Annotated in this window: 53 protein-coding genes (2 of these 53 only partly in view); 24 read left to right on the top strand and 29 right to left on the bottom strand. The window is 62.0% G+C overall.

Annotated elements, in window-relative coordinates; all coding sequences use genetic code 11:
- The 3 genes in view from NKJ93_RS19050 to NKJ93_RS19040 are tightly spaced (at most 56 nt apart) and all read right to left on the bottom strand, a layout consistent with a single transcriptional unit that may run on beyond the window.
- A protein-coding gene (locus NKJ93_RS19050; RefSeq protein ID WP_352482025.1) for an ABC transporter permease crosses the window boundary here: on the bottom strand, positions 1 to 255 show its 5' portion. 741 nt of this gene lie to the left of the window's left edge; 255 of the gene's 996 nt are visible here — the first part of the coding sequence; its start codon is at positions 253 to 255; its stop codon lies beyond the left edge, outside the window.
- A gap of 23 nt (positions 256 to 278) precedes the next feature.
- A complete protein-coding gene (locus NKJ93_RS19045; RefSeq protein WP_023720300.1) occupies positions 279 to 1781 on the bottom strand; it encodes a sugar ABC transporter ATP-binding protein in 1503 nt (500 codons plus the stop codon).
- Between the two features lie 56 nt (positions 1782 to 1837).
- The gene (locus NKJ93_RS19040; protein ID WP_352590713.1) at positions 1838 to 2779 is read right to left on the bottom strand and encodes a sugar ABC transporter substrate-binding protein; all 942 of its coding nucleotides are present in this window, start codon (positions 2777 to 2779) and stop codon (positions 1838 to 1840) included.
- 158 nt (positions 2780 to 2937) lie between these two features.
- Between NKJ93_RS19040 and NKJ93_RS19035 the strand changes: the two genes are divergently transcribed.
- Complete coding sequence (locus tag NKJ93_RS19035) at positions 2938 to 3951, top strand: LacI family DNA-binding transcriptional regulator (RefSeq protein WP_023720298.1); 1014 nt, start codon at positions 2938 to 2940, stop codon at positions 3949 to 3951.
- On the opposite strand, the gene NKJ93_RS19030 is transcribed toward NKJ93_RS19035, so the two are convergent.
- Positions 3894 to 4202: an ROK family protein gene (locus NKJ93_RS19030; RefSeq protein WP_156948117.1), complete on the bottom strand. Its 309-nt coding sequence runs from the start codon at positions 4200 to 4202 to the stop codon at positions 3894 to 3896. The two genes, NKJ93_RS19035 and NKJ93_RS19030, sit on opposite strands and share 58 nt — an antisense overlap.
- Positions 4203 to 4220: 18 nt before the next feature.
- Entirely contained in the window at positions 4221 to 4574 is a 354-nt protein-coding gene (locus tag NKJ93_RS19025) for a winged helix-turn-helix transcriptional regulator (RefSeq protein ID WP_023720297.1), read from the bottom strand.
- A gap of 121 nt (positions 4575 to 4695) precedes the next feature.
- Between NKJ93_RS19025 and NKJ93_RS19020 the strand changes: the two genes are divergently transcribed.
- On the top strand, positions 4696 to 6132 hold the full coding sequence (locus NKJ93_RS19020; RefSeq protein ID WP_352482023.1) for an MFS transporter: 1437 nt from the start codon (positions 4696 to 4698) through the stop codon (positions 6130 to 6132).
- A 353-nt stretch (positions 6133 to 6485) separates the two neighbouring features.
- Positions 6486 to 6818 carry an antibiotic biosynthesis monooxygenase family protein gene (locus NKJ93_RS19015; RefSeq protein ID WP_352482021.1) on the top strand — a complete coding sequence of 111 codons (333 nt, stop codon included), beginning with the start codon at positions 6486 to 6488 and terminating at the stop codon, positions 6816 to 6818.
- A 214-nt stretch (positions 6819 to 7032) separates the two neighbouring features.
- Here NKJ93_RS19015 and NKJ93_RS19010 read toward each other — a convergent pair whose 3' ends face one another.
- On the bottom strand, positions 7033 to 7911 hold the full coding sequence (locus NKJ93_RS19010) for an NAD(P)-dependent oxidoreductase (RefSeq protein ID WP_352590710.1): 879 nt from the start codon (positions 7909 to 7911) through the stop codon (positions 7033 to 7035).
- Between the two features lie 139 nt (positions 7912 to 8050).
- Between NKJ93_RS19010 and NKJ93_RS19005 the strand changes: the two genes are divergently transcribed.
- Positions 8051 to 8971, top strand: a complete 921-nt coding sequence (locus NKJ93_RS19005) for a LysR substrate-binding domain-containing protein (protein WP_352590707.1) — start codon at positions 8051 to 8053, stop codon at positions 8969 to 8971.
- A 294-nt stretch (positions 8972 to 9265) separates the two neighbouring features.
- Here NKJ93_RS19005 and NKJ93_RS19000 read toward each other — a convergent pair whose 3' ends face one another.
- A complete protein-coding gene (locus tag NKJ93_RS19000) occupies positions 9266 to 10462 on the bottom strand; it encodes an ROK family transcriptional regulator (RefSeq protein WP_352590704.1) in 1197 nt (398 codons plus the stop codon).
- Between the two features lie 143 nt (positions 10463 to 10605).
- Between NKJ93_RS19000 and NKJ93_RS18995 the strand changes: the two genes are divergently transcribed.
- From NKJ93_RS18995 to NKJ93_RS18955, 9 genes are all read left to right on the top strand, one after another.
- Positions 10606 to 11871: an ABC transporter substrate-binding protein gene (locus tag NKJ93_RS18995; RefSeq protein WP_352590701.1), complete on the top strand. Its 1266-nt coding sequence runs from the start codon at positions 10606 to 10608 to the stop codon at positions 11869 to 11871.
- A gap of 57 nt (positions 11872 to 11928) precedes the next feature.
- Entirely contained in the window at positions 11929 to 12867 is a 939-nt protein-coding gene (locus NKJ93_RS18990) for a carbohydrate ABC transporter permease (RefSeq protein ID WP_352482018.1), read from the top strand.
- Positions 12860 to 13792, top strand: coding sequence for a carbohydrate ABC transporter permease (locus NKJ93_RS18985; protein WP_023720289.1), 933 nt, complete (start codon positions 12860 to 12862; stop codon positions 13790 to 13792). The genes NKJ93_RS18990 and NKJ93_RS18985 overlap by 8 nt, the downstream gene beginning before the upstream one ends.
- A 10-nt stretch (positions 13793 to 13802) precedes the next feature.
- Positions 13803 to 14900 carry an ABC transporter ATP-binding protein gene (locus NKJ93_RS18980; RefSeq protein WP_023720288.1) on the top strand — a complete coding sequence of 366 codons (1098 nt, stop codon included), beginning with the start codon at positions 13803 to 13805 and terminating at the stop codon, positions 14898 to 14900.
- A 4-nt stretch (positions 14901 to 14904) separates the two neighbouring features.
- Positions 14905 to 15678: an SDR family NAD(P)-dependent oxidoreductase gene (locus NKJ93_RS18975; protein ID WP_023720287.1), complete on the top strand. Its 774-nt coding sequence runs from the start codon at positions 14905 to 14907 to the stop codon at positions 15676 to 15678.
- A 37-nt stretch (positions 15679 to 15715) separates the two neighbouring features.
- On the top strand, positions 15716 to 16717 hold the full coding sequence (locus NKJ93_RS18970) for a sugar phosphate isomerase/epimerase family protein (RefSeq protein WP_023720286.1): 1002 nt from the start codon (positions 15716 to 15718) through the stop codon (positions 16715 to 16717).
- Positions 16714 to 17526 carry an SDR family NAD(P)-dependent oxidoreductase gene (locus NKJ93_RS18965; RefSeq protein WP_023720285.1) on the top strand — a complete coding sequence of 271 codons (813 nt, stop codon included), beginning with the start codon at positions 16714 to 16716 and terminating at the stop codon, positions 17524 to 17526. Before NKJ93_RS18970 ends, NKJ93_RS18965 begins: the two co-directional genes overlap by 4 nt.
- Positions 17527 to 17749: 223 nt before the next feature.
- A complete protein-coding gene (locus NKJ93_RS18960) occupies positions 17750 to 18994 on the top strand; it encodes a flavin-containing monooxygenase (RefSeq protein ID WP_352482017.1) in 1245 nt (414 codons plus the stop codon).
- 40 nt (positions 18995 to 19034) lie between these two features.
- The gene (locus NKJ93_RS18955) at positions 19035 to 19316 is read left to right on the top strand and encodes a substrate-binding domain-containing protein (protein ID WP_352590733.1); all 282 of its coding nucleotides are present in this window, start codon (positions 19035 to 19037) and stop codon (positions 19314 to 19316) included.
- 146 nt (positions 19317 to 19462) lie between these two features.
- Here the strand turns inward: NKJ93_RS18955 and NKJ93_RS18950 are convergent, their stop codons facing one another.
- Positions 19463 to 19903 carry a DUF2267 domain-containing protein gene (locus NKJ93_RS18950; protein WP_023720283.1) on the bottom strand — a complete coding sequence of 147 codons (441 nt, stop codon included), beginning with the start codon at positions 19901 to 19903 and terminating at the stop codon, positions 19463 to 19465.
- 513 nt (positions 19904 to 20416) lie between these two features.
- On the opposite strand from NKJ93_RS18950, the gene NKJ93_RS18945 reads away from it, so the two are divergent.
- The gene (locus NKJ93_RS18945) at positions 20417 to 20788 is read left to right on the top strand and encodes a VOC family protein (protein ID WP_352494756.1); all 372 of its coding nucleotides are present in this window, start codon (positions 20417 to 20419) and stop codon (positions 20786 to 20788) included.
- Positions 20789 to 20864: 76 nt separating this feature from the next.
- Here the strand turns inward: NKJ93_RS18945 and NKJ93_RS18940 are convergent, their stop codons facing one another.
- From NKJ93_RS18940 to NKJ93_RS18920, 5 genes are all read right to left on the bottom strand, one after another.
- On the bottom strand, positions 20865 to 22061 hold the full coding sequence (locus NKJ93_RS18940; protein ID WP_352590698.1) for a glycoside hydrolase family 172 protein: 1197 nt from the start codon (positions 22059 to 22061) through the stop codon (positions 20865 to 20867).
- Positions 22062 to 22085: 24 nt separating this feature from the next.
- On the bottom strand, positions 22086 to 22928 hold the full coding sequence (locus NKJ93_RS18935; protein ID WP_023720278.1) for a carbohydrate ABC transporter permease: 843 nt from the start codon (positions 22926 to 22928) through the stop codon (positions 22086 to 22088).
- Complete coding sequence (locus NKJ93_RS18930; protein ID WP_031194369.1) at positions 22921 to 23847, bottom strand: carbohydrate ABC transporter permease; 927 nt, start codon at positions 23845 to 23847, stop codon at positions 22921 to 22923. The genes NKJ93_RS18935 and NKJ93_RS18930 overlap by 8 nt, the downstream gene beginning before the upstream one ends.
- A gap of 28 nt (positions 23848 to 23875) precedes the next feature.
- Complete coding sequence (locus NKJ93_RS18925; RefSeq protein ID WP_023720276.1) at positions 23876 to 25210, bottom strand: ABC transporter substrate-binding protein; 1335 nt, start codon at positions 25208 to 25210, stop codon at positions 23876 to 23878.
- Between the two features lie 71 nt (positions 25211 to 25281).
- The gene (locus NKJ93_RS18920; protein WP_352590695.1) at positions 25282 to 26286 is read right to left on the bottom strand and encodes a LacI family DNA-binding transcriptional regulator; all 1005 of its coding nucleotides are present in this window, start codon (positions 26284 to 26286) and stop codon (positions 25282 to 25284) included.
- Positions 26287 to 27194: 908 nt separating this feature from the next.
- On the opposite strand from NKJ93_RS18920, the gene NKJ93_RS18915 reads away from it, so the two are divergent.
- On the top strand, positions 27195 to 27647 hold the full coding sequence (locus NKJ93_RS18915) for a hypothetical protein (protein ID WP_352590692.1): 453 nt from the start codon (positions 27195 to 27197) through the stop codon (positions 27645 to 27647).
- Positions 27648 to 27686: 39 nt separating this feature from the next.
- On the opposite strand, the gene NKJ93_RS18910 is transcribed toward NKJ93_RS18915, so the two are convergent.
- The 3 genes from NKJ93_RS18910 to NKJ93_RS18900 all read right to left on the bottom strand — a co-directional run bounded on the left by NKJ93_RS18910 (position 27687) and on the right by NKJ93_RS18900 (position 31465).
- Positions 27687 to 28361, bottom strand: a complete 675-nt coding sequence (locus NKJ93_RS18910; RefSeq protein ID WP_352482007.1) for a LuxR C-terminal-related transcriptional regulator — start codon at positions 28359 to 28361, stop codon at positions 27687 to 27689.
- Positions 28358 to 29800 (bottom strand): sensor histidine kinase, encoded by a 1443-nt coding sequence (locus NKJ93_RS18905; protein WP_352482096.1) that lies wholly within the window; start codon positions 29798 to 29800, stop codon positions 28358 to 28360. Before NKJ93_RS18905 ends, NKJ93_RS18910 begins: the two co-directional genes overlap by 4 nt.
- A gap of 147 nt (positions 29801 to 29947) precedes the next feature.
- A complete protein-coding gene (locus tag NKJ93_RS18900; RefSeq protein WP_352482006.1) occupies positions 29948 to 31465 on the bottom strand; it encodes a S10 family peptidase in 1518 nt (505 codons plus the stop codon).
- A 320-nt stretch (positions 31466 to 31785) separates the two neighbouring features.
- Between NKJ93_RS18900 and NKJ93_RS18895 the strand changes: the two genes are divergently transcribed.
- Complete coding sequence (locus NKJ93_RS18895) at positions 31786 to 32214, top strand: hypothetical protein (RefSeq protein ID WP_352482004.1); 429 nt, start codon at positions 31786 to 31788, stop codon at positions 32212 to 32214.
- A 92-nt stretch (positions 32215 to 32306) separates the two neighbouring features.
- On the opposite strand, the gene NKJ93_RS18890 is transcribed toward NKJ93_RS18895, so the two are convergent.
- Positions 32307 to 33641: a four-carbon acid sugar kinase family protein gene (locus NKJ93_RS18890; RefSeq protein ID WP_352590690.1), complete on the bottom strand. Its 1335-nt coding sequence runs from the start codon at positions 33639 to 33641 to the stop codon at positions 32307 to 32309.
- Positions 33642 to 33645: 4 nt separating this feature from the next.
- Positions 33646 to 34908 (bottom strand): 3-oxo-isoapionate-4-phosphate decarboxylase OiaX, encoded by a 1263-nt coding sequence (gene oiaX / locus NKJ93_RS18885; RefSeq protein WP_352590687.1) that lies wholly within the window; start codon positions 34906 to 34908, stop codon positions 33646 to 33648.
- 183 nt (positions 34909 to 35091) lie between these two features.
- On the opposite strand from oiaX, the gene NKJ93_RS18880 reads away from it, so the two are divergent.
- Together NKJ93_RS18880 and NKJ93_RS18875 are read left to right on the top strand one after the other, a co-directional pair.
- Positions 35092 to 35805, top strand: a complete 714-nt coding sequence (locus NKJ93_RS18880) for a transcriptional regulator NanR (protein WP_352590684.1) — start codon at positions 35092 to 35094, stop codon at positions 35803 to 35805.
- Positions 35806 to 36117: 312 nt separating this feature from the next.
- Positions 36118 to 37086 carry a GlxA family transcriptional regulator gene (locus NKJ93_RS18875; protein WP_352590681.1) on the top strand — a complete coding sequence of 323 codons (969 nt, stop codon included), beginning with the start codon at positions 36118 to 36120 and terminating at the stop codon, positions 37084 to 37086.
- Between the two features lie 78 nt (positions 37087 to 37164).
- Here the strand turns inward: NKJ93_RS18875 and apnL are convergent, their stop codons facing one another.
- The 7 genes from apnL to NKJ93_RS18840 all read right to left on the bottom strand — a co-directional run bounded on the left by apnL (position 37165) and on the right by NKJ93_RS18840 (position 45510).
- On the bottom strand, positions 37165 to 39072 hold the full coding sequence (gene apnL / locus NKJ93_RS18870) for a D-apionate lactonase (protein ID WP_352590678.1): 1908 nt from the start codon (positions 39070 to 39072) through the stop codon (positions 37165 to 37167).
- On the bottom strand, positions 39069 to 40103 hold the full coding sequence (locus NKJ93_RS18865; RefSeq protein ID WP_352481997.1) for a Gfo/Idh/MocA family protein: 1035 nt from the start codon (positions 40101 to 40103) through the stop codon (positions 39069 to 39071). The genes apnL and NKJ93_RS18865 overlap by 4 nt, the downstream gene beginning before the upstream one ends.
- 1 nt (position 40104) lies before the next feature.
- Positions 40105 to 41169, bottom strand: coding sequence for an ABC transporter permease (locus NKJ93_RS18860; protein ID WP_023720264.1), 1065 nt, complete (start codon positions 41167 to 41169; stop codon positions 40105 to 40107).
- Positions 41166 to 42710 carry a sugar ABC transporter ATP-binding protein gene (locus NKJ93_RS18855; protein WP_352481995.1) on the bottom strand — a complete coding sequence of 515 codons (1545 nt, stop codon included), beginning with the start codon at positions 42708 to 42710 and terminating at the stop codon, positions 41166 to 41168. The genes NKJ93_RS18860 and NKJ93_RS18855 overlap by 4 nt, the downstream gene beginning before the upstream one ends.
- Positions 42707 to 43360: a DUF2291 family protein gene (locus tag NKJ93_RS18850; RefSeq protein ID WP_023720262.1), complete on the bottom strand. Its 654-nt coding sequence runs from the start codon at positions 43358 to 43360 to the stop codon at positions 42707 to 42709. The genes NKJ93_RS18855 and NKJ93_RS18850 overlap by 4 nt, the downstream gene beginning before the upstream one ends.
- A 113-nt stretch (positions 43361 to 43473) precedes the next feature.
- Positions 43474 to 44415, bottom strand: coding sequence for a D-ribose ABC transporter substrate-binding protein (locus NKJ93_RS18845; RefSeq protein ID WP_023675475.1), 942 nt, complete (start codon positions 44413 to 44415; stop codon positions 43474 to 43476).
- Between the two features lie 267 nt (positions 44416 to 44682).
- Positions 44683 to 45510: a phosphogluconate dehydrogenase C-terminal domain-containing protein gene (locus NKJ93_RS18840; RefSeq protein ID WP_352590675.1), complete on the bottom strand. Its 828-nt coding sequence runs from the start codon at positions 45508 to 45510 to the stop codon at positions 44683 to 44685.
- 340 nt (positions 45511 to 45850) lie between these two features.
- On the opposite strand from NKJ93_RS18840, the gene NKJ93_RS18835 reads away from it, so the two are divergent.
- From NKJ93_RS18835 to NKJ93_RS18825, 3 genes are all read left to right on the top strand, one after another.
- Positions 45851 to 46525: a DUF2161 domain-containing phosphodiesterase gene (locus NKJ93_RS18835; RefSeq protein ID WP_352590672.1), complete on the top strand. Its 675-nt coding sequence runs from the start codon at positions 45851 to 45853 to the stop codon at positions 46523 to 46525.
- 146 nt (positions 46526 to 46671) lie between these two features.
- A complete protein-coding gene (locus NKJ93_RS18830; RefSeq protein WP_352590670.1) occupies positions 46672 to 47097 on the top strand; it encodes a hypothetical protein in 426 nt (141 codons plus the stop codon).
- 67 nt (positions 47098 to 47164) lie between these two features.
- Complete coding sequence (locus NKJ93_RS18825; protein WP_023720257.1) at positions 47165 to 48355, top strand: NADH-quinone oxidoreductase subunit D; 1191 nt, start codon at positions 47165 to 47167, stop codon at positions 48353 to 48355.
- A gap of 353 nt (positions 48356 to 48708) precedes the next feature.
- Here NKJ93_RS18825 and NKJ93_RS18820 read toward each other — a convergent pair whose 3' ends face one another.
- Positions 48709 to 49140, bottom strand: a complete 432-nt coding sequence (locus tag NKJ93_RS18820) for a hypothetical protein (RefSeq protein WP_023720256.1) — start codon at positions 49138 to 49140, stop codon at positions 48709 to 48711.
- Positions 49141 to 49412: 272 nt separating this feature from the next.
- On the opposite strand from NKJ93_RS18820, the gene NKJ93_RS18815 reads away from it, so the two are divergent.
- On the top strand, positions 49413 to 50588 hold the full coding sequence (locus NKJ93_RS18815) for an HlyD family secretion protein (RefSeq protein ID WP_352481994.1): 1176 nt from the start codon (positions 49413 to 49415) through the stop codon (positions 50586 to 50588).
- The gene (locus NKJ93_RS18810; protein ID WP_352590667.1) at positions 50585 to 52198 is read left to right on the top strand and encodes a DHA2 family efflux MFS transporter permease subunit; all 1614 of its coding nucleotides are present in this window, start codon (positions 50585 to 50587) and stop codon (positions 52196 to 52198) included. Before NKJ93_RS18815 ends, NKJ93_RS18810 begins: the two co-directional genes overlap by 4 nt.
- A 319-nt stretch (positions 52199 to 52517) precedes the next feature.
- On the opposite strand, the gene NKJ93_RS18805 is transcribed toward NKJ93_RS18810, so the two are convergent.
- Complete coding sequence (locus NKJ93_RS18805) at positions 52518 to 53270, bottom strand: metallophosphoesterase family protein (protein ID WP_023720253.1); 753 nt, start codon at positions 53268 to 53270, stop codon at positions 52518 to 52520.
- Positions 53263 to 54075, bottom strand: a complete 813-nt coding sequence (locus tag NKJ93_RS18800; RefSeq protein ID WP_023720252.1) for a nucleotidyltransferase family protein — start codon at positions 54073 to 54075, stop codon at positions 53263 to 53265. Before NKJ93_RS18800 ends, NKJ93_RS18805 begins: the two co-directional genes overlap by 8 nt.
- 725 nt (positions 54076 to 54800) lie before the next feature.
- On the opposite strand from NKJ93_RS18800, the gene NKJ93_RS18795 reads away from it, so the two are divergent.
- The gene (locus NKJ93_RS18795) at positions 54801 to 55664 is read left to right on the top strand and encodes a hypothetical protein (RefSeq protein WP_352590664.1); all 864 of its coding nucleotides are present in this window, start codon (positions 54801 to 54803) and stop codon (positions 55662 to 55664) included.
- A 59-nt stretch (positions 55665 to 55723) separates the two neighbouring features.
- On the opposite strand, the gene amaB is transcribed toward NKJ93_RS18795, so the two are convergent.
- On the bottom strand, positions 55724 to 55982 hold the final stretch of the coding sequence (gene amaB, locus NKJ93_RS18790; RefSeq protein ID WP_352590730.1) for an L-piperidine-6-carboxylate dehydrogenase. The gene runs 1253 nt beyond the window's last position; only the last 259 of its 1512 coding nucleotides appear in the window; its start codon lies off the right edge, out of view — the gene reads right to left on this strand; its stop codon occupies positions 55724 to 55726.

Raw genomic sequence — 55982 nt, 5'->3', positions numbered from 1 at the left:
GGCAAAGCCTATGGAGAGATCGAGTTCGCCAACGACAACGGCCAGTGTCAGCCCGCCGGCAATGATCATGGCCAGCGAAGCCTGGTTCAGCACATTGGTGAAATTGCCCACGGTTGGAAAGGCGGCGGGCGACAGGATCGAAAACGTGACGATCATCGCCAGAAGCCCAATGATCGTCCCATAGCGGGCAAAGATACCGAGCGCCGCCTTGGTTCCGGGCGACAGACGCCGGGCGCTTATCGCAACATCGCTCATCAGGGATGGTCCTCCATCAGTGCTTAGGGTTCGACATAGCTTGCCTCGACGATTGCCTTCCGCGACATGGCTAGGCCGGTCAGCTCGCGAACGATGCGGCCTTCCGCCATCACCAGAACGCGATCGCACAGCTCAGGCAACTCGTCCGGTTCCGACGAAATCACCAGAACCGCCATTCCTGCCTCGGCTTGCTGGCGGATCAGTCGGTGGATCTCGGTGCGCGCTCCGATATCGACGCCTCGCGTCGGCTCGTCGAGGATCAGCACCTTCGGTATGCGTTGGAGCCAGCGGCCGATCGCCACCTTCTGCTGATTGCCGCCGCTGAGACGGCCGACCGGCGTGCTCGCGTTCCGCGCCTTTATCGACAGGGCGCGGATCATCTCGCCGGCCATAGACGTGCGGGCGCGGCGGTTCATCAGCGGCAGGTAGCGACCGAAAGCGACCCTGTCGAGATTGGCGATGCTCAGATTGAAGGCGATACTCTTGGACAGGAAGAGCGCTTCCGCCCGGCGCTCCTCCGGGACCAGCCCAAGCCCCACCTGGACGGCCGCCGCGGGGGAAGAGGGCGTATAGGGCCGGCCCATCAGCGCCATCTCGCCGCTGTCCGGCCGGTCCGCCCCGAAAAGCAGCCGCGCGAGCTCCGTTCGTCCGGCGCCGACAAGGCCGCCGATGCCCAACACTTCGCCGGCGTGAAGCTCAAGGCTGACGCCGCGGACTTTCGGCACCCGCGTCAGGTTCTTCGCTTCCAGCACGACACCGCCGCGTGCCCTTGCGGTGGCCGTCCTTTGAGTGTCGCGAATTGCACCGCCGACGATCGCCTCGACCAGCGCGGGGCGGTGGAGCGCGTCTCCGGCGAGTTCGGCGACGGAGCGGCCATCGCGGAAGACCGACACGCGCGTGCACAGGTTCAGGATCTCGTCCAGCCGGTGCGAGATGTAGAGCACCGACACCCCTGACGCGGAAAGATCGCGGACAATCGCAAACAGCCGTTCCGCTTCACCTGCGGCAAGCGATGCGGTCGGTTCGTCCATGACGATCAGGCGCGCCTTGCGCACCAGGGCGCGGCAAATGTTGATCAGCCATATCTCGGCCGTCGAAAGTCCCTTCACGCTGGCGTTGAGCGGCGCCGATATGCCGACGCGACCGGCGATCGGCGCAACGTCACGCGCGATTGCACGCCAATCGGTCAGCCCGAAGCGCGTTTTCTTCGGGACGCCCAGCATGATGTTCTGCAGCACGGTCATGCCCGGCACGAACGCAAGCTCCTGATGGATGAAGCTCATGCCGAGTTCGGTCGCCCGCTGCGGCGTGCCAATCTCCTGGCGGCGGCCGTCGAGCTCGATACGACCGGCGTCGGGATGGTTCAGTCCGGCGAGGATGCGGATGAAGGTCGACTTGCCTGCACCGTTGGCGCCGACAAGGCCATGGATTTCACCCGGCGCAATATCGAGCGATACGCCTTTCAGCGCTTGGGTGCCGCCGAAGGCCTTTGCGATATCGCGTGCGACCAGCAATGGGACCGTCATTTCAGCGCCGCCCGGCTGCGGCGCACCTCTTGTGAACGCCGCCGCCAAACCAAGTCCTACTTTATGGCTTCCGGATGGTCCTTGAGGAAGGCGTCGACGGTTTCCTTGGTCACCAGCACCGCCGGAACCTCGGCTGCCTTGGCTTGCCATGCGCCGCCTGCGTCCTTGATGTCCTTCAACATCTTGACCATGTTGTAGCCCTCGGTGAAGCTGTCCTGCCAGGCCGTGGCGGTCATGAAGCCATTCTTGATGTTCTCCAGCGCCTGGGCATTGCCGTTGATGCCGTAGACGAGAACGTCGTCGCGCCCCTGGGCGCGCAACGAGCCGATAGCGCCAATCGCCGGGTCGTCCCAGCATCCCCAGATCGCCAGGTTTTCGTTGCCGGCCGGATGCGACGCCAGCCACGCATTGGCGTACTGGGCGCCGTCCTCGAAATAGCCGGGAATACGCACCTCGTTCTTGGTGACGGTGATCTCGGGGTGTTTGGCGACGATCTCGTCCATGACGACTTCGCGGTTCCGGCAGACTTCGCCGGTCCGGTAGGTGAGCGCCAGTATCGAGCCCTTGCCGTCCATCTTCTTGACCATCAGATCCACGACCGGAATCGCCATCGGGCCGCCCGAGCCGTTGGTTGCGGCAACGGTCGAGCCGAGCCCGCCGCCCCAGGTCACCACAGGTATTCCAGCGTCGCCTGCGGCGGCCAGACCGGCGCCGATCGACGAATAGGGAAACACCATGTCGATGATCGCATCCGCCTTGAGCTGCGCGAAATTCTGGATCGCCGCGTTCGCCTGGTCGGCGCTGCCGGCGGCATCCACGACGTTGGTCTTCCAGCCAAGCTCGTCGGCGGCCTTCGTCGCGCCCTGGATGTAGCGGACATTGTTGGCCTCGGTGGCGCTTATCGACACAACGCCAAGAAGCGGCTTGTCCTGCGCGGCAGCGCTGGCCGTCGCGAGCGAGAGCGCTCCTGCGGCAATAATGCAAGCTAGATTTTTCATGGTGTTCCTCCCTTCGCCTAGTCTGCCGTCAGAGCCCCTTGACAGCAAACCGTTTCGCTAATGTCCTGCAAAACGCAGTCCAATGCAAGCATGAATCCGCTGGACACAGGGATAAATCTGAACCAAAGTTCAGCGAAACGATTAGCTATCGGGGCAAAATGGCCACCATCAAAGACGTCGCCAGAACGGCAGGCGTATCGACTGCGACGGTTTCGGCCGTCATGAACGATACGGCCTTTGTCAGTCCCGAGCTGAGGGCTCGCGTCGTCACCGCCATTCGCGAGCTGCGCTATGAGCCGTCGCTGGCCGCCCGCAATCTGCGTCGCAACCGCAGCCAGCTGATCGCCCTTGCGGTGGCCGATCTCTCGAACCCGTTTTACGCACGCATCGTCTGGTCGGCCGAGGCAGCGGTCGCGGCATGGGGTTATTCACTCGTTCTCTTCAACAGCGATGAAAAGCCCGACACCGAACGGCGCATCCTGTCGCGGATTCGCACCCTCGGTTGCGACGGAATGGTTCTGGTTCCGGTGGGCGCCGCAAATCAATATCAGCCGCATGAGTTCGAAGGCATCGCGACCGTTCTTCTAGGTCGACCGATCGAAGGCAACAGCGCCGATACGGTGAGCATAGACAATCGGGCAGCCGGCAGGCAGGCGGTCGACTACCTGCTCGATCTTGGGCATCGCCGCATAGGTTCGGTCACCGGGCCGATGCAACTGTCGACCAGCAAGGGCAGGCTTGACGGCATGATCGACGCGATGGCCGCGCGGGGATTAACTCCGCAGCCTGGCCATGTCAGGTCCGGCGAATTTCGCGAGGAGGCCGCCTATTCGGTGGCCCGCGACATGATGGGTTCGCCCGACCGTCCCACGGCGATCTATGTCGCGAACGGCGTCATGGCGATCGGCGTGATGCGCGCCATTGCCGATCTCGGCTTGCGCTGTCCGCAAGACGTCTCGGTCGCCTCTACCGACACCGTCGCAGGCGCCGGAGGCCTGAAGCCGCGACTGACGAGAACGGAACATCCCATTGCCGACATGACCAACGAAGCGCTGCGCCTGCTCGTCGACCGCATCGAGGAAAGAGTGTCGGAGCCCGTGCGCAACATCGTTTTTCAGCCGGCACTGATCGTTGGCGAGAGCTGCGCGCCGCTGCGTAAGGATATCGGGTGACGGACCCGCAATGGTGCGGAACAACGAGCCTCAGAGCACCGCTGAAGCGAAGCCGGATCATCGAAGCCGGCCGTGCTGGACAATGGCCCGCCGACGCCCAGATCGACCTTGAGGAGCACGAAGTCGTCTTGGCCGACGGCCGCACCCCACATCAACTCCGCAATGGCCGAGCAGTTGCTCTCATTTTCGGCGAAGATCGGCTGTTCGAGGGTCGGCCCAAACAAGGTCGGAACGATACTCGCGCACAGCACACCGCCGCACCTAAGGCGCTACGCCTTGACCAGCGACATTGGTCGATCCCGTGTCAGTCGATCCGAATGCTTGAGACCCCAGTGCGCAAGCGGAGCAAGAGCGTCGTCCAGCTCCAGACCTAGGTCAGTCAACGAGTATGCGACGCGAGGCGGAACCTCCCCAAAATCGTGTCGGTCAAGGAGTCCGTCCGCCACCATCTCTCGCAAATGCTGGATGAGCATCTTCTCGCTCATGTCGGGAATAAGGCGACGCAACTCGCCAAACCGCCGCGGCTGCTTCCGGCAAAGCCAGAGGATCGTGCCTTTCCACTTGCCGCTGATCACAAGGAATGCCGGCCCCAGGCCGCAGGCTTCAGGTAAGTTCGTTGCCATCACATCGCTCCGATAGGGTACCTACAAAATAGTAGGTACTTGCCAAACCGGCGGTAAGTCAATCACCCTTGCGCCTCCCTCGTGGCGTTATCGCGCCGCAGGCAAGCAAAAGGACTTTCCCATGGATATCCCATCCAAGAATTTTTCCGCCGCACCCGATCCACGACGCTGGATTGCATTGGCGGTACTTTGCGTAGCCTTCTTTATGGTTTGCCTTGACGGACAGATCGTCCTCCTCGCCTTACCCTCGATCGAGGCACAACTCGGTTTCACCCCATCCGCGGTGCAGTGGGTGATGAGCGCCTACATGCTGGCTCTGGGCGGGCTTCTTCTTCTCGGGGGTCGAGTATCGGATCTGTTGGGTCGGCGGCGCCTGTTCATGGCGAGCACAGCTGCTTTCCTTGTCGCCTCGCTGGCGTGCGGGCTTTCCGGCAATCCAGGATTTCTCATCGGTGCCCGGGTTGTTCAAGGAATTGCCGCTGCCGTATTGACCCCCAGCGCCCTATCGATCCTCATGACCACCTTCGAGGGAAATGAACGGAATCGAGCCCTGGGGCTATGGTCCGCGATGGGAGCCGGCGGGGCCACCGCCGCGCTGCTGGTGGGTGGACCGCTTGCCGATTGGCCCGGTTGGCGCTGGGTGTTCTTCATTAATGTCCCCATCTGCGCCATGATCCTGGGGCTCAGCCCGTTCACGCTGCGCGAGAGCCGTGCTATCGGCAGCCGCGGTGGCTTCGATCTCGGCGGCGCCGTGACGATTACCGCGGCGCTCGTGGCATTCGTACTGGCGATCACCGAGGTTCCCAGCGTTGGCTGGGCCCATCCGAAAACCCTGGGCCTGTTGGGTGCAACGCTCGGACTGCTCGGCGCATTCGTGCTGATCGAAAGGCGGGTGAATAACCCGCTTGTTCCCCTTGCCATCTTTCGGTCTCGCTCATTTGTCGGCGGGAACCTGACCATGCTCTTCGCCGGGGCGCTCGTATTCGGCATGGCACTTTTGGTGTCGCTTTATGCCCAGAAGGTCCTGGGTTACTCGCCGCTTGTCGTTGGCCTTGGCACGATGATCTATGCAATCCTGTCGATCGTCTCCTCAACACTGACGGGTAAATGGATCGGTCGGGCCGGGGCGCGTGCGATTGCCGTGATCGCCATGCTCTTGATGGGCGCTGGGTGCGCACTCTTCACCTTCATTGTTCCCGAAGGCACCTACCTCGCGCATCTGCTTCCGGGCTTGATCGCCTTCGGGCCTGGTATCGGAATGGCTGCCGTTGCCGGTTCCGTTGCAGCTCTCTCGAAGGTCAAGGAAGCCGACGCAGGCCTCGCGTCCGGGATAAACAGCGCGATGTTCCAGATTGGCGCTGCTCTGGGGGTAGCTATCACCGCCACCGTCGCTGTCTCGATGACGGGGACGTCGGATACCCCCGCAGCACTGACCGCAGGGTATGCGGCGGGCTTTTGGGCCTGTGTGATCATCGCCGCCACCGGTGCAACGCTTGCGCTGCTCCTTCTTTCGCGGGACAGAACGCCGGCCCCTGCGCCGGTGCACGTCGGGGTATGAGGAATTGGGGAGCCGCCGTCGCGGCTCCCCTACCAGATGCGCAAACGCGAGGCGGCACAGCCTGCGACGGGCCATATGGGTTGCATCATACAAGTCAATATGTAGGCTGTGCCGATGCTTAGACGCGTCTACGAAACCAGAACTGCTCAGCAGCGCGCGCCCCGGCCCGATCGAGTTCCGCGACGCCTTGGGCCGACAGCGAATCGAGTTGTAGTTGCCCCGCGTCGACGACGATACGCTGGCTGACGTCGCCGACGTGGTTGCCCAGCCTGGCTCAGCGCGGCCAGAGTTGTGCATTAGATATTTGAGGCCCACATGCCGCTGCTTGGCGGCAACGCATCGAGGAGAGCAAGATGGTTATTCGTCAATGGCGCGCTCGCGCCGCGGCGTCCAATCCGCACGGTTATCCCAACCACTTCAGAACCAGTGTCCTTCCGGCATTGCTCCAGACGGCCGGATTTCTCGGAGCGCAGTTGAGCGTGCGCAAAGTTGATGCCGAAATCGAATTTCAGGTGCAGACCCGGTGGCAATCGATGGAGGCCATCGGCAGATTTGCCGGGTCAGATGTCGAAAAGGCGGTCGTCGAACCGGGCGCTGTCGCCGAGCTGCTCTCCTTCGATCCGCGTGTATGCCACTACGACGTCATTGAGGACGCAGGGAAGTCGTCCGGATCAAGCGGAGCCTGACCGAGTGTTCCAGCCATCATCCCGTGCAAAACTCGAATTCCAGCCGACCGCCGGGAGTGTATCCCGCATCGCCGCGCGAGGAGAGGATGACGAACCGCTTGCCGGCGGGCAGCGAACCCCGAAGCTGGGTTCATTTTGGACGCTGGTGCACCGCCTCCCCGGGAGGCCGAGAATGTCGGCAGCGGCGAGGGATATGGCGCCATCCACGACGGCTTCACCCGCCTTTCCCGCTCTTTCGCCGGATCAGCTCGAAAACACCTGAAATATCCTCATCTCCGAATCCGCCTCCCACCCGTTTGCGGAACAGGTCCAGCATGGGGTCGAGCAGATGGGTGGCGACGCCCTGCTCCCGGGTAGCTGTGAGGATGTTGTCCAGTGAGGCGGCCTGCATCCCGAGGTTCGACACCACATTCACGCGATGCCTGCCGCTGTCGATCTTCTCCGCATATCCCGGCAGCTCGCCCATCATCGCGGTCATCCATGGGCCAAAGAGCTTGAGGAAAGCGCCCGCGCCAATGCCTTCGGAATCTACGAGCGCGGTAGCGTGGAAGAAGCCGGCGAAAAGGCCATACATGCCGCTAAGAAGGGCCAAGTCGTGCAGCGATGCCAGCCCGGCATCCCCGCCGAGATAGTTCGCGGCGCCAAGCGCCTCGAGCGTTCGGGCGTGCGCATCGAAGGCCGCTTTGGAGCCGCTGTAGAGGATAAGCGCATGTTCGCCGCCGATCATCGGAGGCGTCGCCATGATGCCGCCGTCGAGATAGGCGGCGCCCAGCTTGGCAATCCGCTCGGCCGTGGCGCGCGCCTGTGCCGGCGTGCCGTTGGTCAGATTGACCAGCGAACGCCCGGAGAGCGCCGATGCCGCATCATCGATCACCGAATCCGACGCGGCATAGTCCAGCACGCACATCACGGTGACGTCGCTTGCGGCGGTCGCGTCGGCGGCGGACTTCACCTCGCGCGCGCCTTTGGCAAGCAGTGATGCGGCCTTGCCGGGCGTGCGGTTCCAGACCGTGACCGTGTGGCCCTGCGAAAGAAATCGGGCGGTCAGCGCCTGCCCCATGGCCCCGAGGCCGAGGATCGAGATATTGGCCATGTACGTGCGTCCTTCTACGTTCCGAATTGCAGCCCCGCCCCACGGCGGCGGCTACAAAGAGATGCAATATTGGACGCAGAAGCAGTAGTGGGTTATCTGAAGACCTATCGTCCACATTTAGGAACGATGAGAGCTCCGGATGCTGAATCTCAACGACCTCCTCGTTTTCGTTCAAGTAGTTGATCATGGCGGCTTCGCTGCGGCGGGGCGTGCCCTGGGCATCCCCAAGTCCACTCTCAGCAAGCGGCTCTCCGAGCTGGAAAAGGCGATTGGCGTGCGTCTGGTCCAGCGGACCTCGCGCAGCTTCACCGTGACCGAGATCGGCCGAGATTTTCATCGTCATGCCGCCGCCATGCTGATCGAAGCGGAGGCGGCCGAGCATGTGATCAAGGGTCGCCTTGCGGAACCGAGCGGAACGGTGCGGATCACGGCATCGCTGCCGATCGCCCAGTTCCGTCTAGCGGCGATCCTCCCGCGTCTCGCAGCGAGCTATCCGAAGGTCCGCATCATGCTCGACGTCTCCGACAGGTTCGTGGACATCGTGCAGGAAGGTTTCGACATCGCCATCCGCAACCACTTCGCCCCGTTGCCGGATACCGAACTCGTGCAACGTCGCATCGATTACGACCCCGCCTGGCTCGTCGCCTCGCTCGACTATATTCGGAAGAACGGCATGCCTTCTCGACCCGAGGAAGCGAACGGGCTCGATGGGATTATGGCATCGTCGTCGGAGAGGGTCTGGACGCTTCACGATGGGCAAGGCGTCGTTGCGGAGGTCACGCCATCTCCGCGCTATATCGCCAACGAAACCGTCTCCTTGCGGGAAGCCGCGAGGGCCGGGCTCGGCGTGGCTTGCCTGGCGGGCAGCTTCTGTGCGCCGCTGATCGAGTCCGGCGCGCTTGTCCGCATCTTACCGGACTGGACAGCGCGTGGCGTGGCGACGACTCTGCTGATGCCGCATCGTCGCGGGCAGCTCCCCTCCGTTAGGGTCGTTGCCGACCATCTGATCGCTGAACTCTCGCAACGGCCACAAGGTGCAGACCCAATCAATGCAGGCTGATAGTCCTTGGGCGGGTACGTTGGAATCCTGGGCCGATCGCTGGGGCGTCGTGGGCGCCGAAGTGTGATGTCCGCTTACGTGCGACCAGACCCCAAATGTCGCAAAATGAGGGCCGAGCCGTCATCGCTTCAACGGATTCGAACTCAATCAGTCGCCGCCCCTGCTAGGCTGGCGTGCTCTGGCCGGCGCGTGCGCCGTAGGCGGCGGCAAATGGCGGTGTTTGGTGCACCCGAAGGGATTCGAACCCATGACCTCTGCCTTCGTACGGCAAGGTTTACCTGGAACGTAGCCATATCATCGCAGTCGGCTGTTGTGGCGCAGCACGAGGCCGACCGCGCCGAGCAATGCATCGTTCTCCGTGTGCTTGCCAACGATTATCCGCGTGCGCAGCGCGGGCGCCACATCGCGGGACTTGATGAGCGTGTGGCGTTCATATGACGCGATCAGTGGCGCCAGGAGAATGTCGCCCGCCAAGGCCATGCGGCCGCCGATGATAATGAGCGGCGGATTGAGCACCGAACCGATCAAGCCGAGCCCACGTCCGGCGAACTCGGCGGTGTCCTCGATCATCCGCAGCGCCCTTACGTCGCCCTGCTCGGCCATCATGATCACGTCGTCCATCGTGACCGGCCGCCGCACGATGCGCGAAATCTGCTCGAGCGGCCGGGCAAAGCTGGCATAGAGCTCCAGGCATCCGCGATTGCCGCACCGGCAAAGGTCACCGCTGGGATCGATGCTGATATGCCCGAATTCGCCGGCGCCGCCGGCGATGCCGCTCACCAGCCGGCCATGCTGGACAATGGCCCCGCCGACGCCCAGATCGACCTTGAACAGCACGAAGTCGTCTTGGCCGACGGCCGCACCCCACATCAACTCCGCAATGGCCGAGCAGTTGCTCTCATTGTCGGCGAAGATCGGCTGTTCGAGGGTCGGCCCAAACACATCGCGGATGTTGACCCCGGCCCAGGTCGGAACGATACTCGCGCGCAGCACCACTCCTTCGCGGCTGACTGGGCCCGAGACGGAGACCCCAACCCCCAGGAGCCCCGCCATCGGCAGACCGTTCTCTTCATAGCATCGGGCAATTACTGACTTGGCGAGCTGGGCCGCCTGCTGCGGCTGGTAGTCCAGGCCCATGGGGATAGTTTGTTCGACAATGAAAGAATGCGAGACGTCGGCGACGACGCATCGCATTTCGTCGAGGCCCAGATGGATGCCGACGCAGGTGCCCGCAGCGGGATTGAGCGTCAATGCCGTGGCAGGCCTGCCGATACCCCTGGCCGCGTCATGATGGGCCGAGGATTCGATCACCATCCCCGATTTTCTCAAGCCATTGAGCGCGGTTGAAACCGTCGACCGCGCCAAACCGGTAATGCGGGTAATTTGCGACGCAGAAAGCACGCCGCGCTCACGCAGGCATCGGACGATCAGGCTCTCCGGCGACGCGGACGGCCTGTCGATCAGCCAATTTCTAAGCGAAGGTTTGTTCATGATGAGCACAAAGGACGTTGACTGATAGCCCAAATATGTCATCTTGGAAAGAACGGAGATTACTGCATCTCACCGGCCATGACCTCAAATCGCGGGCCACAAGCGGTCGATACGAACCGTGCATCACCTATGGGAGTGAAACGATGAAATATCTGAGGACGGCCTTTGCGGCCGCTACCGCCTTCACCTTGCTTACCGGAGCAGCACTCGCGGAGCCCAAGACCAACCTCTTGCACCAATGGGCGACCGGATCGGACGCCCAGGCTATCGCCAAGCTCGGCGAGATGTTTACCGCCAAGGGTGGCACCTGGCAGCAGACCTCCATCGCCGGCCATACAGCCAACACATTGGCCAAACTGCGTGCCGATGTGATCGCCGGCAACGCACCTCCCGCTGTACAGCTCAAAGGCCCCGAGATCGCCGAATGGAACGAGACGGGCATGACAGCCAATCTCGACGACCTGGCGAAGGCGGAAAATTGGGAGAAGGTCGTCGCTCCCGAATTGCTGCCGGTGATGAAGCCGACGGGGAATTGGGTGGCGGCGCCGATGAACATCCACCGCATCAACTGGCTGTGGGCATCGCCAAAGGTCATGAAGGATGCGGGCGTCACCGAGATGCCGAAGACATGGGCGGAATTCAACGCCGCCTGCGACAAGATCGTGGCCAGCGGCAAGATCTGCATTTCGCACTCGACCGCCGACTGGACCGACTCGACGGTTTTCGAAGTGGTCGTGTACGGTCAGGACCTCGATCTCTACAAGAAAGCTTTCGTCGAGGGCGACGTCGATGCCATGCGCAGCGACGGCATGGTCAAGGCCTTCGAGCAGTTCCGCACCATGACCTCGAAGTACATGGACCCCGGCATGAATGGGCGTGACTGGGATACCATGTCGCACCTGGTCGGCCGCGGCGAGGCCGCCTTCCACATCATGGGCGACTGGACGATCGGCCTGCTGACGGCTGGCGGCTTCAAGGAGGGCACCGATTATGTCTGCGCCCAGGCGCCGACCGATTGGGGCAAGCCCGGCTTCATCCTGAATTCAGATTCGGTTGTGTTCTTCAAGCAGAAGGACCCGGACTACATCGAGGGACAGAAGCTGCTTGCCAGCATCATCCTATCGCCCGAGTTCCAGACCATTTTCAATCAGACCAAAGGCTCCATCCCGGCCCGCCTCGACGTCGATCTTTCGAACGGCTTCAATCCCTGCCAGCAACTCTCGCAAAAGGATCTGCAAGCCTCGATCGCCGCCGGCACGCTCGTCCGTTCCATGGCGCACAACATGACGGTGCCGCAAAAAGTCCGCGGCGCAATCATGGATACAATCACCGAGTTTGTGGCGACGCCGGATATGAGTGCGCAGGACGCGGCCAATGCCATGGCGGATGCGGCCGAAGCGCAGAAGTGAAGCTGCCGATGATGGCCGGGGGCGAAGCGCCCGGCCTGACTTCGCCGGAGCAGCCCGATGTCCACCCATGACCTGATTGTACCGGCCGCAGCCGCCACGACCCGTCCGTGGCGCGAGCGCCTTGGCACGATGGTGCCCATTCTGGTGCTGGCGCCGTCGATAGCGGCGAGCTTCGTCTATGTTTTCGTCTTCACGCTCTGGACGCTCTACATCTCGCTGTCCAATTCGTCGCTGTTGCCGACCTATGGGTTCGTCGGCCTCGACAATTACGCTTCGCTCTGGGCAAACCGGCGCTGGAACATCGCCTATACGAATCTCTTCCTGTTCAGCGGCTTCTATATCGTTGGCTCGATGGCGGTTGGCCTGCTGCTCGCGATCGCGATCGACCAGCGCGTCCGCGGCGAGGCGGTTTGGCGCACTATCTTCCTCTATCCGTTGGCGGTGTCCTTCATCGTCACCGGTACGGTGTGGAGCTGGCTCTATAACCCTGTCGACGGTATCCAGGCCTTCGTTCGCGGGCTTGGCTGGACCGACTTCAGCTTCGCCCTGACGGCCAACCGCAACACGGCGATCTATGCGGTGATCATAACCGGTATCTGGCAGTCGTCCGGCTTCGCGATGGCACTTTTCCTGGCCGGTCTGCGGTCGGTCGATCCGGATCTCGTCAAAGCCGCGCAAATCGACGGCGCGTCGGTTTTCCGGACCTATCGCAGGGTCATCCTGCCCACCATCGCCCCGATATTCCTGGCGGTGGCGGTCATTCAGATACAATTCGCCATCAAGACCTTCGACCTGGTGGCGGCGTTGACGCGGGGTGGGCCAGGCGTGTCCACCACCTTCCCCGCCATCTATGTCTACGACCTGATGTTCCAGCGCGGGCAAATCGGCGAGGGTGCCGCCGCGGCGATGATGATGCTCGCGGCAGTCGCGGTGGTGCTGGTGCCGTACTCGTTGTGGATCGTCTGGCGCCGGCGGGCGGAGGGCCGCAATGGCTGAAATTGCCCCCAATGCCAGCTTTGACCCGGCCCGCCCCAATCCGACCGGCTTTGATCCGGAAGCTGCCGCAGCCACGCGCCGGCATTTCTGGAGCCGCTTCCTTGTTTATGCCGTGCTGGCGCTTTTCGCGATGGTCTATCTCGTGCCGTTGCTGGTGGTGATCTTCAACTCATTGCGCGAGCAGTCGGAGATTGCCCGCAACGGCCTCATCTCCGTACCTCGCAGCTTCCGGTTCGATGCGTGGGCGCAGGCCTGGGGATCCTACTGTGTCAGCGGTACCTGCGAGGGCATGAAGCGCAATTTCTTCAACTCGCTGGCGATGACGATCCCCGCCACAATCATCTCAACCATTCTCGGCGCCATGAACGGCTACATCCTCTCCAAATGGCGCTTCAGGGGTTCCGAACTGATCTTCAATCTGATGCTGCTCGGCGTATTCATGCCCGGCCAGATTTCGCTGATGCCGTGGGCGTTCCTGCTCGGCAAGCTCGGCCTGACCAATTCCACATATGGGCTGGTGTTGATCCACGTCGTCCAGGGCATCTCGTTCACCACCCTGTTCTGCCGCAATTTCTACGTCAGCATACCGGACGACCTTATCAAGGCGGCGCGCATTGACGGCGCCGGCTTCTGGCGAATCTTCCGCAAGATCATCCTGCCCCTGTCGCCGCCCATTCTGATTGTCACCGTCATCTGGCAGTTCACCGGCATCTGGAACGAGTATCTGTTCGGCGTCGTCTTCACGTCGGGCCAGCAGCAGCCGATTACGGCGGCGTTGGTCGCGCTCACGGCCGGCGGCACGACCGCACGTGCTTACGATGTGATGAGCGCAGCCGTGCTGATCGGCGCGTTGCCACCGCTGCTGATCTATCTGTTCGGTGGCAAATACTTCGTGCGCGGCCTCACGCAGGGCGCCATCAAATGAGGCGTCGCCCATGTCCGCGTTGATGATCCGCAACCTTCACAAGAGCTACGGCTCGCTCGAGATTCTTTCCGGCATCAATCTCGAGGCTAAGACCGGAGAATTCGTCGCGCTTGTCGGTCCGTCGGGTTGCGGCAAGTCAACCTTGCTCGCCATGATTGCCGGCCTGGAAACCGTCACGTCGGGAGAGATTTGGATCGGCGACCGGCTGGTGAACTCGGTGCAACCCAAGGACCGCGACATTGCGATGGTGTTCCAGTCATACGCCCTCTATCCCACGATGACGGTGCGCCAGAACATCACCTTCGGCATGGAAAGCCGCGGCGTGCCCAAAGCGGTGCAAGCGGAAGCTGTCCAGCGCGTTGCCGCACTCCTGCAGATCGAACAGCTGCTTAAACGCAAGCCTGGCCAGCTCTCGGGCGGCCAGCGGCAGCGCGTTGCGATGGGGCGTGCCCTCGTCCGCGACCCGAAGCTGTTTTTGTTCGACGAGCCCCTGTCCAATCTCGACGCCAAACTGCGCGTCGACATGCGTACCGAAATCAAGAAGCTCCACCATCGCGTCGGCAAGACCACGGTGTATGTCACCCACGATCAGGTCGAGGCGATGACGCTTGCATCCCGCATTGCGGTGATGAACCAGGGCTCGGTACAGCAGTTCGACACGCCGAAGCGGATCTACGACCGGCCGACAAACATGTTCGTTGCCGGTTTCATGGGATCGCCGGCGATGAATTTCATCCCGGCGCGGCTTACCGGCTCGACCAGCATCTCGGTACGCGCCGCTGACGGCAGCGACGCCAGCCTTGCCCTTGCTGCGCCGATGCCCGCCGGTGCGCCAAAGGACGTCGTGCTCGGTATCCGGCCGGAACACATCTACCGTTTCACGACCGACCTGAAGTCGCGCAAACCTGCTGTGGCGTCCATGCAGGCGCCGGTCGAGCTGGTCGAGCCGACCGGGGCCGAGACGCTTGCCGTGCTCAGGCTGGGTGACCTGGAGATCACCGGCCGCTTCGAGCCGGACGACGCTCCCGTCATGGGCGAGACGATAACGCTGGGCATCGATATGTCGCGCGCCTGCCTGTTCGATCCAACAACCAAGGCGCTTCTGTAATTTGATGTCCGTACAATTCGCAACCTATCCGAGCTTGGCCGATCGGGTCGTGCTGATCTCCGGCGGCGCCTCCGGCATCGGCGCCGATATGGTCCGCGCCTTCGCCTCGAATGGCGCCCGGGTAGCCTTTCTCGATGTGCAGGACGAACCAGCGGAGGCGTTGCTGCGCGAGCTCGGCGGTGCCGCCGGGCGGGCTCCCTTATATCTCCATTGCGACGTGACCGACGTCGATGCGTTAAAGGCGTCGGTAGAAGGCGTGCGCGCGCGGCTTGGTCCGGTCGCCGTCCTGGTGAATAACGCTGCCAATGATCAGCGCCATCCCATCGACGCAGTGACGGCCGAATATTGGGACCGCAGCTTCGACATCAATCTCCGGCATCACTTCTTCGCCGCTCAAGCTGTGCATCCGCATATGCAGGAACTCGGCTTCGGCTCGATCATAAACTTCTCCTCCATTGCCTGGCGTTTCGGAGCGGACCAGATGGTGGCCTACGCCACCGCCAAAGGGGCTGTGGTGGCGCTGACGCGTGCGTTGGCGCGGTCGTTCGGACCCGACAACATCCGCGTCAATGCAGTCGAACCCGGCGCCGTCATGACCGAGCGGCAGCGCGAGCTGTGGTTCAAGACGCAGGAGGCAGTCGACCAGACGGTGCAGCGGCAATTGATCCGTCGCGTCCTCCTGGGCGAGGAGATTGCACGGACCGTGCTCTTCCTGGCAGCGGATGACAGCCGCATGATCACGAAGCAGTCCATCACCGTCGATGCCGGCCTGCGCTAGTGACCCCTCTCCGCCCTCCATTGGAACCGCCAAGCTGATGCTTCGTCTCGGCCTCAACCCCTACGGACTGACCTACTATCTCGGACTGCAGGGCCGTGGCACGCCGCGGCACAATCCGGACGGCGTGGGACTGGAAGGCTTCATCGCGCTGGCGCAGGAACTGGGCGCACGCACGCTCGAGATCTACGAACCCTGGTTGACCGACTTGCCGGATGCCGAAATCGTCGCGCTGCGCAAGCGTATGAGTGCGCTCGATATTGTCCCCGTGGTGAGCGGCGGGCTGCTGGTGGCAGGTCCGCTGGACAACGCATTTCGGGCTGCGCGCCTGCTCGAGGCGACGACGATCCGTATCGCACTGACGCCTGTCCTGTGCGGCGACCGCAACGCCTGGGGCCGGAAATGGAGTGAGTTCAATACGACGATCCGCGCTGCGTTGACAGATTGGGGACCGCGTGCGGCGGCCGAGGGCCGGGTACTCGGCATCGAGAACCATCAGGACTTCGGCAGCGACGAACTGGTCGCGTTCTGCGAGCTCGGCGGACCGGGCGTCGGCATCACCTACGACACCGGCAACACTTTTCCTGTCGGCGAGGCGCCGCTTGCCTTCACGCAGCGGATCGCACCCTATGTCCGCCACGTTCACCTCAAGGACTATCGCGTGCAGTTCACGGATGAGGGCTACCGTCTGGTCCGCTGCGCGATCGGCGACGGCGCCGTGCCTTTTGGCGAACTGGCAGCCATCCTTGGCGAGCACCACGACACGCTGACGGCGGTGCTCGAACCGGGCGCGCTGGAGGCCCGTCACGTTCGCTGTCTCACGGACGACTGGTGGAACGGATATGCGCCGAAGACCGCACGCGAGTTCGCGGCCTGCCTGAGTGCTGCGCGCGCGAACCGTCTTGCGGACGACGCCGACTACCGCACGCCATGGGAGCGCGACAATGACGGCGCGCTCGTTTCGTATGAGCTCGACATGATCCGCCGCAGCGCCGCCAATATGAAGAAGTTCGGTTTCATTGCAATGGAGAGATCAGCATGACCACCCGAGACCTCAGCGGCCTGACCGCCTTCGTCACCGGCTCGGGACGCGGCCTCGGCCGCGTGATGGCCGACCGCTTGGCCGAACTTGGCGCAAACGTCGCGGTCCACGACCTCGATTGGGCCCGGCCATCTCAATATGGTGAATTCGCGGACCTCGGCGACTCTGCCCGGGGCTTGGAGAAGCATGGGACACGGGTGACCGCGGTCACCGGCAATATAGGCGACAAGCAAGCTGTCGCCGAAATGAAGAGGAAGATCGAGGCGGACCTCGGCGACGTGCACATTCTGGTCAACTGCGCCGGCGGCGACATCGGCGCCAAGGGCGTAAAGCCCAGTCCCAACAACGCACTCGACATCGACTACGACGACATCAAGGTTCTAACCGAGAACAATCTCATCGGCACGATGTTGGTTTGCCAGGCGTTCGTTCCGCCGATGGTCAAGCGGGGCTCGGGCTCGGTGATCAACATCGCCTCGGCGGCAGCGCATATCGGCTGCTCACCCGAGGTGGTCTACTCAACGCTTAAGGCGGCCGTCGTCCATTATACGCGCTGCCTCGCCAAGGAATTGATCGACGATGGCGTACGCGTCAATGCGGTAAGCCCTGGCGCCACCAAGACGGCACGGTTCCAGGCGAGTCGCGTGGTCGATCCGCAGCGCATGGATTCGAGCAAGAAATCGCTGAACCGGTATGCGGAGCCTGAAGAGATCGCCGAAGCGGTGGCCTTCCTCGCCGGTCCGCGCGCGCGCTTCATCAACGGGCAGGTAATCCGTGTCGATGGCGGTTTCACAATCTTTCCAGGTTAAGCCGCAACCATTGCCGGTTTCGGATGAGTATTTGATCGTGCCGTGACCCGATAAAACTGTTATCGTGCCATCGCGTCGGGGGCGAAACCATGCAGATCGAGGGGATGGGTTCGGGCAGCATCGGCCGCTGTTTGGCGGTTGTCCGTTGGCAGAGGCGTTACGCTGATGGCGCCAGTGCCGCCTCACAGCGCTGCAACGGCGCTAGCCTCCGGATCCGCGGCAAATGACGGATAATGCCAACGTCCTTGATGCAGTAGTAGTCGGGGCCGGCTGGGCCGGTCTGGGCGTCAGCTATTCGCTGGCTCGGCAAGGCTTGCGCCATGCCGTATTGGAGCGCGGCCGCATCGGAGAGACCTGGCGCACCCAGCGGTGGGATTCCTTCCGGATGAATACGCCCAACGTGCAGACCGTCATGCCCGGCGACTGCTATGACGGTTCGGATCCGTTCGGTGCCCTGACGCGCAACCAGTTCGTCGCCCTGCTTGAGGATTTCGCCAGGCGAAACGAATTGCCGGTCGAACCGGACACTGTGGTGACCGAGCTCGCCGGCGGGCACGAGAATGGCGGCTATCGGCTGATCACCTCGCGCGGAACACTTTTGGCACGCAACGTGGTGATCGCCAGCGGCAACTTGAATTGTCCGGTGCGCCCAGTTTGGGCCGCTGCGTTGCCGCCGGGCCTGCGCCAGATCGATGCTTCTGATTATCGCAGCGCCGCTGATCTCCCGGCTGGAGCGGTGCTGGTGGTCGGAAGCGGCCAGTCCGGTGCCCAGATCGCGGAAGAACTGGCGGAAGCAGGCCGAACAGTCTTCCTTGCCACCAGCCGGGTCGGGCGGCTCTCGCGGCACTACAGAGGTCGCGACATCATGCTCTGGCTCGTCGAAAGCGGATTTCTCGACGTGCGTCGAGACGAGATCATTCGACTTGCGGGGCGCATTCCACCTCGTGGTCTGCTTGGGGTAGAACACACGATAAGCCTGCAAGGGCTGGGCGCCCAAGGTGTCGTGCTGCTGGGGCGGTTCGCAGGCGTCGAAGATGACGGCCGTCTGTCATTCGCCGACGATCTCGAAGAGCATGTTCGTTTTGCGGATGAGGCCTCCGCCAACGTCAAACGCTATATCGACGAATACATCAGCCGCTCCGGAATCGATGCCCCCGTTTCGGAACCCGACCCAGCGGAGACTGTCGCAGCGCAGCTGCCGAATCCGGCTGTCCGTTCTCTTGATGCTGCCGAGTCCGGCATCACGACCGTGGTGTGGTGCACCGGATTCAAGGGCGATTTCAGTTGGGTGAGGCTTTCCGGTCTGCTCGACCCGGAAGGACAGCCTGTTCACGAGGATGGCGTGGCCGCCCTGCCAGGCATCTACTTCGCCGGGTTGGATTTCGCCTCCACGCGCAAATCAGGCATAATATTGGCGATTGCCGAGGAGGCCCATCGCCTTGCGGAACACATCGTGCGGCGTTCGTGACGACCTGGACACCGTCGGCAGGTTTCTAAACCCCCAAGCGGTGAACGGAAGCCGTCACGCCGCCTATCACAGCTTCCTGCAAGCACGCGGCCTTCCGCTGCGAGATGACCTTGTGATCGGCGGTGCAGAGGCGCGCAAGGCTGCGTTTGCCAATGTCACGGCGCTGGCCGCCCGCATGGACCGGCCGACCGCGCTTTTCGTCGAATCCGATCTTGCCGCCGTGACCGCCCTGCACGCATTCGAGGAGGCCGGGCTCTCCGTGCCGGGCGACATAGCGGTCATCGGGTGTGGCAATATCGACGAGGGCGTCATACGGCATTGACGACGATCGGTCCTGAAACGGCCCACTACGACCATTTTGCCGATCATCTGATCTCATTGATTTCGGCAACACCGGGCGCAATACCTACCCTTTTCAGCGTTTCGTGGCAGTTGGTCCGTCGCACGTCCGCATGAGCAGGATCGCCGCTATTTGACGCCTACGCTTTCAGGCCAGAGCGCCTGGATTTCCTTTGGCAGCGCATCTCGCACCTTTGCCGACTGGCCAAGGTCGATATGCCGTGCAAGCACGCGAAATACCGAGCGTACTGCATCCTCGGGATCGACAGGACGGGTCGATTTCAATTCATCGGCGATGTGTTGCAGGAACTCCTCGAGCGAGCGTGTCTTGTCGGGCATGTCGGCGGGCCGATAGCGATCATAGTAGGCGCCGCGCACGAGCAGCGGCAGTTCGGCTCCCAATTTGGCCGCCAGTCCGATCTGTAGCCTGTCCCGCAGGGTTCGCAGAACGGCGCCCAATGTGTGCCAGGCGACGTGGCGATCTGGACCAAGATCCGCCATGATCTCGTCGAGCCAGATGTTTGTTAGTTGCAGCGTTTTGTCAAAAACGTCCAAGCCGGTTGTGCTCATCGTCGCCTCCTCGAAAGGTTCTGCGGGCGAAACGGCGACCGGAGACAATTGTTTCGTGGTCCTGTGAAAATAGCCTGGCAAAGCGATGGAAGCCGGTTTAGGTCGGAGAGCCTCTTTGCGTCAGGTCTGCTCTTGGCGCTTCGGCTTCGCTGCCGACGAGCTTCGCCAGCTTCGGTGAGCGCCGTCTCGAGGCGCGCAGCTCTTCGAACGTCAACGGCGCGCGCAACCTTCCCATGGTCGTATCCGGCCATCTGCGTTCCGATCATGAAAGCCGTCTCTGCTGATCCGAAATGCGTCTTTGTCCCCCTAACTGGGCTTGCGCTCATCGGTTCCGAACGCCTCGCCGTCTAGGCCGGCAATGAGACCAGTCCTCACGTTGCCCGAACCGGATATCTCTTGCCGGACATCTCTTGACTGAATGAGCGGCCCGCGCCGACAATGGCATTGGGAAGATGGCGGATGTCGTCCACGGTGTTCGGCACCACTTGCCGATCAAGCTGCGAAAGGCCTGTCATGGATTGGAAGCTGGAACTGGTCCCGGTCCCCGTATCGGATGTCGATAGAGCAATCGCCTTTTATGTCGGCAAGGTCGGCTTTCATCTCGATCACGACCACACCGTAAGCGACGAGATACGTTTCGTGCAATTGACGCCGCCCGGTTCGGCCTGTTCGATTGCCATGGGCAAGGGCCTCGTCGACAGCCCCCCGGGATCCATAAGAGGCCTGCAACTGGTCGTGCCCGATATTGATGAGGCACACCGGCACCTGGCAGCTCAAGGTATCGTGGTCAGCGATATCAAGGATTTTCCCTGGGGCAGATTTGTCTTCTTTGAGGATCCCGACGGCAACACCTGGTCTGTCCAGCAACTTCCACCTCGCAGCTGAGGCGGCGCGCTACGGCAGGGTCGCGCCCCGACGCAGATAGCGCGGGATGCACGCTTCAACTCGAACGCATCCCGGCCTAACGCCTCTTCTCGTCGAAGGCGGCGTTCCAATTGTGATAAGGCGCGCGAAAGGTGGGGATGCGGTCCTCGACATCGGCAAGCTCTTCGAACGGCTTGTGCGGTTCCGCCTGATACCAGAAAGCGACCGACGAGATGTCGTCAGAGCGGCGATTGGCGTGACCGTGCTCGATGGTCACCCGGATGCGTTTGTGAAAGATGACCGGGTCTTCTATGTGCCAGCGATAGAGCGTAACCGGCTCGGTCCAGTTCGGCCCGCCGGCGGCGATGATGCCGTGATAGGACGCACTGTAGTCCTGTGTCGGGCACCATGCCGTATTGAAATAATCTTCCGTGCCGGTGCCGTGCAGCGTCGGCGGCCATGCGTCGTTGGCGCCGGGGCTGGTCTCGCCACGATCGCCGACCAGTTCGGCCTTCGGGCCGATACGCGGATCGGGCTTGCGCACCGCATCCGGCACGGAAATGCCCGGCTCGCCATCGACGAAGATCATGTCGTCGCCCTCGCCATACCAGTCCCATAGAGGGGAACGGCGCCGCGAATAGACCGAATAGAGCAGGCCGACATAGTGGCCGTGACCCTCCGCCTCCAGGATGGTGTAGTTGCCGTTCCCGTCGGTATTTTCCCCGCCAAACAGGACCTGCTCGTTGGCCAGCCCCGTCTCGTCGATGCCATCGGGTCGCTGCTGCCTGTATTGGGCGTGGAAGCGGCCCAGGCCTTCCTCGAGTTCCTCATGCAGTTCGAGATCGACATAGTAATAGAAAAGCAGGTCGTCCTCAGCTTCATTGGTGACGGTGAAGCGCATATGGCTGGCAAACGGCATCGGAAAATAGCAGTTGAAGGCCTTGCCATCCTCTGGACTTGCCTGCACCGGCAGGCTGGCAAAATTGCGGGTGCGGGCATGGCCCATGCCGAAGAAATCGCCGATCGGTGTTTCGATGCTCGGATGTTCTTCACCATCCCAATAGGCGCGCAATACGATCTTGCGCAGGAAGTCCTCGCTCTTGCAGGCGAGCGTCGCCCAGATATGCGTGATGATGCCGGCACCATAATGCTCGGCAATCACCAGCGTCTGGCCAGGTTCAATATGCAGCCGGTCGTCATTGCCGCCGGTGCGGTCGTAGCTTGAGAACCGGCGGGTTTTGGCATCGCGCAATTTGGCGAGCCCGCGAAGCGGCGACAGGCCGGCATTATCCATGTGTTTCTCCTCTTGCTTCAGCGGTTATTTCAGGCCGCTTGTCTTGATGGATTCCATGATCTGGCGCTGGAAGATCACGAAGAGGACCAGCATCGGCACGGCGACGATGGTCGAGGCGGCCATGACATAATTCCAGGCGGCGGCGTACTGGCTCTTGAAGTTTGCGATGGCAACCTGCACCACCCAGAGGTTGAGGTCCGATGTGATCGTCAACGGCCACAGGAAAGCGTTCCAGTTGGCGAGAAAGAACAGGATCGCCAACGCCGACAGGATCGGCCGGCTGAGCGGCAGGATGATGCTCCAATAGATGCGCCAATAGCTGGCGCCATCCATGATCGCCGCTTCTTCCAGCTCCCTCGGCAGCGACAGGTAGTATTGCCTGAGCAGGAAGATGCCGAATGCGTTGAAGATCGCCGGAATGATCAGCCCGGCATAGCTGTCCAGCATGTGCAGCGTCCGCGTCAAAATGAACAGCGGCACGATGATCACCGGTAGCGACACCAGGAACGTCGAGAACATGGCGAGGAACAGGATGTCGCGGCCCGGAAAACGCAGCCGTGCGAGCGAATAGCCGGCCATCGAATGGAAGAACAGCGCAGCGACGGTCACCGTCGCCGACACGAAGAACGAGTTGAAAAGGTAGCGCAGGAACGGCACCTCGGTCAGCACATAGAGGAAATTGCCGAGCGTCGGCTGTTCCGGAATGAGGCTCGGCGTGAAGACGTCGCTCGCCGGCTTGAGCGAGATGACCAGCATCCAGACAAGCGGGAACACCGTCATCAGGCCAAGCGCCGCGGTCGCCAGCATCCAGGCAAGCCTCGCCGCTCGTATCTGCGAACGCGTGGAAGGAGTTCGGCTGTCAGTCATGCTCGAAACGTCCGCCGCGCGTCAGCAGGAAGAAGAACACCGTGACCAGCATCAGCGCCAGCACCAGCAGCGATGCCATTGCCGATGCATAGCCGAAGGCGCCGAACTGGAACGCCTGCTTGTAGATGTAGATGATCAGCACCGAGGTCGAATTGACGGGCCCGCCCTTGGTCATCACATAGATCAGGTCGAAGACCTGGCCGCCGGCGACAGCCGCGACCAGCGAGACCAGGAGGACGAAGAAGCTGGTCGGTTTGAGCAAGGGCAAGGTAATGTACCAAAAGCTTGTCACCGGCCCGGCGCCGTCGATCTTTGCGGCCTCGTAATACTCTGCCGGGATGTCCTGGAGCCCGCCGAGGAAGATCAGCATGTAAAAGCCCATCAGGAACCAGACGCTGACCAGCACCAGCGTGAACAGCGCCAGATTTGGATCGCCGAGCAGCGAAATTCCGCTGAGGCCGACGAGCGGCGCCAGCCGGCTGACGATGCCGACCTTCTCGACCAGCATGAGTTGCCAGACGAGCGCCACGACGACCAGGCTGACCATCTGCGGCGCAAAGAACATCGAGCGCATGACCGCGTTGAAGCGGTTGGTCTTCTGCACCAGAAGCGCCAGCCCCAGCCCGGCGGCGTAGAGCGCCGGCACCAGCATGACGGCATAGGCCACGGTCACCTTCACCGACGACCAGAACAGCGGATCGCTCCACATGCGCCGATAATTGCCGAGCCCGACGAATCTATAGCCGCCGAAGCCGTTGACCTCGAAAAACCCGACGGCGAGCGACAGCAGCATCGGCACGCCGACGAACACCAGCAGTCCGAGCGCATCGGGCAGGACGAACAGCCATGCGGCGTAGCGTTCCCTTTGCTTGGCGGTAAGGCCGCGAGCGGATTTGGCGCCCGCGGCCGGCGATTTCATCTCGTCTGCGTGCATGCTGGAAGGGGACCTAAAGGATCGGCGCGCCGGAATAGGAAGCGAGGAACGCGTCGAGTTGCTGACTGGCTGCCGTCGCGGCCTGCTGGGCATCGACCCCGCCAAGCTGTGCCGACTGGATGGCATCCGAGATGATCTTGTAGGCTTCAGGCGGAACCCGCGGTTCGGCACGCGTTCCCGGGTGGATTTCCTTGGCGAAGGTGCCGAACTTACCCGTGCTGAAGACATCGGCGCCGGCCTTCAGTGCGCTGTTGCGCGGCGGCATGTCGCTTTTGGCGACCGTGCACCAGTTGACGACCCGGTCGATCGATCCCTGATCCATCGAGGCCAGCGCCCAGGCGCAGAACTGGGCGGAAGCATCCGGGTTCTTGCCCCCGGCATTGGCGACGAAGGCCCAGCCACCGCCGACGGTGACATATTTGCCATTGGCAGGTGTCGGCAATTTGAAGATGCCGTAGGGCACGTCCTTGGCGTTGTTGTCCATCGCCGAAATGCCCCAGATGCCGCAGCTCTGCATGGCGCACAGCCCTGCCCCGAGATTGGCGACGATGTCGAAGCCGCCGCCGACCACCTGACGCGGCGCCACACCGGTATTGATAGCATCCTGCCAGAGTTTAAGCGCCTGGACCGTGGCCGCCGAATCGAAGGCGCTCTTGCCGTCCTTACCCTGGAATTCGCCGCCGCCCTGCCACAGAAACGGATACCAGGTGAAGTTCTGGTAATAGCCAGGCGTCGTTTCGAACAGCACGCCATAACGGTTGGGCGTCGTCAGCTTCTTGGCAACCGCCAACAACTCGTCCCAGGTCTTCGGCACGTCGTTTTCGTTGAGCTTTGCTTCCTCGAACGCTTTGACCGAATAATAGAAGGCCATCGGCTCGACCTCCATCGGCACGCCGTAGATCTTGCCGTCGACCATGCGGTTGGCGATGACGCTTTCCGGGAAATCGGCTTTCGCGGCATCCTCGATATGCGGCGTCAGGTCGGCCAGTACGCCGCCATTGTAATAACGCAGGAAATCGCCGGGGCTGATGAGGAAGATGTCGGGGCCCTCGCCCGACGCGAAGGCCGTCGCCAGCTTGGAGCCGGAGATGTATTCGCTGTTGACGACATATTCGAGCTCGACCTTCTGGTCGTGGCCGTCGTTCCAGTCGGCCACCAGCTTTTCGAACCACTGGACCTGTGGCTTCACGTCTCCGCCCGGCGCATAGAACTGCCAGAATTTCAGCGGCGCTTCCTGAGCGCGCAAGGCCATCCTATTGATGAACGGGAAGCCTGTAAGGCCGGCGGCGGCGAAAGTGGCGCCGCCCTGGATCAGCCGACGGCGGTTGAGGGTCGTTTTGTCAGTCATCATTTCCTCCCTGGGTGTTGTTCGGTCGAACGTTGGCGAAGGACCTCCGTTCCCTCTGCCGGCATTTGACGTCATGCGCTGTCGGATGGGCTCAACGCGCATGGGATCACTTCGGTGCGCGGCGCGCCCTCGACTTTGCCGCCCAGGCGCTCGAGCAGCATTTCCGTGGCGCGCTTGGCGAGCATTGTCGGGCTGTTGCCGACACGGGTCAGCTTCGGCCTGACATATTCCAGCTGAGGCAGGTCATCGAAGACCGCGATGGCGATATCCTGAGGGATATTAATCGCATAGTCGTAGAATTCAGTCAGCGCACCGGAGGCCATCAGATAATTGGCGAAGAACATCGCCGACGGCAGGTTTCCGCCGTGCTTGTCCAGGAGCCAAGCGACCGCCTCCCGTCCTGACGGGGCAAGATAGCTTCCCTCGAACCGAAGATCGGCGGCGATTGGCACGCCATTGTCGGCAAGCCCTTTCTCGAAGCCCGCGGCACGCGCCATCGCCTCCTTGAAAAAGGATGGCCCGGTGACATGGGCGACGCGGCGATGGCCCCTCTTCGCCAGATACTCGCCCATCAGATAGCCGCCGCCGAAATCGTCCAGCTGGACGCTGTCGACGGCTTGATTGGGGAGATTGCCGATGAAGACGGCGGGCAGATCGAGGTTGAGCAGCTCGCTGTGCATGCCGTGCAGCGCGAAGTCGGCAACGATGACGCCGTCGACCCGCTTGCGCCCGATCTGGCGCAAATACTCGCGGCCGTGATCCTGTGAATGTCCGCCCGGTACGTCGGTGTTGAAGATCAGCATGTCGAGGCCGACCACTTCGAGCGTCGACTGCGCCGTCTTCACCAGCTCCGGGTAGAACGGGTTGCGGATGTCGGGGATCAGCATCGCGATGATGTTGGTGCGGCCGGTGCGCAGGCTCTGCGCCTGCGGGTTAGGCGTATAACCGAGTTCGTCGATCGCCGCTTGTACGCGCTCACGCAGCGGTTTCGATACCCGGTCCGCATGGTTGATGACATGCGACACTGTCGTGCGCGACACGCCCGCTCGCGTGGCAACTTTGGAAATCGTGCTCATAGTGACAGGTTATGAGCACATGAATGCATTTGCAAATCGATTTTACTGACGCCTCGCAGATTGGAGTCGTCCGGCGGATTGCTGCACAAATGACCAAAGAAAAAGGCCGGACTGTTAAGCCCGGCCAAGCGTGAAGGTCTGTAACCTCCAGAGGGGAACGCGCCGGACGCAATGGGAGGAGACGTCCGACGCAACTTTCATATGGGTCTGTATTGGTGACGTTTCAACGACATGGCAGTGGACCAACGTCGCTGTTGCCATAGTGCCAGGAACGCAAAGCATTCGAAGGGAGCGGTGGATCGCAGCTGCCAGTCGGATACAAAGGTTGCCGAATGCAAGGCGGGGTCCATTGCTCCTGGCATAGGGACTTCAGTCTGTAAGACTGTCGACCAAGGACCTGCACGGCCAAACTTTGGTCCGAGGCTGCTATCGCAAAAGCCCGAAATGCGAGAGTTTCAGGAACTGAGTTCCAAAGAACCCCGTTGCGATGCCGACTGGTACAGGAGGCCGCTATGGACCCGAGCATTCATCAGGCACGTTGGCTGCTTTTTCCGTTGTTTGGCCTGTGTTTCGGGATCGCGGCCATTGGATTTATTGTTGGCTGACGGTGGGAAGTCGGCGCTATCACCGAGAGACGCAACCAACGGAAGGCAAAAGACTTGCGCAGTAAATAGTCCCTTCCTGCGCCAGCGAGACCCACCAGTTACCATCGTGGGACTGGTGGGTCTTGACGTCCCGGATACAAACCATTGTTTTAAGCATGACACGAAGTCGAACAGGAGGCAGCACGACAGGTCCGTATGATTAAGGGGATTTACGACATGCGACTGGCAAGTTCATTGATGACGACCCGGAGACGAAGGACCAGATCTTCACGAGGACGTCGTGTCGGTATTTCCGTAATCGTGTTGACCTTCATTCTCGTCGTAGGCCCGTATCGCGTCATGTTCGACGGACCGTCGCCGACGCTCGGCCCGCAGGCCGCCTGTGCCAAAGACGGCGGGAACGGCAACGGCAATGGCGGAAACGGGAACGGGAATTCAGGCAATTCGGGTGGAAACTCCGGCAATTCAAACTCGAACGCTGGAGCCGGCAAGGGCAAAGCAAAGTCGCAGGACGACAATCCCCCTGATCCCGCCCCTGCGGTAAACCCCGACAGCAAGCCAAAACTCTTTGTCAACGCGACCACAGGAGACCGGGTCGAGGTGCGTGGGCCGAGCATTGGCGTGATGCATTCGAACGGCCTCAGCGAACGCATCGACAGCGGCCAATATGAAATGCGGGATGCCAAGGGCCGCACCATCATTCGGCGCCTGGCGACGCGTTCCGATCGGGACAGATTGCTTGAAATGATCAACTGAGGGCCAGTTCACATAGCTGCGCTGTGCGGCAATTTTGGCTCAAGCATGATCGCGAACAGGCGGATGCTGGCGCTCAGTCGCGTCGCGCAACGTCATTGCGGCTTCGGTCCTGTTGCTGACGTTGAGCTTGGCCAGGATTCGCGTCATGTGGTGCTTTATCGTTTTCTCATGCAGGTTCAGCCGAAGCCCGATCCGCTTGTTGCTCAGTCCCGCGGCAACCAGCGTCAGGATCTCCCTTTCGCGGCTGGTGAGTTCGGCAAGTCCGTCAGCTTTCGCCGGCTCTTTTGATTGAGCCGACAGATCGGCCAACAGGCGCGCCGATAATTGTGGACAGACATATCGTTCGCCCGACGCTACCGTGCGCAGGATCGCAGCCAACGTCCTCGACCCGACCCCCTTCAAAACATAGCCCCTTGCCCCGCTCTGCAACGCGGTCATCACGTGCTGGTTTTCTTCCGAAACGGTCAGCATCACGATTTTCAATGCCGGCTGCCGCTCCAGGGCCGGTCCGATCACACCAAGGCCACCTCCGGGAACCGAGATGTCCATCAGCAGAATGTCGGGCCGCTGGTCTTCGATTATCCGCAGGGCGTCATCTCTGCTGCTTCCTTCACCGACTATCTCGAATCCGCCGATCTGATCGAGCGTGCGCACAACGCCTTCCCTGAACAGAGGGTGGTCGTCGACGATGGCAAGCTTGATGGCTGCGGTCATGTCTGCCCCATTTCAACGATGTTGAGAGCCATTTTCACGATCGTGCCACTTTGTGAGGAAGTCACGGTAAACTGGCCCCCGAGGCTTTCCACCCGCTCGCGCAGCCCAACGAGCCCCAGCCTCTCGGGACGCACGATTTGTGGGTCAAAGCCAGGGCCGGCGTCGGACACTTCGATACAAACGCGCTCGCCGTCGAAATGTTTCTCGACCGACTGACCTTCACCTCCGGCATGGCGAAATCCATTGTTCAGCGCCTCCTGGACGAAGCGGAAGATGCAGATCTTGGCCGCCGGCGACAACGTCGCATGGCCGCCGGTCATCGATAGCGCCACTTTGGCTCCGGTTCGTTCTTCGTGCGCTTGCACGGCAAGCTCGAGAATTTCGGCCAACTCGGCATGCTCGATATGCGGCAGGACAAGGCCCTTGCTGATACTCCTGATCTCGCGCATGGCTTCGTCCAGATGTGCTTTGACGGCTAGCAATTCCTGTGCACGTTCGGCTGACGGCGTAGCGGGATCGGCAATGACGGGGCTGTCGATCCCCAGCGCTGCGAGAGCAACCAGTTGCGCGGGCCCATCGTGCAAGTCCGCACCGATGCGCCTGAGATAGCGTTCGTTGAGTGCGGTGGCGCGCTGCGAGGCACGCTGCACCTTCAGCCTCAACAGTCTGTTTTGAGCAAGCAGGTCGGAGAGTTCAGCAATGCGCTGCTTCAACGAGCGGCTCTGCGAACTGATCGTGCGGCTGCCACGGAACACGATTGCCGACAGCCCGAGAAAGAAGGCCGTTGTGACGGCGGCAACGTCCAGCCAGGTTCGAATAAGTGCCTGATGCAGGTTTCTTTCGAAATCAGTGGCGACCTCGTAGAATTCCGAAACGGCCACCACTTCCCCCGACCATGGCTGCAGCACCGGGTTGTAGATCTCGAGGAGATGCAAGCCGCTGGCTCTTTCGGCCTCGCTGTCCGGATCGTCGAGCTTGTCGAACTCCGAAACCATTTGGCCTGCAAACGCCGCGCGGAGATTGCCGCTGGGTTCAAAGCGCTTGCCGATCAATGTCTTGTCGGTCGAATACAGGATGGTTCCGTCGCGACGCCAGAGCTTGAAGGATTCGAGCCTTGTGCCGAGTGCCCCTTGTCCCAGCGTTTCATCGAGCGCGTGGGCGACGCTCTCGTCGAGGACTTCGCTCTTGCGCATATCCGGAAGCAGCGGCGCGATAACGCTGTCCACGTAAAGAGCCGTAGCGGATGCCGAATTCTGCGTGACCACGGCTTCTATGTGGCTCGTGACTGAAATCCCCACCACCACCATGGCCGACAGGGAGAATAGACCACCCGCGAGCAGGAACTGCGTGGCCAGCGACAACGCGTTCCAGCGGCCGACAAGGCTTGTCACCCAGTGTGGCCTAGTGTTCCGAGTGGCCCGCTCGGCAACACGCCGCATCAGTGGCGCGATTCTGGAGAACCGGCTAATTTGCTGTCGAACGTCGCTAAAAGACGCCATCCTTGGTGTGTAACCGATCAATTGCGATGGAACTAGGGCCTGATGAGAGGGCGAACAGCGCATCCGGCGCTTTTTTGCGCAACTGTCTCATTGCGTCGTTCGGTAAAGCTCGGACGCGGCCTGCTTCAGTGCCGCCCGTCCATCCGGCCTCAGATACATCATGTGCCCGCCTTCCAGCACCTCGGCGCGAATGGGCTTTGCGCCGGCAAGTGAAGGAATTTGACCAAGCAGGTAGCGCGAGCCCATGTACGGCGTCACCAGGTCGCTGTAGCCGTTGACGATCAGCACGCCGAGATTGGGGTTCAGCGTGCGCGCCTGCTGAAGGTCGTCCATGACACCCGCATAGCCCTGACGCGTCGGGCTCGTTCCATAGTCCCAATTGCCGCTAACTTCGCGGTTGAGAAGCCGATAGCTGATATCCGTACGGAAGTTCAATTCATCACGCACGTAGCCGACGAAAGCAGAGGTGAGCGCCGGCACGCTTCGGTCGAGCACCGGATCGGGACCCTCGACTCCAAGGCTCTCTGGCGCCACGTCCGCCGTCGCGATGTTGCCGTCATAGGCGCTGAGAACATTGCCCTTTGCCCGTGCAAACTCCTTGGCAAAGAGCCCTATGGGAATGCGTGCAAAGTGCCGCTGGACAAGGTTGAGCGGCAGACCGGTGATTTCGGCGACACGCTGGCTCGCCAGCCGTCCACCTTGCTCCAGTCCACCGGCTAGCGCGGCCAGATAATCGCCGAGCGCATAGCGTTCGACTTCTGCCAGCCGCTCCTGCAGAGCCGGGCCGGAAACGCCTTCGCTGTGCAGGCGCACTGCCGCCAGCGACGGCAGTTCCAGCGCCCAGTGGAGCGGCTGGAACTCGTCCGGGCGCACCAGCGTGAATTCGAGCGCCGGCGAAATCAGCACGACGCCGCTCGGGCTGATGCCGATGTCTTCCTGAAGCTTCCTGGCGAGCAATGCCGCCCGAAACCCGCCATAGCTTTCGCCGGCAAGAAACACCGGCGATGCCGTGCGGTTGGTCTGCGCCAGATAGAGCCGGATGAACGCGCCTATCGACGCGGCGTCCTGACTGACGCCCCAGAAGCTGTGTGCCTCCGTGCCGGGCGCTTCACGGCTGTAACCGGTTCCGACAGGGTCCACAAAGACCAAGTCGGTCATGTCGAGCCAAGTGTCGGGGTTATCGAACAGCCTCTGTGGCGGCGGCAGGAAACTTCCATCGGCCGCCGTCGCCAGGACCCGCGGACCGAGCGCGCCGAGGTGCAGATAGGCGGAAGCTGCTCCCGGACCGCCATTAAACACGAAGGTGATCGGACGCCGCGGATCCGGTCCCGTTTCTTTTCCGGGATGCAGTGCATAGGCGACATAGAAAATCTCGGCGGTGATATCGCCTTTGCCGGACGGCAATGACAGCGTGCCGGCCTTGGCCTCGTAATCGAGCGTGCGTCCGGCGATGACGATCGAATGATCGGAAGTCTGCGGCGGCGGCAGGAGCGAGAGAACCCCGCCTGTGGGCGGCGGCCGCTGGGCCGCCTCCGCATGACTGGCCCCAGCGCCGGCGGCCAACAGCAGAAGAGCGAGGGCGATTTCTTGCAGCTTGATAAGCATGACGTCTCCGGAGCAATTGGCTGGAAACTAGCACACCGTCGGCCGAACCAAAGTCACAGCACCGTGCGCCAGTACTCGGCGTCCAGGCGGAAGACAGGGTGCGAGGGTCATGGCAGCAGCGTCAACCCCTTGCAGCAGATGCGCGGCGGTGGCGCACCAAACGACTTCGTGAATTTCTGCCGGTTGACTCGACTGGCTCACTTCCTAGGTTGGCATTCGGGGCTCCCATGCAATCCGAAGTTGGTATGACATCTTTCCACACACGAAAGCTTGCCCTTCTCGTTCTATCCGTAAGCGCCGCCATCCTGTCCTCCTGCGTCATGCCCGACGACACGTCGAGCACTGCGAAGGAGGACGCCACGGCGGCAGCAGCCCGCAAGGAGATGGTCGGCCTTAGCGAAGCGGATGTTCGAATGTGTGCCGGCTTTCCGACAGCCACCGCCGATGTTGGCAGATCCGGCCAGATCTGGACCTATCAGCGCGTCGTTCAACGCGGCAATCTCAACATTGTGGTTCCGACCGTGGCCATTGGCCCCGTCCCGGCGCTCGGAGGTTCTGTCAACGTCGCCCCCGGCGGCTATTGCAATACGCAAATTCGAATGGTTGACGGCCATGTTGCCGAGGTCGCCTACGCCGGCGACAACAACCTGCCGAACAACCGCGACGGACTCTGTGTCAGCACGGTGGACGCCTGTGTCGCCTATGCCCGTCAGCGCCATCCAGTCAAGGCGATGGGTCGCACGCGGTAACCGGGATCAGACGCGCCTCTGATTGATTTGCCGGCTAATGGATGCTGCCGAACTCCGATTTGAGCACCAACGACTTACCTAAATTTCTGCTCTCAACCGCCGATCCCATCACGAATGGCGCAGAAATAGCGGTCGGTTCCGACCTGTCCGCCCTTGAGGGCAATTTCCAGCCCGTCAATCGCCTCGATGCGCGAATGCGCGAGACAAAGCGGCGAGCCCGGCGATGCCGGCAGCGGCATTCGCACCGTCAGCGCATCGACGCCTATCTGGCCAAGTGCGTGGCTCGACGTATCGCCGCCGGCGATGACCACGCGCAGTAGCTTCTCTTGAAGCGTCAATTCGCGGAGAAGCTCGCCAAGGCCGCGGCCAAGCTTATGGCGGGCGCCTTCCTGGAGATCGATTTCAGCACCGCGGTCGGCCGCCGGTCCGAGCGCGGTGTAGAGGATGACGCTGCGCCCGGCCTTCAGGCTGGAGCGGCCGGTTGCAACCGCGCGCGCAATAGCGTCGTTCGAAGCCTCAGAAACCAGTTCGACCGGGTCGATCTCGATCCCGTCGAAGCCATCGGCTAGAGCATGCCGGATCTGCCGTTCCGTCGTCGGCGAGCAGCTCCCCGAGACCACGGCGATCCTGTCGGCAGCGCCCGGCGGCGAAAACGCGAGTTTGGCATCCACGATCCGGTTCGATGCCCATTCGGCCAGCAAGGCATATTCGATGCCTGAAGAGCCGACGACGAAATAACCGCCCGGCCTGCGAGCGCGCCATATCTCCTTGCCGGCAAGCGCCTGGGTTTCCAGGCTGTCGGCATCGAAGAGCACGATGTCTGTGCCATTCTCCACAAGCCGGTCGAATGCTTCCGACCGCGACGCCGATTGCAGCGTTGCCAGGTCGACCAGCCCCGAGCTGAGGTCTGTCTGGCGCGACAGATGGATCAGCAGGTCGGATTCGTCCATCGGCGTGGTCGGATGGCGGCTCATCACGGGATGGCGATCGATACGGAAATATTTGTCGCGGTAGGCCGCGAAGAGATGACCGAAGGCGGTGTAGCGCTTCAGCTGCGGCGCGCCGACCACCAGCGGCACGCCGCCTTGCCGGAAAACCGAGCGGCCGATCTCGATCGCCCGGCCGATGCTGCCGATTGCCGGGCTGGAATCGAAGGTCGAGCAGACCTTGTAGTGGCAGATCTCGGCGTTGAGGGTCTTCAGCCAGGCGAAGGCATCTCGCAGATGCGTGTCCATCCACTGCGGCGCCTCGCTTCTGCTGGTGCCGGCCAGCCCGATGGCGCGGCAATGCGCAAATTGCGAAAGCAGCGCCTCGTCCGGCTGCCGCATGAACAGCACGGTCGGCACGCCGCCGAGCTCGAGCGCCTCCATCACATCGGTCGAGCCGGTCAGGTCGTCGCCATAATAACTCAGAAGCAGGTTTTGCATGGCGTCAGGCCGCCTTGCCGTCGCCGAACTTCTCGATCGACCGCGCCAGCTCGACATGGCTCAAGGCATAATCCGCCAACGGGATGTCTTGGACCGCCGCCTTCCAGGCCTGCTGCACGGCGCGCACGCCGGCGCCCGGCCCGTCCGGGTGGCTGACGATGCCGCCGCCGCAGAGATAGAGAAGATCGACCGTCCGGCCGGTTCGCTGGAAGGTTTCAGGCGCCTGCCCGCCCCACTGGCCGGAGCCGGTGACCGGCAATGCGCAATCGGCCGGCGAAAAGATCGGCGTGGTCACCGCCTTGAAGGATTCGACGAAGGACCAGTCGGGTTCCCAGTATTTCGAGGCGATGCCATTGATCTGGAATTGGTCGACGCCGAGCAGCCGCCAGAACTGCTGCCAGACCTTGAAGTCCATGCCGAGGCCAGGATGACGGGTGAGAATGTCCCAGCCATTGCGGTGGGCATGGAGCACCAGGCTGGAGCGCTTTCGGAGGTAAGCCATGCCGCCAAAACCGATCGAATTGATGTTGACCACAGCACAATTGCCGCCGGCCTTTGCCACCAGGTCGTGGTTTCGCATCATCTCGTCGGGATCGGCATGTGAGATGCCAAAGGCATACATGACCTTCTTGCCGGTCTTCTGCTCGTGGTCGAGGATCAGCGGCATGATTGCCCTCACCCGCTCTGACAGCGGTGAATAGGCCGGGCTCATCAGCTTCTCGTCGTCCTTGATGAAATCGACGCCGGCGGCAATCAGCTCTTGCACCATCGCGGCCGTCTCGTGCGGGCGGAGTCCCAGCGCCGGCTTGACGATGGTCCCGATGATCGGACGGTCCGCGACAGCGGCGAGCCTGCGGCTGCCAGTGACGCCGAATTGCGGGCCGGGATGCGCGCCCCGGTACTCCTCGGGTAGCTTCATGTCGATCACACGAATGCCGGACAGGCCCCTGATCGAAAACGTGCCGCCGATGGCAATGGTCATCAGCGCTGACAGGTCGGTGCCGATGGCCTCCAGCGGAAAGGCGATGTCGACGTCGGCGCGCTTGACCGGGCCATTGCCGGCTTCGGGACCGGTTTCGGGAAGAGACGGCCGATCCGCATCCGGCAGATGCCGTATCGCCAGGACGCGCGCCGCGACCCTAGCCTTAAGCTCTTCGGTCTCGCCGGCTAGCGCGACGAAGGTTCCGGTCGACTGGTCGCTTGCGATCTTGGCCGCCAGCGCCTCGATATTGCCGCGTGTTTCGATGCGATAGGTGAGAACAATCATATTCGCGCGGCCTGCCGGGGTGGTTCGAAAAAGGTTCCTTGGCCCTCGAAATCTGGTATAATGAGTACATAAGCATTGCAAGCCTTATCCGGCTTGGCAGGGCCGGGCGAGCCGGCAGCAGGCGTTCCGGAATTCACGCCGGAAATGCTAGATAGGGGCCGGTCAAAGGAGTGATTCGCGACGATGAACCGTTCGGAGCCGATCGTCCGGCGCAAGCTTTCCGACGAAGTATTCTTGAGACTGAAGCGCCTGATCACCAGCGGCGAATTGCAGCCGGGCGACGACATGCCGTCGGAGCGCGAACTGATGGAGCGCTTCGAGGTCGGCAGGCCGGCGATCCGCGAGGCGATGCAGGCGCTGAGCAATATGGGGCTGGTAGCGATCTCGCATGGTGAGCGGGCCAAGGTGCTGCAGCTGACCGCCAAGTCGATCATCAAGCAGGTCGATGGCGCGGCGAAGATCATCCTGTCATCGTCGAAGGATACGCTCGAGCACCTCAAGAACGCGCGCATCTTCTTCGAGCGCGGCATGGTAAAGGAAGCTGCTGAAAAGGCCACCGCCGAGGACGTGCAGCGGCTGCGCGCAACGGTCATCGAGCAGCGCAGCTTTCGCGGCGACTCGGAAGCCTTCATATCCGCCGACATGAAATTCCACACCCAGATCGCGGCAATATCCGGCAACCCGATCTACGTCGCCGTCAGCGAGGCAATGCTTGGCTGGCTAAAGGAATACCACACCGAAATGCTGATCTGGACCGGCAAGGAAAAGTTCACGCTGACCGAGCACGAAGAGATCATCGAGCGCATCGAAGCCAAGGATGCGGATGGCGCCGAGAAGGCGATGATCAAGCACCTCGAACGCTCGCGTGCGCTCTACGTGATGAATTCCGGCAACTGAAAATCAAGCGCAGGTCTCTACCGGCGTCGCGGTCGGGACTGTGTTCTCGGCCTACTGACTGACCACAGGTCAGCCTGAGTCGGGACCGGCGCAGTTTGCTGTAGCCGTTCAAATCCGATGTATGTGCCGCATTGTTTTCATTCAGCGATTTCAGCATTTGCATCTTTCCAGCCATGGATTTCCGCGGCCGCTTTCGTCAGCGAGCCCGTATACGGCCATCCTGGAGGCGCCGCTCTTTTTCTAGAATTGGCAATTTTGACAAAGACTATGCTAGACTTGCCATCCGACGAGAACGACACCGGGAGTACCGCAATGGCTGTCAGGAGCCTCCACGTTGTGATCTGGCTGCCGTCGAATTTCTATTCGGCCGTTGTCTCGACTCTGGTCGAAATGTTTCAGCTTGTGAATGACGTCTGCCGTTCACAGGTTCTCTCCTGTGAGTTCGTTTCAAGGGGCACGCCGTCGACATCAAGCACCGGAATTTCCTTCCCGACAAAGGTTCGACCATCGCGAAAAATGGATGTCCTGATTCTCATTGCGATGCCGGGTGTCGAGATTCCGGACCTTCTGCGCTCGCTCGACGAGGAGAGTGAGCATTCAAAACCGCTGATCGCGCTCGCGCAGCAGCAGGAGGCAATCATCGCAGCACATTGCGGCGCATGTTATCTGCTCGCCAATTCAGGATTGTTGGACGGCAAGCGCGCAACGATATCCTGGTGGCTGAAGAACGAGGCAAGCCGCCGGTTTCCGCAAGTGCGATGGGACGCTTCCCGCCTGCTCATTCGCCAGGACCGCCTTTACACATGTGGAGGCGGGTTTTCCGGACTGGAACTCGCCAGGGCTTTGCTGATCGATCTGGGCTTCTCGAAGGAAGAGCGGATCATTCGAAAACTTCTGGTTCTTCCTCCGCCGCGCACATTTCAGAGTCCCTACGAATTTCCTCTCGACGAAATATCGAACGAGGCCAGCCCATTCGAGAACAAGCTGCGCGAACTCTCGAAAGACAAGATGTCGGAAATCGATTTGAACTTTCTCGCAACCGAATTTGCGATGTCTTCGCGAACCCTGTCTCGCAGGTTTTTCGACGAGTTCCAGACAACGCCGGGAAAATGGATCCAGGAAAGGCGGCTGGAGTTGGCAAAATCCATGCTTGAGGAAACGAAACTGAGCGTTTCAGAAATTTGCTATCGGGTGGGTTATCAGGACGTCGCCTCGTTCAGCCGTCTTTTTTCCAGGACGACTGGAATGGCACCAGGCGAGTTTCGAAAGCAAATCGGGTGACAAGCCGGCAGCGGACATGCTGCGGCTAGGGGCAACCGTTGCGGAATTGCGGCGATTCATGAACCCCGGCATATGACTTCAGCCGATCCGGACGATTGCGTAAGGCGTCATCACAAGACGGTCTCGGCCCGACGCGTCGCGCTGAATCTGGCGTGACGTTCGTCCATCCCAGATCTTCAGAAAACCCTGATCGGAGCCGAGCCCGGAAACATCGACTGGAACGTCGTCAGGGGTAAGGTTCGCCAGCCAGACGATGATCTTGCCTGTCTGGGCGCGGCCGGCCAGTCCGAGCACCTGCGTCTCATCGGTCGTTGTTGCCGCCATATGCGCATGGCCGGCCAGTTCGCAAAGTCCTTTCACCGCGTGGAAAATCGGCCGGCGTGTACCTTCTTCGACCGGTTCACCCGACGAGGCCAGCACGCCGAATGGCCCGGTGAAGCTGCAGAGCGTGAGCATTTCGAGCCCGGCAGGGGCGAGGCGTGCGGCATAGCCGATCGTCCATGCGGCCCCGAACAGTCCGGCATGGCGCGGGTCGCGGTCGGCCATGGCAATGCGCTGACTGTCGGGATTGGGCTTGGTCGCGCCGCCATAAGGGTTCTGGCGCATGGCAATGGTCGACGGCCCGATCCGATAAGGTTTTGTTCCGAAGATCGCCCGTGCAGACGCGGTGATGAAAGGCAGCACCTCCAGCGATTGCATGACGCTGAGATCGTCAGCGGCATGCACGATCGGGCAAGTGCAATGCGTGACGAAATCGAGCGGGTCGGCCGGCACACGCTTGCGGTTGAGTTCGGTGAAATAGCTGAACATGCCGCCGCCGAGGCGGGTGTCGGGAAAGGCACGCCGCGCCGCGGCATAGACATCTTCGAGCGGCGGGCACTGCGGCCATGCGCTGCCCGGCGGCGTCGACTGCCGGTCGACCGAGGGCGAAACGGCAATGGCCGAGAGCTTGAGCCCGGCCTTGCGCACCCTGTCGGCGACGCCTGAAAGCTCCGTGTCGAGATCGCCGTCGCCGGCAATGACACATTCGAGCGTTGTCCGAGCCGGATAGGCGGCGGCCAGCCTGGCGTAGGACCGCAAGGCGTCGAGCCCGTGGCCGCGCGTCGGGTCAAAGTGGAACATCAATTGCTGCGGGCCAAGCTCGGACAGCACCGACAGCTTGCTCAGCGCGGCCTCGACCTCATCCGGGTAGATGATAATGCCGACATCCGGCAGCACCGGTCCGGCTTGGCCGAGCGTGACACGAATCGGTTCGGCGGTTGCCGCGGTGGCCGGCACTTTCCCGCCACCCTCCACCCGCAAGCTGATGGTCTGGCGGAAGGGCTTGCCGGCAGGCAGCACGTAGGGCCATGGCAGCGCGAGCGGCCGGACATAGGTCTTGTAGGAGGCATCCGACCAGTTGCGCTGGTCTTCCATCTCGAAGGCATCGCCTTCCATACGGCATTCGGCGGTGACGCCCGCCCGGACCTCATGGGTGATCGCCCGCAGATCCTTGAACGGCTGCCAGGGATCGATTAGTTCTGGGAGCCGCGTTGCGACCACGCTGCCGTCGGTATGCTCAACCGTGACCGGGCTGCCGGCCAGGCCGGCAATCGGATGCAGGATGCAGAAGCCACAGCGATTGGTTTCGAAATCGCTGTCGGGACGAGCGCTCACGTCGAAGACCAACTGACCATCGGCGGAGCTCTTGATGGTCGCGCGGAAGCCGAGTCGACTGCCGTCCGGTGCCTGGCAACTTGCCGAATAGCTGACGGAAAATGCCTCGGTATCTTGCTCGATGGCAAGGTTGGTGAGCGCCGGCTCGTAGGTGCCCCAGTCGCGATCTCTGACGATATAGGCGATGGCGCGCAGAACTTCGGTGCCGCCCTGCCGAATGTTGCGCAGATTGCCGTTGACGAAGTCCGCCGCCAGCGCACCGGCGCGCAGCCTGACCGGTTCGACTTCAACCGCATGCGTGCCGTAAAGGAGGAAGGCGTCGGCTGTCATTTCAGCAAGGCGTCGAGTTGCACCGGTTCGCGGCTTGCGGCGCCGGCATAGGCCGCCTCGACCAGCGCCAATGTCTTGAGGTTGTCCGCGCCCGAGGTCGCGGGCTCGGTTCCGTTGGTCAAGCAATCGACCCAATGCTTTTGAATGGCGACGACGCTTTCCTGGATGTTGTGCCACGGCCGCGATGCCCAAGGCAGCAGCGGCGGCGAGACGTCGCTGACAGCCGTTCCGCTCCTGCCGGTGACGGTGAGCCGGTAGCCCTGCGCCAGCCGGATCGTGCCGTCGCTGCCGTCGATTTCGATCAGCGTCTGCGGAAACGGCTCAGTCGCGAGCTTGCTCGCGTAGCTGCAGTCGACCACCGAAGTGGCGCCGCTCGTGTGGTCCATGAGCATCGTCGCAACATCCTCGCCGGCAATGGCAGGGTTGACGCGCGCCGTTCGCGCAGTGACCGTCGAGACGTCGCCCAGCAGAAAGCGGGCGATGTCGAGGATGTGGATGCCGAGGTCTTCGATAATGAAGCGCTTTCCCGTCGCCAAATAGGGCTGGCCGGAAAACACGTCGTAAGCCGATCGAAACGAGATCCGTCCGAAGAAGGGTGTGCCGATGTCGCCGCTGTCGAGCACGGCACGCACCGCCTGGATCGGCGACTGCCAACGAAAATTTTCGTGCACCATCAGCGGCACACCGGCGACGGCGCATGCCTTCACTATCGCCTTGGCGTCGGCAAGCGTCGGCGCGAACGGTTTTTGGCAGATTACCGGCACGCCGTGCTGCGCCGCCATCTCGACGAGGGGACGGTGGCTCGGCGCGGTGGTGGCGATGTCGACGAAATCCAACCTTTCGCCGGCAAACAGTGCTGCCGCGTCGGTATAGCGCCGCGCGACCCCGAACTGGTCGCCGACGATCCTCAACCGGTCCGGATCGCGGTCGCAGATGGCAGCGATCGAGGCACCCTCTATGTCGCGCCAGGCATGCATCTGGTTGACGGCGAAGAAGCCGCAGCCGATCAGCGCTCCCCGCAGTTCCGTCATGTCAGCCAGCCTTTGCCATCTGCATCAGCGTCACCCGGCTCTGCAGCCGGCGCTGTGCCTGGTCGACGACGACGGCGACGATGATGACGAGGCCCTTGATCACCATCTGCCAGAACGAGCTCACCCCCATCATCACCAGCCCGTCCGAAAGAATGCCGATGACGAAGGCGCCGACAATGGTGCCGCCAATGGTGCCGCGTCCGCCCGACATCGAGGTGCCGCCGAGCACTGCCGCGGCAATGGCGTTGAGTTCGAAGCTCTCTCCGGTCGCCGGATGCGAGGCCATCAGTTCGGACGAGATGATCAGCCCGACGATCGCCGCGCAGAAGCCGGAGAACATGTAGACGAACATCTTCACCATGTTGACGCGGACGCCCGAAATCCGCGCCGCCCGCTCGTTGCCGCCAACGGCGAAAATGTGGCGGCCGAGCGGGGTGTACTTGGCGAGATAGGCGGCCCCTAATGCAACAACGAGCAAAATCCACAGCGCGACGGGCAGGCCGAGCAACCGGCCGGCGCCGAGAAAGCCGAATCCGGTGGTGCCAAGCTCCGGCTTGCCGACGAGATTGGGGAAGGTGCGCCCGTCGGACGACAGCAGCGCCAGGCCGCGCGCGACATAGAGCACGCCGAGCGTGGCGATGAACGGCGCAACGTTAAGCCTGGTGATCAGCAAGCCGTTGACGGCGCCGATCAATATGCCGACGGCAAGCGTGATCAGCGCGATCTCGAAGACGTTGAAATAGATGGTATAGCCGACCTGCAGGTCGATGCCGTTGAGCACGAGATAGCCGGCCACCATGCCGCACAGGCCGACGATCGAGCCGACCGACAGGTCGATGCCGCCGGTGATGATGACAAAGGTCATGCCCATTGCGAGGAATGCGTTCAGCGCCACGTGCTTCGACATCAGGATAAGATTGGCGGCCGAGAGGAAATTGGGGGCAGCTATCGAGAAGAACAACAGCACGGCGATCAGCGCGATGAACGTCCTCGCCTTCATCAGCGTCAGCAGGACCGAGCCGCTCGAAAGGGAGGTGACCGCCGCCTTGGCTGGAATGTCAGTCATGCGCCTTGCTCTCCGTGCGGGACCGGTCCGTGGCCGAGCGCCGAGGCAGCGACGATCGCGGCCTCTGTCGCCTCGGCGCGGTCGAACATACCAGTCAATTTTCCATTGCTCATCACCGCGATGCGGTCTGACAACGCCATCACCTCATCGAGATCCGAGGTGGCAAACAGGATCCCCAGGCCGTCGCGCGACAGCTTGCGCATGGTGCGGAACACGTCGGCCTTGGCGCCGACGTCGATGCCGCGGCTGGGCTCGTCCATCAGCAGCACCTTCGGTCCGGTGAGCAGCGCCTTGCCGATCACCACCTTCTGCTGGTTGCCGCCCGACAGCGACGAGACTTCCTGCGCCGGATCGGCGACCTTGATCGCCAATTCGCGCACGGTCTGGGCCACCGCCTGTCGTTCGGCGGCACCACGAATGTGGAACAGGCGCACGAAACGCGACAGGCTGGCCAGCGTCAGATTGCTGGCGACGGAGAGGGTCGACACCAGCCCTTCGCGCTGGCGGTCTTCGGGGATCAGCGCCAGGCCGCGGCGGATGCGTCGCGTCGTGTCCCGCTCGTGCACTTTTTTGCCGGCAATGAATATCGTTCCGGTCGAATGGCCGTGACGGCCCATGATGCAGTCGAACAGCTCGCTGCGTCCGGCTCCCATCAGGCCGTAGATGCCGAGGATTTCACCGGCGCGCAGCGACAGCGAGACGTGGTCGACCGCGAGCCCGCCGGTGACACGCGGCAGGCAAATGTCCTCGGCACGGAATATCTCTTCGCCCGGCACATGGCCGTCGGCCTTGGCGAAGTCCTTGGCCTCCGAGCCGATCATCTGCCGCACGATCCACTGGGTATCGACGTCTTTCATCTCCGCCTGGCCGGTGATGCGCCCATCGCGCAGCACGGTGATGGTGTCGCCGATGCGGATCAGTTCCTCGAGCCGATGCGAGATGTAGACGATTGCCACGCCGCGCGCCTTGAGGTCGGCAATCACCTTGAACAGGATCTCGACTTCCGCCGCGCTGAGCGCCGAGGTTGGTTCGTCCATAATCAGGATGCGCGCATCGAGCGAAACCGCCTTGGCGATCTCGACCAGTTGTTGCTGGCCGATGCGCAGATCCTCGACCAGCATGTCGGGCCGGATGCCGGCTTCCAGGCGTTCAAGGAACTCCGCCGCGCGGCGCTCCTGCTCTTTGCGGTCGATCTTGCGGAAGCGGTTGGTGATCTCGCGGGTGGCGAAAATATTTTCGGCGACAGTCAGATTGCCGAACAGGTTCAGCTCCTGGAACACCATGCCGATGCCGCGATTCACCGCATCCCCGGATGACGAGAAGGAAACCTCCTCGCCGTCCAGCAGAATGCGCCCGAGTGTCGGCTGCTCGACGCCCGCGATGATCTTCATCAGCGTCGATTTGCCGGCTCCGTTTTCGCCGACCAGCACGTTGACCGCGCCCTTGCGCACCTCGAAATTCGCGCGCTTGACCGCGACGGTGCCGGAATAGACCTTCGAGACATCCTCCAGCTTCAGGATGACATCTTGATCGCCGCTCATGGCTTCGGCCCGATCTCTGCCTCCGCCGGCGTCACCAGCGGCAGGTCCTGGCCACTGCCCGGCGTATAGGCGCCGAGGATCTTGACGCTGCGGCCCTCGAGTGCCTCGCGCGGCAGCTTGGAAAGTACGGTCTTGTCGGCATAGGCGTTGAACGACTTGCCGAACTGGGCGAAGTCGATCTGATTGGTGAAATCGTTGAACTGGATGAAGTCGAGGCTGTCGCGCAGGGCGGTCCCACGCATGGCGGGGCCGATCTGCACCCGCGCATCGGCCTTGCCGTCGCCGTCGGCATCGACATCCATCGTCGCCGCACGTGACTGTGTGTTGGCTGCAACGACCTTGCCCTCGAGCCGAACGGCGAAGGTCCACGGCGAATTCGCCTGCTTTTTCGGGTTGCCGTATTTGGCGCCGGCAGCGGCGGGATCGGCCTTGGCCAAGGCATGCACCTCGGGAAACGGCCCGGCCTTCTGCTGCAGATAGGGTATCACTTTCGCCGCCCAGATGTCCTCGACCATCTTGTCGGGATTGAACGCGGAGCCAGTGCCGCCGTTTTCCGCCGACGGCGTCGGCAAGATCTTGCAGGCGGTCAGGCTGACTATTGCTGCGAGGAACAACGCGACAAAGATCGGCCGGGTCAGCGTGTTGAACATGTCGGCTCGTTCGGCATGGCGGTGAGGAGCACCCAGAGAAATGGAAGCAAGGGCGAAATGGAAGCAAGGGACGAACCGGAGGCTCGTCCCTTGCTGCCTGATGTTACGCCGGCTCAGTTGGTGAGCGCGAACGTCTCGAGCTTGGCGGCATTGTCGCCATTGACCAGGACGCAGTCCATCAGCTGCTTTTCTTCGGCGGGAGACTTCTTGTTCTTGATGAAGTCGTTGGCCTGCTCGACCGCCATCTGCGCCTGCGCGAAGGCCGGCTGCAGGACCGTCGCCTTGATGCCGCCGGAGGTGATCGAGTCGCGCACGTCGTTCGACCCGTCGAAGCCGACGACGATGACGTCCTTGCGGCCGGCAGCCGCGAGTGCCGCATAGGCGCCCATCGCCATCGTGTCGTTGCCGGAGATCACGCCCTTGATATCGGGATTGGCCTGGAGGATCGATTCCATCTTTGAATAGGCCTCGGTCTGGCTCCAATTGGCCGACTGCTGCGCCACCATCTTCAGGTCCGGATAGTCGTCGATGACGTCGTGGTAACCCTTGGAGCGGATGCCGGCATTGGTGTCGGATTCCTTGCCGACGAGCTCGACGAAATTACCCTTCTCGCCCATCAGCTTGACGAATTCCTGCGCGCCGAGCTGGGCGCCCTGATAGTTGTTGGAGACGATCTGCGCGACGGCAACGCCGGTGGCATTGATCTCGCGATCGATCAGGAATGAAGGAACACCTGCGTCCTTGGCCTTCTGCACGGCGGCAACGGTGGCGTCGGCGCCGGCATTATCGAGGATGATTGCCTTGGCGCCGCGGCCGATCGCCGTGTCGATAAGTTCGGACTGCTTGTTGGCATCGTCGTCATGGACGAGCACCAGCGCCTCGTAGCCGAGTTCCTTGGCCTTGGCCTCTGCGCCGACAGCTTCCGCCTTGAAGAACGGATTGTCATGCGAGGGCGTGATGATGGCGATCAGATCCGCCGCATAGGCGGGTGCGGCCGTGCCAAGCGCCAGCATGCCGGCGAAAGCCGCAAGCGTCATTCTGCGTGTCAGTTTCATGTATTCCTCCCGTTGAAAACCCGTGCCTTGATCCCAAGGCTATATGCATTCAATTCGTTAGCCAGCGCGGATCGCGGCTCGCGTCAGGTTCACAAGCCCTTTGCCGGCTTCACCTCGATCGATCGTCTCCCCGCTATCCTCCACTCGTCCCAGGCCCTGAGCTTGCTGCGAAGCTTGACGGTCCGAGCCATCGAACAGCTAAGCTAACTGGTATGATGAGTCAATGACAATTTCAGGTGATATGTTCCCGGACGACGCGTTGCGCCCTCAGGTAATGCGCTGAATGCTCGCGGCAATCTCCTCCGGCTCGAACACCCGCTTCCAGTCATCGCGCATCAGCACCGGCTTGCCGAACTCTATCGCCTTGTTGCAGGCGTCGGAGAACACGCCTTTGGTCTCGCCGAAGATGACGGCGCCAAGCACGTTCATATGGCCAAGCAGGAAGTCGAGCGCCGCCTGTTTGTCGACCCCGCGCGCCACCACCTCGTCAACGGCCTCCTTCATGACGACGAGCAGCGAAGCGCATACCGTTTCCGAAAGGCCGGGCTCGAGCAGCGCCATCTGATCGACGGTGACTCGATGCGAGCGCATAACCGGGGCCCAGATGATCTTGGCGATCGCCTCACCCTTGGCGAAATCTTCCTCCGGCCCCTGCATCAAGGCGCTGACCATGTGCTGCTTGGCCTTGACGCCGCCGAAATAGTCCTTCTTGGCCGCCATGTCGGTCTCGTCGTTGAAGATCGGCGGATGGCACGGGTGGGTGACGAAATAGGTCAGGTCCGGTCGCTGCGGCAGATGCCCGGCGAAAGGTGCCGCGGCGTCGAGCACGACGACCATCGTGCCTGATGCAAGCTTGCTCTCGATGCTCGCCGCGACCTTGCCGATATGCGTATCCGGCACCGCCAGGATCACCACATCGGCGCCATCAAGCGCCTCATCGGCGCTGACGGCATCGATGCCGAGGCCCGATTTAAGCCGCTCGCGGCCGGCGTCGCTAACCTCGACATGGCGTACCGTATAGGGAGATCCGCGAAAATTGGTCGACAGGCGGTAACCCATTTTGCCGCCAGCACCAAACAGCGCAATCGTTGTCATTGTCCGTTACTCCTGATTTCCAACGACGGCCCTGCCGATCGTCATCCTATTGACTTGTATGCACATTGCCGCCGGCTGGCGGATTACAAAAGGCGGGGAGCCGCCGCTCAAATGACGATGCCCTGGACGATGTCTCGGGCGCTCGGATGTCCAGCACAGCACAGCTATGCGGAGCATGCTACCTCAGGTACACATTATACCAGCATACCAATTTGGCAAGCGGCAGTGGCACGGCTCTGAGCACTTGCTTGGCCGTCGTTTACCTCCTGTTCAACGGCAAAGAGCGATCATCGCGGCTGAACCGCCAATGGGGCGGGATGATTCGCAGCGAACAAAGCCCATGCTCGAGACTTCACTCTACAGCCCGGTCAAGACCTTCCTCGAAGGCCTGGGTTTCATGGTCAAGGGCGAGATCGGCGGCTGCGATCTGCTGGCGCTGAGTGCCGACTCTCCACCGATCGTCGTCATCTGCGAGCTGAAGCTGAAGTTCAATCTCGAGCTGGTCCTCCAGGGCGTCGACCGTATGGCGGTGAGCGACGAGGTCTGGCTCGCAGCATGCATGTCGGGCCGTGGCAAAGGCCGTGAGAGCGACGTGAGATACCGCAATCTCTGCCGTCGCCTCGGCTTTGGCCTGCTTGGCGTGCGGACGAACGGCGAGGTTCAGGTCCTGCTCAGCCCGACGGCATTGGCTCCGCGTAGGGATTCCCGGCGCCGCTCGAAACTGATCGACGAACATCGGCGTCGGCAGGGCGATCCTGTCGCCGGCGGCGGCTCGCGTGCGCCGATCATGACCGCCTATCGCCAGCAGGCCCTGGCATGCGCCGCAGCACTCGCAGACGGCCCAAAGCGGCCGCGTGACTTGAAGCCCAACCTGCCGAACGCGCCCAAAATCCTGCTGCACAACGTGTATCGCTGGTTCGCGCGCACCGATCGCGGGATCTACGAACTGACCGCTCAGGGTCGTGAAGCATTGCAGCGCTGGCCGCAGCCTCATCGCAGCCACACCGCTGCCTGAGACAGGCAACGCCGGATTTCGCGCTCGCTTCCGCGACAATCACGGCTTCGGCAAGACAGCAAACCTCCGTGACGGAACCATATTTCGACACGATGGTTGTGTCGTCACCGAATTGATCGTCCCTGAGCAAAACGGAAGGAAAGGCCATGCGGCTATCGACGACAATTGCCACACTCTCGGCACTGGCTCTCGCCTCGCCGGTCTATGCGCAATCCGTGGGACCAGAGCTTGCCCCTGTCCCGCCGACGGCCCCGCAAACCCTGCCAGAGCAAGCCACGCCCGAAGAGGCCACTCCCGACCAGGCTACACCTGACCAAGCCTTCTCCGCGCAGAATTTCACCGCAGTGACAATCGTGGCGATGGAGGATCTGCCTCCTGACATCAAGGCACAGGCGGAGGCCGTCGTCACCCAGACCAGCGCCGAGGATTTGCGTATCCTGCAAAGTTCGATCGACGCATCGCCGCAGGCGGCATCGGCACTGGCGGCGAACGGGCTTAATTCCACGCAGGTCGTGGCCGCCAATATCGACGGCGACGGCACGCTGACGCTGATCATCCAGACGACGACGTGAGCGGCTGAAAGCGGACAAGCCGGTTCCGGCATGGAACCGAAGCCCGCCTGGATCGCGGAGGACTGTCATGGCCGAGGCTGCAGTTCGCAACTTCACCATCAATTTCGGGCCACAACATCCCTCCGCTCACGGCGTCCTGCGGCTGGTGCTCGAACTCGACGGCGAGATCGTGGAACGCGCCGATCCCCACATCGGCCTGCTGCATCGCGGCACCGAAAAGCTCATCGAGTACAAGAACTACCTGCAGGCCCTGCCCTATTTCGACCGGCTCGACTACGTCGCGCCGATGAACCAGGAGCACGCATTCTGTCTCGCCGCCGAGAAGCTCCTTGAAATATCGGTTCCGAAGCGTGGGCAACTCATTCGCGTGCTTTTCTGCGAAATAGGCCGGCTCCTGTCGCACCTCCTCAACGTCACCACGCAAGCCATGGACATCGGCGCGCTGACGCCGCCGCTCTGGGGTTTCGCCGAGCGCGAGAAGCTGATGGTCTTTTACGAGCGCGCGTCCGGCGCCCGCATGCACGCAAATTATTTCAGGGTCGGCGGCGTGCATCAGGATCTGCCGCCGGAGCTCCTCGACGACATCTGGAATTTCTGCGATCCGTTCCTCAAGGTCTGCGACAATCTCGAAGGGCTGTTGACCGAGAACCGCATTTTCAAGCAGCGCAATGTCGATGTCGGCGTGATCGGCCTTGACGATGCCTGGGCCTGGGCCTTCTCCGGCGTGATGGTGCGCGGATCGGGCGCCTCCTGGGATCTGCGCAAGGCGCAGCCATACGAATGCTATCCGGAGATGGATTTCGATATCCCGGTCGGCAAGCATGGCGACTGCTACGACCGCTATCTCGTACGCATGGAGGAAATGCGCCAGTCGGTCCGGATCATGCGGCAATGTCTGGAAAAGTTGCGCTCACCCGAAGGCCAGGGGCCGGTCGCGATCCCGAACCGCAAGATCACGCCGCCGCCGCGTGCCACGATGAAGCGCTCGATGGAAGCGACGATCCATCACTTCAAACTTTATACAGAAGGCATTCGCGTGCCGCGCGGTGAAGTCTATGCCGCCGTCGAGGCGCCGAAGGGCGAGTTCGGCGTCTACCTCGTATCGGACGGAGGCAACATTCCCTACCGATGCAAGATCCGCGCACCTTCCTTCGCCCACCTGCAGGCGATGGATTTCCTGTCCCGAGGCCATATGATCGCCGATGTTGCCGCGATCATCGGCTCGCTCGACATTGTGTTTGGAGAGATCGACCGCTAGGGCGGATCGAAGGGTGTTTGGAGAGATCGATCGCTAGAGCGGATCGAAGGGTGTTTGGAGAGATCGACCGCTCACCAGGTCGAAGGATCTTCCACGATCGCGGGATTGTTCGTCCTTAGCCAGATCTCACCTGCCTGGACGGCGCTCGAACGCCCGTCGGACGAGGGCTCTCAATTGCGGCGGGCCAACTCAAATTCTCACATCAAAGACGGACGCATGGCCGCGACAAGGCGCAGCCAAGCGTCAAGGAGTTTCACAATCTGCGCGGCCTGACGGGGCACGAGTCCTTCCAAGTTCGGAAGCGCTCTCCACAGCGCGGAAAGAACGCGTGTTCCGCCGTTCCTCGTATCGCGTCAATGCACGATCAAGCCCTTCATCCAGGCAACAAATCTGTTGCCGCGAACTATCCCGCGCACCCTGGCAGCGGCCCATCGCGCTTGCATCGTGGCGCCAACGTGGCAATGGCAAACGATTTGGTGCAACTGCCGGTCGCTCAGTTCGAAGAAGCGCTTTGCCTCACCATAGGTATCGTCGTTCAAGCCCATGGCACGCAGAACCGGATCCTCGAAAGCGACAGTGAGCGGCGTCCCAGCGCCACGCGATCTGTCGCGCGCTTCCCTGTTCATATATTCGGTGCCTGGAAGCGCCCCAAGGCATCGCGTCGGGTTTTGCTCGAGAAGTTCTGCCCAACGTTCAATCCGCTGGTTTCGGCTCATCGCCGGATACGCCGCGAAGGACTCAACTTCCGCGACGGCATGCAGTTGGTCGAGTGTTTGATGTTTCATGGTCGGCTCCTGTCGACAGGTGAATTCGCCCACGCCTATATGAGCAATTATCGCGCCGTGGAGCGCTGACAAGGCCGGATCACCGCAACATGAGGCGTACGGATCACCTGCCCGGTGAAGCGGCGCTCGGTTCCAACGCGCCGGCGCCGCTCAGTGGGTTCGACGTCGCCCCGTTAACCGAACCCATTCCGGGCAGGAACTTTTGCGGAAGCTCGCGGTTTGGCTTTGCGTCCGCCCCGGCGGCTGCAATATCAGTCTTGAAAGCCATTCCGTTGGACACGAAGCCTCAAAGCGTCGAACAAGACGTCGAGCCTGTAAATGAAACTCGGGAGCAACCGGCCCGGGTTCGAGAATCTCGTGAGCGATCGGCAGAGCCGCGGCAGGAAAAGCCCGACGGGGATGCCTCGCAACGAAAGGCCGGTCTGCTCGGCTTTCCCAAGCGCCATCCCTATGCGACGGCGGCGGTTGCGCTTGCGCTGTTGCTCGTCGCGGCAGGCGTCGTGATCTGGTGGCTGAACGCTCGCCAGTACGAATCGACCGACGACGCCTTCATCGACGCCCGCACGGTGACGATCGGCGCCCAAATCGCCGGCCGCATTACCGAGCTGGCGGTTAGCGACAATCAGCACGTGCAGGCAGGTGATGTCCTCCTGCGCATCGACGACAGCGACTATCAGGCAAATCTGAAGCAGGCCGATGCCGGCGTCGCCGCGGCCGAAGCCGAAATCGTCAATGTCACCGCTCAGATCGAGGCTCAAAACGCAAAGGTGAACGCTGCCCAGAGGCAGGTTGCACAGGCCAAGGCAGCGCTGGATTTCGCCAAGGCAGAGGATCAACGCAATCGCGAACTCCTGGCCAAGGGCACGGCAACGCAGCAGCAGGCGCAGCAAGCGGCATCGACGCTGCGTCAGGATCAGGCCGCGCTGGACAGTGCCGAGGCCAATGTCGCCTCAGCAAAAAGCCAGGTTTCGGTCTTGCAGGCACAAGCCAGGAGCGCCGAGGCGCAGCTCGAACAGGCCAAAGCCAGCCAGGAGCAAGCACGCACGACGCTGTCGCGCACGACCATCACAGCACCCGCAGCCGGGCGGGCAACGAGCATTTCGGCCGCTGACGGCACCTACGCCCAACCCGGCCAGGTATTGATGATGTTCGTTCCCGACGAGGTCTGGGTGAGGGCCAATTTCAAGGAGACGCAGCTCGACCTGATGCGGCAGGGACAACCGGTCGACATCGATATCGACGCGTACCCGGACAAGTCCTTCCATGGCCGCGTCGACAGCATCCAGGCCGGCAGCGGCACCGCCTTCAGCCTCCTGCCGGCTGAAAATGCCACCGGCAACTACGTCAAGGTGGTGCAGCGCGTGCCGGTCAAGATCGTCTTCGACAAGCCGCCGGATGTGCTTCTCGGCCCAGGGCTGTCGGTGGTGCCGACGGTCAAGGTGCGATGAACGGCGAAGCAGCCAGAAATCAGGGCGAAAGCCGATCCGCCGCCGGGACGCACAATCCCTGGCTCATCGCCATTGTCGTTTCCATCGCCACGTTCATGCTGGTGCTGGACACCTCGATCGCCAATGTCGCCCTGCGCAACATCGCCGGCAGCCTGGCGGCCGGAATGGACGAAAGCACCTGGGTCATTACCACCTATCTTGTGGCCAACTCGGTGATCATCCCGGTCAGCGGCTGGCTGGCAAGCGCCATCGGCCGCAAGCGCTACTACATGCTCTGCGTGGCGACCTTCACCGTCGCGTCGCTGCTGTGCGGACTGGCGCCCAACCTGGAACTGCTCATCCTGTTCAGGATCCTTCAGGGCCTCGGCGGCGGCGGCATGGCGCCAAGCGAGCAATCGATCCTTGCCGATACCTTTCCGCCGGAAAAGCGCTCGCAAGCCTTCGCGCTTTACGGCATTGCCGTCATCGTCGCACCAACGGTCGGGCCGACGATCGGCGGCTGGCTGACGGACCATTTCTCCTGGCACTGGATCTTCTTCATCAACGTGCCGTTCGGCATCCTGTCGCTGGCACTGGTGCAATGGCTGTTGGTCGAACCGGACGTACTCGAACGCGAACGCAAGGAACGGCTGAAAGGCGGCCTGAAGATCGACGGGGTCGGATTCATCCTGGTGGCTACCGCACTGGGGTGCCTCGAGATCTTCCTCGACCGAGGCCAGCGCTACGATTGGTTCGCCTCGAATTTCATTACGACTTTCGCAGTGATTTCCGCGATCGCGTTCCTGCTGCTTATCCCATGGGAAATCAGTCGCAGCGATCCGGTCGTCGACATGCGCCTATTGTTCACGCGCCAGTTCGGCACGGCCTTCCTGGTTATGATGGCGGTCGGTGCTATCCTGTTCAGCACCACCCAGATCGTGCCGCAGCTGCAGCAGACGACATTTGCCTACACCGCGACGCTGTCGGGCCTTTCGATGATGCCGGGCGGCATCGCCATGCTGATCTTGATGCCGGTGTCCGGATTTGTAGGCAGCATCGTGCAGCCCAAATACCTGATCATGGTGGGCATGTCGGTGGTCGCAGTCGCGCTTTGGCACATGACCTCGCTTACCCCGGACGCCAGCTTCCGCTTCTTTGCCTTTGCCCGTGTCTTCCTGATGGTCGGGCTGCCGTTCCTGTTCATTCCCATCTCGACCGCGGCCTATGTCGGCCTGCCCCCGCAACAGACCAACCAGGCATCGGCGCTGATCAACGTTGCACGCAATATCGGCGGCAGCATCGGCGTCTCGCTGTCCAACACCGTCATTGCGCAAAGCTCCCAGATCCATCAATCGAATCTGGTTGGCCACACCGTGCAATCGTCGCCCGCCTATCAGCAGGTGCTTCGGCAGGCGACCGAGCATTTCGTCGCCCAGGGTTCGCCGCTGGTCCAGGCGAAGCAGCAGGCGATCGGCTGGCTCGGCCAGTTGATCGCCCGCCAGGCCACGCTGCTCGCCTACGTCGATGTCTTCCGCTATTGCGCGGTGGCAACCGCCCTGCTCGTTCCGCTTGCCCTGCTGCTGCGGTCAGGCAAGTCGGGCAGCAGACACGAGAATCCGGAGATGGGCTGACCCGCAGGCGCGACGGTGTGGTTCCAAAAACGAGGAAGCCGGGAACCAGCTGACCCATTGCGTTGTTCTGCGCCAAGAGGAGATGATCACGATGGCCACTATTCCCACACCCGAGCCAACACCGACCCCGGTACCACCGCCTCCCATCCCCGATCCCAAGCCCGTGCGTGAGCCGGACCCCGACAGGCTCCCCGACGAGGACCCCATTCCCAATCCGGATGAAAACGATATTCCGCCGAAGCGGATGTCTTTCAGCCGGCAGTTGCCGTGATCGTTCTGCAGCCTGTCTGGCGATTGCTTGCGCCAGCGGCGCCGCCTGTCAGATTTCGAGCATGGCGTAGGGGCGGCCGGTCGGCTTGGCGACATGCATGGCAACGTTATAGACCGACGCTCCGCCCGGCGTACGGCCCTCATAGACGCCACGATGCGCATGGCCATGCACCACTGCGCTGACCTGGAACCGGTCTATTGTCTCGGCCAGGCGTGACGAACCGAGAAACGGGAAAATCTCCAGCGGCTCGCCTTCGACCGTCTCGACGACAGGCGCGTAGTGCAGAACGACAAGCGTGCGTTTGGCGCGGACCTGCCGCATCGCGTTTTCAAGCCGCATCGCTTCGTTCACGCTTTCCGCCACCATCGACTTGATCGCCGGTTCGCCAAAGGAGCCGAGCATGCGCGATCCAAAACCGCCAACGAAACCCTTGACCCCAACGAACCCGACCTCGTGAATCTCCGTCGCCTCGCCGTCGAGGAGATGAACGCCCGCCTGACGCAAAATGTCGGTGACCTGCTCGACGGCGCCTGACTCATAGTCGTGGTTGCCAAGTACGGCGACGACCGGGATCGTGCAGGCACGCAGTTCCTCGGCAAGGATTTCGGCCTCCCGAGGCTTGCCGAGATTGGTAAGGTCGCCGGTCAGCACGAGAACCTGGGCTTCGCGCGACATCTCGCCGAAAAGATCGCGGTACGACGCCTGGTCCTCCTTGCCGACATGCAGATCGCCGATGGCGGCGACCTTGAGTGTGCCGCCGTTTTCGGCCTTTGCCGAAGCAGATTCGAGCTCGTCAGCCATCGCTATATTCTCCTTCACCGCCGACGTCGGCAAAGCCCCATTGCTTGACGTCGATCTCATAGTCGGTTCGTGAAAGCATGCGCCCGCGGCAGATCCGCATCCGGGAAGGCGGCAATTCGCGCTGCTTGGCCAGCCGGTCGAGCAACTCGTCGAGCAGCCACGCGGGCACACGGTCTCGCTCCGTCGGATAGATCCATCTGAAGTTCAAGAGATGCATCAGCAAGACTTCCCAATGAACTTCCATGTAGGAAAGCAGCCTTTGCCAGTCGATCTGGTCGTGCGCCTTGAGGATGGTGTGCGCGACGTCGGCGCCATCATGCCGGCCGCGGTCCTGGATGAAGCATTTGGACCAGATAAGCTCGGTTGGGCCGATGATCCGCACGTGGCTGCCCAGCAATTCGGCCTGGCGAGCATGCTCCAGCCACTGGTCGTCGACAGGCATTGTGCCGTTCATCGAGGTGAAGATGACGTCGAAAAAATGCGTACCCCTGAACACCTTGCCGAGCCACCGGTCGTCCTCGACCACGACCGCATAGCCGATCTGCTTGAAATGGGCGAGGATGCGCGGGCAGTCGCCGGCCTTGCAGAAAATGTCGAGATCCTTGGTCGGGCGGATGATCCCGGTATAGGCGCTTACGGCATAGGTGCCGGCGACGAGAAAGGGGATGCCCGTCGCGACAAGCTCGCGGATCGCTTCGATATAAAAGACCTCCGCTTCGGCATTGCGAGGCGTCGGGGCGGCTTTTGGATCGACCGACGGAACGGATGCCGGGATGGCGCTTTCCGGTGGGGGATTGATGATCATAGCAAATGGCTCCTGGCCCGGCAGACCAGCAGCCGCCTGTATCTAATAGCCAAGCATGCCCGATGGTTCCCGCCGCTGCGTGCCACCGCCGCTCTCGCCTGCTGCATCAGGCGAACACGCCGCGGTGGCGGGCCTGCGAAGCGGTCATGGCTCTCGGCCGCGGCGGCAGCCATAAAGAGACATGTGAGCGGTTATTTTTGGCGTCAAGATCGCAGCGCGCTTCGGCCTCAAGCGCGTCGAGGCGTAGTGGGCCCGCTATCATTCTCGGGTCCGGAAAGGATTGGTTTCAACATGGTTCCCGAGCTGTCGGAGGCGCTGCGCACCCGGCGTAACAGCCACTTGAGCGCCCGTAGCCAAACCGACTCTGTTTTCCGGAACGCTGCAGGCGGCGTGGCGAAAAGGCCATTCTCCATTTTGTAGTTCCTCACTGTCTCAGTCCAATCAGCGTTCTTCAACGAGCAAAACTTGTGTTGGTTCCGCGTCGCCATCGGCGGGAGCACGGGCTGGACAGGCGAAGCCATCATTGGTGGGTTCAAGCAGGCTAGCCTTCTGCAGCGAGATCAGCGCCTCGCGAGATCAGGGGCCTCGGCGATCAAGTCGCGGAATTAAGCCACTAGCCGGCGGGATTCAGCTCGTATCCTGATGCGCCGGCTCTGGACACGGCCCGCGAAGGCTGAAATTGTTACCGGCATTTCCAGTTGCAAATTTGATTGGGCGCGGCGGGGATGGCGCTGGTTTCTGAAGACATTGCCAGCCATCCGGCACTGCGTCGCCATGTCCAGGCTCAGTCGCGGACGCTTCTCCAAACCTATGAAGCGAACCCGCGGCTGGCCTCCGTATTCGCCGCGCAACAGCGTTGGCTGATGGCCCATATCGGCCTTGGCTTGTATTTCAATCGAGAGCCGGACGATCATCGCAAGGGACTTACGTCTGCACGGTTCATGGACGACATCTGCCGGCATTCGGTGGCCAGCCGCAACACCGCCGACGCCTTCCTGAAGGAGATGCTGCATTACGGTTTCATCCGGCATCTGCCGATCAAATACGGGCGCATCCGCCCCTTTGAGCCGACCGCGGGCACTCTGGAGACGGTTGCCGGCTGGGTCATGGCGCATCTGAAAACGCTGGACAGCCTGGACAATGGATTTCGACTGGCTGCATTCGTCGCACAACCGGACCTGCTCGCCAAACTGCAGCCGCTGGTGGCCGACGGCCTGCTTTCGTCGCATGCCGTGCGGGAGCCGAGACAGACCTTTTCCTTGTTCACCTGGCTCGACAATGGCGGCATCGTCATGGATTGGCTGATGTCTGGCGTCGATCCCGATCATGCTGACCTGGACCGAATTCCGACCGGTGTCGTCTCAATCGGAGATTTCGCGAACTGGCTCAAGCTTTCCCGGACCCACCTGTCACGCAAATTGCGCGATGCCGAGGAACTCGGCAGCATCGGCTGGTTGGGCCAGCGGGGTCACTCGGTCATGTGGGTGTCGAGCGAGTTCTATCAGGAATACATGACCGCCCAGGCGGTCAAGCTCGCCATCATCGATGCAGCCTTCGACAATTGTGTTGTAACTTCCGAAGCCAGCTGAACGGCGAGCCGAACGCCGTCGTGGCGGCTTTGGCGCCGCCGCGACGAAGGTTTGGCATTTCAATCGATGTCGAACGAAACGCCCTGGGCGAGCGGCAGCGCCTTGGAATAGTTCACCGTATTGGTAGCGCGCCGCATATAGGCTTTCCAGGCATCCGAGCCCGACTCGCGGCCGCCGCCGGTTTCCTTCTCGCCGCCGAAGGCCCCGCCGATCTCGGCCCCCGAAGTGCCGATATTGACGTTGGCAATGCCGCAGTCCGAACCGTCGACGCCGAGGAAGCGCTCGGATTCCTGCAGGTCGCGGGTGAAGATGGACGAC

Source organism: Mesorhizobium sp. M0028 (assembly GCF_040323855.1).
In the GTDB taxonomy this organism is placed as follows: domain Bacteria; phylum Pseudomonadota; class Alphaproteobacteria; order Rhizobiales; family Rhizobiaceae; genus Mesorhizobium.
This window is presented reverse-complemented; position numbering and strand designations above follow the sequence as displayed.

Excerpts from the sequence above, each read along its gene's own strand:
- NKJ93_RS18880 (WP_352590684.1), top strand. The coding sequence starts at position 35,092 with ATGAACCGTTCGGAGCCGATCGTCCGGCGCAAGCTTTCCGACGAAGTA.
- NKJ93_RS18980 (WP_023720288.1), top strand. The coding sequence starts at position 13,803 with ATGTCCGCGTTGATGATCCGCAACCTTCACAAGAGCTACGGCTCGCTC.
- NKJ93_RS19015 (WP_352482021.1), top strand. The coding sequence starts at position 6,486 with ATGGTTATTCGTCAATGGCGCGCTCGCGCCGCGGCGTCCAATCCGCAC.
- NKJ93_RS18945 (WP_352494756.1), top strand. The coding sequence starts at position 20,417 with ATGGATTGGAAGCTGGAACTGGTCCCGGTCCCCGTATCGGATGTCGAT.
- NKJ93_RS18840 (WP_352590675.1), bottom strand. The coding sequence starts at position 45,510 with ATGACAACGATTGCGCTGTTTGGTGCTGGCGGCAAAATGGGTTACCGC.
- NKJ93_RS18805 (WP_023720253.1), bottom strand. The coding sequence starts at position 53,270 with ATGGCTGACGAGCTCGAATCTGCTTCGGCAAAGGCCGAAAACGGCGGC.
- NKJ93_RS18940 (WP_352590698.1), bottom strand. The coding sequence starts at position 22,061 with ATGGATAATGCCGGCCTGTCGCCGCTTCGCGGGCTCGCCAAATTGCGC.
- NKJ93_RS18965 (WP_023720285.1), top strand. The coding sequence starts at position 16,714 with ATGACCACCCGAGACCTCAGCGGCCTGACCGCCTTCGTCACCGGCTCG.
- NKJ93_RS18970 (WP_023720286.1), top strand. The coding sequence starts at position 15,716 with ATGCTTCGTCTCGGCCTCAACCCCTACGGACTGACCTACTATCTCGGA.
- NKJ93_RS18855 (WP_352481995.1), bottom strand. The coding sequence starts at position 42,710 with ATGAGCGGCGATCAAGATGTCATCCTGAAGCTGGAGGATGTCTCGAAG.
- NKJ93_RS18875 (WP_352590681.1), top strand. The coding sequence starts at position 36,118 with ATGGCTGTCAGGAGCCTCCACGTTGTGATCTGGCTGCCGTCGAATTTC.
- NKJ93_RS18860 (WP_023720264.1), bottom strand. The coding sequence starts at position 41,169 with ATGACTGACATTCCAGCCAAGGCGGCGGTCACCTCCCTTTCGAGCGGC.
- NKJ93_RS18820 (WP_023720256.1), bottom strand. The coding sequence starts at position 49,140 with ATGAAACATCAAACACTCGACCAACTGCATGCCGTCGCGGAAGTTGAG.
- NKJ93_RS19040 (WP_352590713.1), bottom strand. The coding sequence starts at position 2,779 with ATGAAAAATCTAGCTTGCATTATTGCCGCAGGAGCGCTCTCGCTCGCG.
- NKJ93_RS18935 (WP_023720278.1), bottom strand. The coding sequence starts at position 22,928 with ATGACTGACAGCCGAACTCCTTCCACGCGTTCGCAGATACGAGCGGCG.
- NKJ93_RS18950 (WP_023720283.1), bottom strand. The coding sequence starts at position 19,903 with ATGAGCACAACCGGCTTGGACGTTTTTGACAAAACGCTGCAACTAACA.
- NKJ93_RS19000 (WP_352590704.1), bottom strand. The coding sequence starts at position 10,462 with ATGAACAAACCTTCGCTTAGAAATTGGCTGATCGACAGGCCGTCCGCG.
- NKJ93_RS19020 (WP_352482023.1), top strand. The coding sequence starts at position 4,696 with ATGGATATCCCATCCAAGAATTTTTCCGCCGCACCCGATCCACGACGC.
- NKJ93_RS18960 (WP_352482017.1), top strand. The coding sequence starts at position 17,750 with ATGACGGATAATGCCAACGTCCTTGATGCAGTAGTAGTCGGGGCCGGC.
- NKJ93_RS19035 (WP_023720298.1), top strand. The coding sequence starts at position 2,938 with ATGGCCACCATCAAAGACGTCGCCAGAACGGCAGGCGTATCGACTGCG.
- oiaX (WP_352590687.1), bottom strand. The coding sequence starts at position 34,908 with ATGATTGTTCTCACCTATCGCATCGAAACACGCGGCAATATCGAGGCG.
- NKJ93_RS18835 (WP_352590672.1), top strand. The coding sequence starts at position 45,851 with ATGCTCGAGACTTCACTCTACAGCCCGGTCAAGACCTTCCTCGAAGGC.
- NKJ93_RS18795 (WP_352590664.1), top strand. The coding sequence starts at position 54,801 with ATGGCGCTGGTTTCTGAAGACATTGCCAGCCATCCGGCACTGCGTCGC.
- apnL (WP_352590678.1), bottom strand. The coding sequence starts at position 39,072 with ATGACAGCCGACGCCTTCCTCCTTTACGGCACGCATGCGGTTGAAGTC.
- NKJ93_RS18900 (WP_352482006.1), bottom strand. The coding sequence starts at position 31,465 with ATGCTTATCAAGCTGCAAGAAATCGCCCTCGCTCTTCTGCTGTTGGCC.
- NKJ93_RS18925 (WP_023720276.1), bottom strand. The coding sequence starts at position 25,210 with ATGACTGACAAAACGACCCTCAACCGCCGTCGGCTGATCCAGGGCGGC.
- NKJ93_RS18910 (WP_352482007.1), bottom strand. The coding sequence starts at position 28,361 with ATGACCGCAGCCATCAAGCTTGCCATCGTCGACGACCACCCTCTGTTC.
- NKJ93_RS18930 (WP_031194369.1), bottom strand. The coding sequence starts at position 23,847 with ATGAAATCGCCGGCCGCGGGCGCCAAATCCGCTCGCGGCCTTACCGCC.
- NKJ93_RS18975 (WP_023720287.1), top strand. The coding sequence starts at position 14,905 with ATGTCCGTACAATTCGCAACCTATCCGAGCTTGGCCGATCGGGTCGTG.
- NKJ93_RS18865 (WP_352481997.1), bottom strand. The coding sequence starts at position 40,103 with ATGACGGAACTGCGGGGAGCGCTGATCGGCTGCGGCTTCTTCGCCGTC.
- NKJ93_RS19045 (WP_023720300.1), bottom strand. The coding sequence starts at position 1,781 with ATGACGGTCCCATTGCTGGTCGCACGCGATATCGCAAAGGCCTTCGGC.
- NKJ93_RS18985 (WP_023720289.1), top strand. The coding sequence starts at position 12,860 with ATGGCTGAAATTGCCCCCAATGCCAGCTTTGACCCGGCCCGCCCCAAT.
- NKJ93_RS18845 (WP_023675475.1), bottom strand. The coding sequence starts at position 44,415 with ATGAAACTGACACGCAGAATGACGCTTGCGGCTTTCGCCGGCATGCTG.
- NKJ93_RS18830 (WP_352590670.1), top strand. The coding sequence starts at position 46,672 with ATGCGGCTATCGACGACAATTGCCACACTCTCGGCACTGGCTCTCGCC.
- NKJ93_RS19005 (WP_352590707.1), top strand. The coding sequence starts at position 8,051 with ATGCTGAATCTCAACGACCTCCTCGTTTTCGTTCAAGTAGTTGATCAT.
- NKJ93_RS19025 (WP_023720297.1), bottom strand. The coding sequence starts at position 4,574 with ATGGCAACGAACTTACCTGAAGCCTGCGGCCTGGGGCCGGCATTCCTT.
- NKJ93_RS18995 (WP_352590701.1), top strand. The coding sequence starts at position 10,606 with ATGAAATATCTGAGGACGGCCTTTGCGGCCGCTACCGCCTTCACCTTG.
- NKJ93_RS18895 (WP_352482004.1), top strand. The coding sequence starts at position 31,786 with ATGCCCGACGACACGTCGAGCACTGCGAAGGAGGACGCCACGGCGGCA.
- NKJ93_RS19010 (WP_352590710.1), bottom strand. The coding sequence starts at position 7,911 with ATGGCCAATATCTCGATCCTCGGCCTCGGGGCCATGGGGCAGGCGCTG.
- NKJ93_RS18800 (WP_023720252.1), bottom strand. The coding sequence starts at position 54,075 with ATGATCATCAATCCCCCACCGGAAAGCGCCATCCCGGCATCCGTTCCG.
- NKJ93_RS18850 (WP_023720262.1), bottom strand. The coding sequence starts at position 43,360 with ATGTTCAACACGCTGACCCGGCCGATCTTTGTCGCGTTGTTCCTCGCA.
- NKJ93_RS18810 (WP_352590667.1), top strand. The coding sequence starts at position 50,585 with ATGAACGGCGAAGCAGCCAGAAATCAGGGCGAAAGCCGATCCGCCGCC.
- NKJ93_RS18825 (WP_023720257.1), top strand. The coding sequence starts at position 47,165 with ATGGCCGAGGCTGCAGTTCGCAACTTCACCATCAATTTCGGGCCACAA.
- NKJ93_RS18890 (WP_352590690.1), bottom strand. The coding sequence starts at position 33,641 with ATGCAAAACCTGCTTCTGAGTTATTATGGCGACGACCTGACCGGCTCG.
- NKJ93_RS18920 (WP_352590695.1), bottom strand. The coding sequence starts at position 26,286 with ATGAGCACGATTTCCAAAGTTGCCACGCGAGCGGGCGTGTCGCGCACG.
- NKJ93_RS18990 (WP_352482018.1), top strand. The coding sequence starts at position 11,929 with ATGTCCACCCATGACCTGATTGTACCGGCCGCAGCCGCCACGACCCGT.
- NKJ93_RS18905 (WP_352482096.1), bottom strand. The coding sequence starts at position 29,800 with ATGCGGCGTGTTGCCGAGCGGGCCACTCGGAACACTAGGCCACACTGG.